Source organism: Mesorhizobium sp. M7A.F.Ca.MR.245.00.0.0 (assembly GCF_003997415.1).
Taxonomy (GTDB): Bacteria; Pseudomonadota; Alphaproteobacteria; order Rhizobiales; family Rhizobiaceae; genus Mesorhizobium.
The window spans coordinates 1-49,105 of the sequence record NZ_RZTE01000046.1; the positions used below are offsets into that span (position 1 = coordinate 1).

The 49,105-nt window shown below is 63.1% G+C and carries 44 protein-coding genes; 23 read left to right on the top strand and 21 right to left on the bottom strand.

Annotated elements, in window-relative coordinates:
* Positions 1-173 precede the first annotated feature (173 nt).
* Together EOB80_RS29330 and EOB80_RS29335 are read left to right on the top strand one after the other, a co-directional pair.
* On the top strand, positions 174-677 hold the full coding sequence (locus EOB80_RS29330; protein WP_127331376.1) for a heme-degrading domain-containing protein: 504 nt from the start codon (positions 174-176) through the stop codon (positions 675-677).
* Positions 674-1,939 carry a glycerate kinase gene (locus tag EOB80_RS29335; protein ID WP_127331378.1) on the top strand — a complete coding sequence of 422 codons (1,266 nt, stop codon included), beginning with the start codon at positions 674-676 and terminating at the stop codon, positions 1,937-1,939. Before EOB80_RS29330 ends, EOB80_RS29335 begins: the two co-directional genes overlap by 4 nt.
* 63 nt (positions 1,940-2,002) lie before the next feature.
* Here EOB80_RS29335 and EOB80_RS29340 read toward each other — a convergent pair whose 3' ends face one another.
* The 4 genes from EOB80_RS29340 to EOB80_RS29355 form a co-directional block, all read right to left on the bottom strand.
* Positions 2,003-3,460: a UdgX family uracil-DNA binding protein gene (locus tag EOB80_RS29340; protein ID WP_127331380.1), complete on the bottom strand. Its 1,458-nt coding sequence runs from the start codon at positions 3,458-3,460 to the stop codon at positions 2,003-2,005.
* Positions 3,461-3,462: 2 nt separating this feature from the next.
* The gene (locus tag EOB80_RS29345) at positions 3,463-4,698 is read right to left on the bottom strand and encodes a putative DNA modification/repair radical SAM protein (RefSeq protein WP_127331382.1); all 1,236 of its coding nucleotides are present in this window, start codon (positions 4,696-4,698) and stop codon (positions 3,463-3,465) included.
* Positions 4,699-4,784: 86 nt separating this feature from the next.
* A complete protein-coding gene (locus tag EOB80_RS29350; protein ID WP_127331430.1) occupies positions 4,785-6,191 on the bottom strand; it encodes a glutamine synthetase family protein in 1,407 nt (468 codons plus the stop codon).
* Between the two features lie 11 nt (positions 6,192-6,202).
* Positions 6,203-7,573, bottom strand: a complete 1,371-nt coding sequence (locus EOB80_RS29355) for an aspartate aminotransferase family protein (RefSeq protein WP_127331384.1) — start codon at positions 7,571-7,573, stop codon at positions 6,203-6,205.
* A gap of 156 nt (positions 7,574-7,729) precedes the next feature.
* Between EOB80_RS29355 and EOB80_RS29360 the strand changes: the two genes are divergently transcribed.
* The gene (locus EOB80_RS29360) at positions 7,730-8,182 is read left to right on the top strand and encodes a hypothetical protein (protein ID WP_127331386.1); all 453 of its coding nucleotides are present in this window, start codon (positions 7,730-7,732) and stop codon (positions 8,180-8,182) included.
* Positions 8,183-8,188: 6 nt separating this feature from the next.
* Here EOB80_RS29360 and EOB80_RS29365 read toward each other — a convergent pair whose 3' ends face one another.
* Together EOB80_RS29365 and EOB80_RS29370 are read right to left on the bottom strand one after the other, a co-directional pair.
* Positions 8,189-9,163: a WD40 repeat domain-containing protein gene (locus EOB80_RS29365; protein ID WP_127331388.1), complete on the bottom strand. Its 975-nt coding sequence runs from the start codon at positions 9,161-9,163 to the stop codon at positions 8,189-8,191.
* A 256-nt stretch (positions 9,164-9,419) separates the two neighbouring features.
* On the bottom strand, positions 9,420-10,472 hold the full coding sequence (locus EOB80_RS29370; RefSeq protein WP_127331390.1) for a GTP-binding protein: 1,053 nt from the start codon (positions 10,470-10,472) through the stop codon (positions 9,420-9,422).
* A gap of 195 nt (positions 10,473-10,667) precedes the next feature.
* On the opposite strand from EOB80_RS29370, the gene EOB80_RS29375 reads away from it, so the two are divergent.
* Positions 10,668-11,399 (top strand): intradiol ring-cleavage dioxygenase, encoded by a 732-nt coding sequence (locus EOB80_RS29375; RefSeq protein ID WP_127331392.1) that lies wholly within the window; start codon positions 10,668-10,670, stop codon positions 11,397-11,399.
* Here EOB80_RS29375 and EOB80_RS29380 read toward each other — a convergent pair.
* Positions 11,363-11,548 carry a hypothetical protein gene (locus EOB80_RS29380; RefSeq protein ID WP_127319450.1) on the bottom strand — a complete coding sequence of 62 codons (186 nt, stop codon included), beginning with the start codon at positions 11,546-11,548 and terminating at the stop codon, positions 11,363-11,365. The two genes, EOB80_RS29375 and EOB80_RS29380, sit on opposite strands and share 37 nt — an antisense overlap.
* Positions 11,549-11,614: 66 nt before the next feature.
* Between EOB80_RS29380 and EOB80_RS29385 the strand changes: the two genes are divergently transcribed.
* The gene (locus tag EOB80_RS29385; RefSeq protein WP_127319448.1) at positions 11,615-12,085 is read left to right on the top strand and encodes a MarR family winged helix-turn-helix transcriptional regulator; all 471 of its coding nucleotides are present in this window, start codon (positions 11,615-11,617) and stop codon (positions 12,083-12,085) included.
* A gap of 24 nt (positions 12,086-12,109) precedes the next feature.
* On the opposite strand, the gene EOB80_RS29390 is transcribed toward EOB80_RS29385, so the two are convergent.
* Positions 12,110-12,979 (bottom strand): AraC family transcriptional regulator, encoded by an 870-nt coding sequence (locus EOB80_RS29390; protein WP_127331394.1) that lies wholly within the window; start codon positions 12,977-12,979, stop codon positions 12,110-12,112.
* A 48-nt stretch (positions 12,980-13,027) separates the two neighbouring features.
* Here EOB80_RS29390 and EOB80_RS29395 point away from each other — a divergent pair, with 48 nt between their 5' ends.
* The 6 genes from EOB80_RS29395 (at position 13,028) to EOB80_RS29420 (ending at position 17,961) form a co-directional block, all read left to right on the top strand.
* Positions 13,028-13,435 carry a DUF2000 family protein gene (locus EOB80_RS29395; RefSeq protein WP_127331396.1) on the top strand — a complete coding sequence of 136 codons (408 nt, stop codon included), beginning with the start codon at positions 13,028-13,030 and terminating at the stop codon, positions 13,433-13,435.
* 192 nt (positions 13,436-13,627) lie between these two features.
* Entirely contained in the window at positions 13,628-14,512 is an 885-nt protein-coding gene (locus tag EOB80_RS29400; RefSeq protein ID WP_164762762.1) for a DMT family transporter, read from the top strand.
* 76 nt (positions 14,513-14,588) lie between these two features.
* Positions 14,589-15,611 (top strand): LacI family DNA-binding transcriptional regulator, encoded by a 1,023-nt coding sequence (locus tag EOB80_RS29405; RefSeq protein ID WP_081738944.1) that lies wholly within the window; start codon positions 14,589-14,591, stop codon positions 15,609-15,611.
* On the top strand, positions 15,608-16,594 hold the full coding sequence (locus tag EOB80_RS29410) for a 2-hydroxyacid dehydrogenase (RefSeq protein ID WP_127331400.1): 987 nt from the start codon (positions 15,608-15,610) through the stop codon (positions 16,592-16,594). Before EOB80_RS29405 ends, EOB80_RS29410 begins: the two co-directional genes overlap by 4 nt.
* A 60-nt stretch (positions 16,595-16,654) precedes the next feature.
* On the top strand, positions 16,655-17,398 hold the full coding sequence (locus tag EOB80_RS29415) for an outer membrane protein (RefSeq protein WP_127331402.1): 744 nt from the start codon (positions 16,655-16,657) through the stop codon (positions 17,396-17,398).
* A gap of 158 nt (positions 17,399-17,556) precedes the next feature.
* Positions 17,557-17,961, top strand: a complete 405-nt coding sequence (locus EOB80_RS29420) for a hypothetical protein (protein ID WP_164762764.1) — start codon at positions 17,557-17,559, stop codon at positions 17,959-17,961.
* Here the strand turns inward: EOB80_RS29420 and EOB80_RS29425 are convergent, their stop codons facing one another.
* Positions 17,962-18,735, bottom strand: a complete 774-nt coding sequence (locus tag EOB80_RS29425) for a gamma-glutamyl-gamma-aminobutyrate hydrolase family protein (RefSeq protein WP_127266508.1) — start codon at positions 18,733-18,735, stop codon at positions 17,962-17,964.
* A 262-nt stretch (positions 18,736-18,997) separates the two neighbouring features.
* Here EOB80_RS29425 and EOB80_RS29430 point away from each other — a divergent pair, with 262 nt between their 5' ends.
* Positions 18,998-20,107: a TRAP transporter substrate-binding protein gene (locus EOB80_RS29430; protein ID WP_127331406.1), complete on the top strand. Its 1,110-nt coding sequence runs from the start codon at positions 18,998-19,000 to the stop codon at positions 20,105-20,107.
* 85 nt (positions 20,108-20,192) lie between these two features.
* On the opposite strand, the gene EOB80_RS29435 is transcribed toward EOB80_RS29430, so the two are convergent.
* The 4 genes from EOB80_RS29435 to EOB80_RS29450 all read right to left on the bottom strand — a co-directional run bounded on the left by EOB80_RS29435 (position 20,193) and on the right by EOB80_RS29450 (position 24,697).
* Positions 20,193-21,221 (bottom strand): zinc-dependent alcohol dehydrogenase family protein, encoded by a 1,029-nt coding sequence (locus tag EOB80_RS29435; protein WP_164762765.1) that lies wholly within the window; start codon positions 21,219-21,221, stop codon positions 20,193-20,195.
* A gap of 18 nt (positions 21,222-21,239) precedes the next feature.
* Positions 21,240-23,024 carry a TRAP transporter large permease subunit gene (locus tag EOB80_RS29440; protein WP_174800303.1) on the bottom strand — a complete coding sequence of 595 codons (1,785 nt, stop codon included), beginning with the start codon at positions 23,022-23,024 and terminating at the stop codon, positions 21,240-21,242.
* Positions 23,021-23,605: a TRAP transporter small permease subunit gene (locus EOB80_RS29445; protein WP_127266510.1), complete on the bottom strand. Its 585-nt coding sequence runs from the start codon at positions 23,603-23,605 to the stop codon at positions 23,021-23,023. Before EOB80_RS29445 ends, EOB80_RS29440 begins: the two co-directional genes overlap by 4 nt.
* 186 nt (positions 23,606-23,791) lie before the next feature.
* Complete coding sequence (locus EOB80_RS29450; protein ID WP_127321649.1) at positions 23,792-24,697, bottom strand: branched-chain amino acid ABC transporter permease; 906 nt, start codon at positions 24,695-24,697, stop codon at positions 23,792-23,794.
* Positions 24,698-24,845: 148 nt separating this feature from the next.
* On the opposite strand from EOB80_RS29450, the gene EOB80_RS29455 reads away from it, so the two are divergent.
* From EOB80_RS29455 to EOB80_RS29500, 10 genes are all read left to right on the top strand, one after another.
* Positions 24,846-25,457, top strand: a complete 612-nt coding sequence (locus tag EOB80_RS29455) for a CGNR zinc finger domain-containing protein (RefSeq protein ID WP_127271073.1) — start codon at positions 24,846-24,848, stop codon at positions 25,455-25,457.
* Positions 25,450-25,986, top strand: coding sequence for a hypothetical protein (locus EOB80_RS29460; RefSeq protein ID WP_127331410.1), 537 nt, complete (start codon positions 25,450-25,452; stop codon positions 25,984-25,986). The genes EOB80_RS29455 and EOB80_RS29460 overlap by 8 nt, the downstream gene beginning before the upstream one ends.
* A gap of 219 nt (positions 25,987-26,205) precedes the next feature.
* The gene (locus EOB80_RS29465; RefSeq protein WP_127331412.1) at positions 26,206-29,700 is read left to right on the top strand and encodes an indolepyruvate ferredoxin oxidoreductase family protein; all 3,495 of its coding nucleotides are present in this window, start codon (positions 26,206-26,208) and stop codon (positions 29,698-29,700) included.
* Positions 29,701-29,844: 144 nt separating this feature from the next.
* Positions 29,845-32,157 (top strand): EAL domain-containing protein, encoded by a 2,313-nt coding sequence (locus EOB80_RS29470; RefSeq protein ID WP_127331414.1) that lies wholly within the window; start codon positions 29,845-29,847, stop codon positions 32,155-32,157.
* A gap of 150 nt (positions 32,158-32,307) precedes the next feature.
* Entirely contained in the window at positions 32,308-33,087 is a 780-nt protein-coding gene (locus tag EOB80_RS29475; RefSeq protein WP_127267397.1) for a hypothetical protein, read from the top strand.
* A 119-nt stretch (positions 33,088-33,206) separates the two neighbouring features.
* The gene (locus tag EOB80_RS29480; RefSeq protein WP_013528205.1) at positions 33,207-33,356 is read left to right on the top strand and encodes a DUF3096 domain-containing protein; all 150 of its coding nucleotides are present in this window, start codon (positions 33,207-33,209) and stop codon (positions 33,354-33,356) included.
* 210 nt (positions 33,357-33,566) lie between these two features.
* Positions 33,567-33,791 (top strand): aa3-type cytochrome c oxidase subunit IV, encoded by a 225-nt coding sequence (locus tag EOB80_RS29485; protein ID WP_127267396.1) that lies wholly within the window; start codon positions 33,567-33,569, stop codon positions 33,789-33,791.
* An 84-nt stretch (positions 33,792-33,875) separates the two neighbouring features.
* Positions 33,876-35,144: a Re/Si-specific NAD(P)(+) transhydrogenase subunit alpha gene (locus tag EOB80_RS29490; protein WP_127331416.1), complete on the top strand. Its 1,269-nt coding sequence runs from the start codon at positions 33,876-33,878 to the stop codon at positions 35,142-35,144.
* Positions 35,141-35,569, top strand: coding sequence for a proton-translocating transhydrogenase family protein (locus tag EOB80_RS29495; RefSeq protein ID WP_206516855.1), 429 nt, complete (start codon positions 35,141-35,143; stop codon positions 35,567-35,569). The genes EOB80_RS29490 and EOB80_RS29495 overlap by 4 nt, the downstream gene beginning before the upstream one ends.
* A 6-nt stretch (positions 35,570-35,575) precedes the next feature.
* A complete protein-coding gene (locus EOB80_RS29500; protein WP_127331420.1) occupies positions 35,576-36,973 on the top strand; it encodes an NAD(P)(+) transhydrogenase (Re/Si-specific) subunit beta in 1,398 nt (465 codons plus the stop codon).
* 77 nt (positions 36,974-37,050) lie between these two features.
* Here the strand turns inward: EOB80_RS29500 and EOB80_RS29505 are convergent, their stop codons facing one another.
* The 4 genes from EOB80_RS29505 to EOB80_RS29520 all read right to left on the bottom strand — a co-directional run bounded on the left by EOB80_RS29505 (position 37,051) and on the right by EOB80_RS29520 (position 44,113).
* Positions 37,051-37,968: a hypothetical protein gene (locus EOB80_RS29505; protein ID WP_127331422.1), complete on the bottom strand. Its 918-nt coding sequence runs from the start codon at positions 37,966-37,968 to the stop codon at positions 37,051-37,053.
* A gap of 232 nt (positions 37,969-38,200) precedes the next feature.
* Complete coding sequence (gene gyrB / locus EOB80_RS29510; RefSeq protein ID WP_127322107.1) at positions 38,201-40,672, bottom strand: DNA topoisomerase (ATP-hydrolyzing) subunit B; 2,472 nt, start codon at positions 40,670-40,672, stop codon at positions 38,201-38,203.
* A 161-nt stretch (positions 40,673-40,833) separates the two neighbouring features.
* Positions 40,834-43,452, bottom strand: coding sequence for a caspase family protein (locus EOB80_RS29515; RefSeq protein ID WP_127331424.1), 2,619 nt, complete (start codon positions 43,450-43,452; stop codon positions 40,834-40,836).
* Between the two features lie 91 nt (positions 43,453-43,543).
* Positions 43,544-44,113, bottom strand: coding sequence for an NADPH-dependent FMN reductase (locus tag EOB80_RS29520; RefSeq protein WP_127331426.1), 570 nt, complete (start codon positions 44,111-44,113; stop codon positions 43,544-43,546).
* Positions 44,114-44,318: 205 nt separating this feature from the next.
* Here EOB80_RS29520 and EOB80_RS29525 point away from each other — a divergent pair, with 205 nt between their 5' ends.
* Positions 44,319-45,692, top strand: coding sequence for a cytochrome P450 (locus EOB80_RS29525; protein ID WP_127270315.1), 1,374 nt, complete (start codon positions 44,319-44,321; stop codon positions 45,690-45,692).
* 27 nt (positions 45,693-45,719) lie between these two features.
* On the opposite strand, the gene EOB80_RS29530 is transcribed toward EOB80_RS29525, so the two are convergent.
* The 4 genes from EOB80_RS29530 to EOB80_RS29545 form a co-directional block, all read right to left on the bottom strand.
* Positions 45,720-46,697: a complex I NDUFA9 subunit family protein gene (locus tag EOB80_RS29530; RefSeq protein ID WP_127270317.1), complete on the bottom strand. Its 978-nt coding sequence runs from the start codon at positions 46,695-46,697 to the stop codon at positions 45,720-45,722.
* Positions 46,698-46,790: 93 nt separating this feature from the next.
* A complete protein-coding gene (locus EOB80_RS29535; protein ID WP_127331428.1) occupies positions 46,791-47,243 on the bottom strand; it encodes a DoxX family protein in 453 nt (150 codons plus the stop codon).
* A 195-nt stretch (positions 47,244-47,438) separates the two neighbouring features.
* Positions 47,439-47,720, bottom strand: coding sequence for a hypothetical protein (locus EOB80_RS29540; RefSeq protein WP_127270320.1), 282 nt, complete (start codon positions 47,718-47,720; stop codon positions 47,439-47,441).
* Between the two features lie 241 nt (positions 47,721-47,961).
* Positions 47,962-48,963, bottom strand: coding sequence for an Ldh family oxidoreductase (locus tag EOB80_RS29545; RefSeq protein ID WP_164749058.1), 1,002 nt, complete (start codon positions 48,961-48,963; stop codon positions 47,962-47,964).
* Between the last annotated feature and the right edge of the window lie 142 nt (positions 48,964-49,105).

Sequence of the window (49,105 nt, forward strand, 5' to 3'; positions counted from 1 at the left end):
CCGAATTGCGAAGGGCAATTCGGGACAATCCGACCTCTCCCCGAGGGGAGAGGAGGAAGCCGAGGCCCGTGCTCGTCTCTTCTCCCCTCGGGGAGAAGGTGGCCGCGACGACGGGACCTTGACCGGGCGGAGCTTGTCGTACACACGATTTGTGACGATTTCGGAGAACAAAAATGGCCGCTGCGGACGACATCGCTCTGATCCAGAAGCAGGAAGAGACGCTGGTCTTCCCGGCGTTCGACGAGGCCGTCGCCTTCGAGATCGGCGCGGCGATCCGTGAGCGGGCACTGGCCGAGGCCATGCCGATCATTGTCGATATCAGGCTGTGGGATCGGCCGCTGTTCTATGCCGCGCTGCCGGGCTCGAATGCTTCCAATCCCGACTGGGCGCGGCGCAAGATCAATGTGGTCAAACGGTTCCTGAGAAGCACCTATCGTATGGTGTTGGAACAGCAGCGCCCGGACCGCAGCTTCAAGATCGGCGAAGGGCTGGATATTGCCGACTACGTGCTGGCCGGCGGTGGCTTTCCGGTGACCGTCAAGGGCGCCGGCGTCATCGGGGTGATCGCCGTCTCCGGACTGCCGGAGCGCGAGGATCACGGCGTCGTCGTAGATGCGCTGTGCGATCATTTGGGCGTCGACAAGCGCGGCCTGGCATTGCCTCGGGACGCCGAATGACCGTGCTCGATCCCAAGGCCTTCCTGACCTCCGTCTTCAACGCCGCCATCGCCGCCGCCGACCCGGAACGAACCATCCGGGATCATCTGCCGGCCAAGCCGAAGGGCCGCACCATTGTCATCGGCGCGGGCAAAGGCTCGGCGCAGATGGCGGCAGCGTTCGAGAAAGCGTGGGACGGCCCCATCGAAGGGCTGGTCGTCACCCGCTATGGCTATGGCGCGACCTGCGAGCGCATCGAGATCATCGAGGCGGCTCATCCGGTGCCGGACGCTGCCGGTCTGGAAGCCTCGCGGCGCCTGCTCGCCAAGGTCCAGAATCTGACTGAGGATGACCTGGTGGTGGCGCTGATTTCCGGCGGCGGATCGGCGCTGTTGCCGTCGCCCGCCGGCGGCTTGACGCTGGCCGACGAGATCGCCGTCAATGAGGCGCTGCTCGCCTCGGGTGCGCCGATCGCGGCGATGAACACCATCCGCAAGCACCTTTCCACCATCAAGGGCGGCAGGCTGGCAGCGGCCGCATGGCCGGCCAGGGTGGTGTCGCTGATCGTCTCCGATATTCCCGGCGACAATCCGGCAATGGTCGCCTCCGGCCCAACCGTACCGGATACAGGCAGCCGCGCCGACGCGCTGGCCTCGATATCGGCCTATCGCATGAAACTGCCGGCCTCGGTGATGGCGCATATCAATTCGCCGGCCGCCGATGCGCCAAGCCCGGACGACGAACGTTTTTCGCGCAACGAGGTGCATCTGATCGCTTCGGCCGGGGTATCGCTGGAAGCCGCCGCTGCGGAAGCGAAACGGCAGGGTGTCGAGGCCGTTATCCTCTCCGATGCCATTGAGGGCGAAGCGCGCGAGGTGGGCGGCGTCCATGCCGCGATCGCGCGTGAAGTGGCGATGCACAATCGACCATTTCCAAAGCCGGTGCTCATCTTATCGGGCGGCGAGACAACCGTGACCCTGCGGGCAAAAGGCAAGGGCGGCCGCAACTCGGAATTCCTGCTGGCTTTCGCCATAGGCGCCAATGGCGTCGACGGCATCCACGCACTGGCCGCCGACACCGACGGCATTGACGGTTCGGAAGACAATGCCGGCGCCTTCGCCGATGGCTCGACCGTATCGCGCATGCGCGCAGCCGGGGTGGACGCCAAGGCTATGCTTGCCGGCAACAATGCCTGGACGGCCTTCAACGCAGTTGGCGATCTCTTCGTACCCGGCCCGACCGGTACGAATGTCAACGATCTCAGGGCAATTCTGATCAGGTAGCTGAAGCAATTCCAGGAAAAGTGTGAAGCGGTTTTCCGTCCGGAATTGCGAAAAACAGACTGGTCAGGCGGCCATCAGCCGCTTCACCAGCTTCATATCCTGCAGGAACCGTTCGCGTTCAGCCTCCTTGTCCGCGGGTTCGCGGATGCGCAGAATGAAGGAGGGATGGATGGTGATGAACACGCGCAATCCGTCCTCGCGCTCGATCACTTGTCCGCGCATCTTTGTCACCGGGATCGCCTTGCCGAGCAGCGACATCGCCGCCGTCGCGCCGAGTGCCACGGCGAGGTTCGGCTTGATCAGCTCGAATTCCTGGTCGATCCACCAGCGGCAGGCCTGAATCTCACCGGAATTCGGCTTGGAGTGGATGCGGCGCTTGCCGCGCGGCTCGAACTTGAAGTGCTTGACCGCGTTGGTGACATAGACCTTTTGCCGATCGACACCGGCATCATCCAGGATCGCATCGAACACCTTGCCGGCCGGACCAACGAAAGGTTTGCCGGCGAGATCCTCCTGATCGCCTGGCTGTTCGCCGACGAAGATCACCTTGGCATTGTCGGGGCCTTCACCGAAGACGGTCTGCGTCGCGTCGCGCCACAGCGGGCAGCGGCGGCAGCCTTTCGCTACCTCACGCAACTCGGGAATCGTGTCTGCATCATCTTCCGGTGCTTCGGCGGGCTGCTTCGGCCAATGCCGTGCCTGCACCTTGGCGTGGTGCGGCGCGGGTGTTGTCGGCATCTTCGCAATCATGTCCTTGGCGGCCTTGTCCGCTCCTGCGATCATGTCTGGAATGAGCGAAGCCTCGGGAAGGTTCCGCCAATATTTCTTCGGCATCTCCTTCTGCATGGCTTTCACCTTCAGCCGTGCCGGGTTGAAGATGTTCTCGAAATAGATGCGCCACAGCGCCTCGGTGTCGTCTTGATCCGGCGCATCGCCCTTGGCCGCGCCCGGTCCGATAGCCAGCCTTTCGCCATCCCAATCGGCGGAGGCGTAGGGCGTCAGGATCGTCCAGCGCATGCCGGTGAAACGCCTGACGAAGAAATCGGCGTTGCGCTCGACGATGAAATGATCCGGCTCGAACCAGGCGACATAGCGCTCATCGGCATCGTCGCCGATTTTCCGGAAGCGTACGAAGGCATGCATCTTGTGGCTGTCGCGCCGAACCGCCTTTTCCATGGCCTCAAGCCGCCTGGTATCGGGATCCGACGCGATTTCCAGCAGTTTAGGCTCGTCGCGCAATCGCCAAAGCATTCGGTAGAGAAAGGCAAACCGGCCGGGATCGGAATGGCAGAAGGCCGTTTCGGCATGCCCGATGAAGTCGCGCGACACGACGAGTTGCGCGCGCGCAGGCACTTCGGGCAATTCTGTTTGATCAGAGCCCGGCGCGACATGCCAGTAGACGTCCTCGGGCCTGACCTCATTCAGGGCCAGCCGCCGTGCCGCGTCACGCCAGCCGGCAAAATCCGTCTCGCTGTCGAGCCGAACTCTGTATCTGGCGAGATCGAGTTCCGCCGGCCGCATGATCAGAACAACGACAATTGTTCGCAGGAGGGGGCGATCTTGTCGCGCAGGCCGGCCTTGTCGGTCAGCGCACCAGGCGACCAGCCTTCGGCGATGATGAACGGCCTGAGCTTGGCGATCGACTGGCAGACCCGCCCGACATCCTCCAGCCGCATGCGCCGATGCCGGCGCGTCTCCAAAATCTTTGCCACCACCTTGGTGCCGAGACCCGGCACCCGCAGCAGAGCTTCGCGGTCGGCGCGGTTGATGTCGACCGGAAACTGCCCCCGGTTGCGCAGCGCCCAGGCGAGCTTCGGGTCGATGGCGAGATCGAGCATGCCGTCGCTGCTCCCGGCAAGGATTTCCGGCTGCGAAAACCCATAGAACCGCATCAGCCAGTCGGCCTGATAGAGCCGGTGCTCGCGCATCAGCGGTGGTTTCAGCAAGGGCAGCGACGATGACGAATCCGGAATCGGGCTGAAAGCCGAGTAATAGACGCGCCGCAGATGATAGCTGCCATAGAGCCGCGCGCTGGTGTGAAGGATGCCGTCGTCGGATGTCTTGTCGGCGCCGATGATCATCTGCGTCGACTGCCCACCCGGCGCAAAGCGTTCGCGCTTTTTGGTTTTCAAAGTAGGCTCGGCCTTCTCCTCCATCTTCTGGCGCAGCCTGGCCATCGAAAGCCGGATTGTCTCCGGCTTCTTCTCGGGCGCCAACCGCTTCACACCCTCATCAGTCGGCAGTTCGACATTGATCGATAGCCGGTCGGCATAAAGCCCTGCCTTCTCGATCAGTTCGGCCGAACTTTCCGGAATGGTTTTCAGGTGGATATAGCCGGAGAATTTCTCCTCCAGCCGCAGCCGGCGTGCCACTTCGACCATCTCGCCCATGGTCTCGTCCGGTGAGCGGACGACGCCCGAGGACAGGAACAGGCCTTCGATATAGTTGCGCCTGTAGAAATCCATGGTCAGCTTCACCACCTCGTCGACGGTGAAACGGGCGCGCCGCACATTGGAGGACGAGCGGTTGATGCAATAGCTGCAATCGTAGATGCAGAAGTTGGTCAGCAGGATCTTGAGAAGGGAAATGCAGCGGCCATCCGGCGCATAGGAATGGCAGATGCCCATGCCCTCGGTGGAGCCGATGCCGCCGGATTTCAGCGAATCCTTTTTTGCCGCACCGGAAGAGGCGCAGGAGGCATCGTATTTGGCGGCGTCGGAGAGGATCGCCAGCTTTTCACGGACGGTAAGTGCACTCATCTGTTCATGATATGTTCTAAACAGGAGATCCGCTACCTCATTTGATGGAGGCGGCGAAAAAGTGATCGCCGCCCATCATGAATCCATCAAACCTCGTGCAGATAGAGGTGGTAATCCAACTCGCTGACCGTGCGTGCCACCCGCAGATATTCGGACTGTTTGATCGCCACGAAGGTCCGGTGCAGGTCCTCGCCGAGCGCGTTCTTCAGGAAGCTGGACGTCCGCGCCGCTTCGATCGCGGCGCGCCAGTCGACAGGCATGGTCGTGCGCGTGACCGCTGCCTCATAGCCGTTGCCGGTCGTTTCGGGACCGGGATCGAGGCCTTCATCCATGCCCTTGATGATGCCGGCGAGCACGGTCGCGGCGATCAGGTAGGGATTGGCGTCGACGCCGGACGGCCGGTGCTCGATGCGCCGGTTCTTGGCATCGCCCGCTGGCACGCGCAATGCCACCGAGCGGTTGTTGACGCCCCAGGTCGGCGCCACCGGCGCATAGGATTGCGAGACGAAACGCCGCCAGGAATTGGAATGCGGTGCAAACACCAGCATCGATTCCGCCATGGTCTGGATCAGGCCGCCGAGCCCCTGCAGCAGCGGCAGCGACCAGCTCTCGCCGCCGGCTTCGGCAAAGACGTTTCGGCCGGCCTTGTCCTGCAGCGAGACGTGGAAATGCATGCCCGAGCCGGCATATTTCTCGATCGGCTTGGCCATGAAACATGCGGTGACGCCATGGCGGCGCGCCTGCGCCCGAACCAGCCGCTTCAGCATGACCAGATCGTCGGCCGCCCGCATCACATCCTTGCGGTAGTTCAGCGTCAATTCGTACTGGCCGGGCGCATATTCGGAAATCACCGTCTCGGCCGGAATGCCTTGCGCCTTGGCCGCGGCATAGATGTCGGAGAACAGCGGCTCCATGCCGTGCAGATGGTCTACCGAATACACTTCGGTCTTGCCCGAGACGCGGCCATCGAGCACCGCGCGCGCCGGCTGCACCTTGCCGTCGGCGTCGCGCTCATTGGCCAGCAGGAAGAATTCGAGCTCGAAGGCGCCGGCCGGATAGAGACCTTTGGCCGCGAGGATCTCCACCTGCCGAGCCAGCGCCAGGCGCGGATCCGACGACATCGGTCGGCCGTCGAGCATGTACATCGCCATTAGCAACTGGCCGCGGGGCGGGCTCGTACCGTAGAGCGGCACCAGCGTGCCGGGGATCGGCCATGCCCTGAGGTCGCCATCACCGGTCGTCCAGATCAGTCCGGTCTCGTGCACATCCTCGCCGGTGATGTCGAGGCCGAGGATCGAGATCGGCATATGGCGGCCGCCCTCGAAGATGCTCTTCAGCTCATGCCGGCGCACGATCTTGCCACGGCCGACGCCATTGGCATCGGTCAGCACGATATCGAAGGCCTCGATCTCGGGATGGGCGTCGAGAAAGGCTTGCGCCTCGGCAGGTGTCGAGCCCGAAGGTGAGGTTATCATGACGTTGGGGTGGTCCATCGCCGCTTGTCTCATGCCGCAAGCTTCGCCGCAACCGCGCCGAAGGCGGTGATCAGCCGGTTGACCTGGGCAGCCGAGGTCGCCGGCGAGATCAGCATCATGTTGTGGAAGGGTGCGATCAGCACGCCGCGATTGACCAGCGCGACATGGATAGCGGCCTCCAGTTCCGGTGCATGCGCCATTTCCGCCTCGGCGCCATTGCGCAGCGGACCGGGCGCACAGATGAACTCGACACGAGCGCCGACGCGGGAAACATGCCAGGGCAGGCGATAGCGATCGATCACGCCGGTCAGCCCGGCATCGAGCCGCCGCGCCAGATGATCCATGCGGTCGTAGTTTTCCTGCGTCATCACCTCTTCGAGCGTGGCGCGCATCGCCGCGAACTGCAGCGGGTTGGCCGAGAGTGTCGTGCCCATGCCGGAATAGCCCGGCTCCTTGGTCCTGTTGTAATCCGCGTAGCGTGAGGCAACGTCGTCGCTCATGCCCCAGACACTGGCCGGCACGCCGCCGGCGATCGGCTTGCCCAGCACGAAGAAGTCCGGGTCGAGACCATATTTCCTCGTGTAGCCGCCGGGGCCGGTCGAGATCGTGTGCGTCTCGTCGATCAGAAGCAGCGTGCCGGTTTGGCGTGTCAGTTTGCGCAGGGCGTCATGGTAGCCCGGATCGGCCAGCACCATGCAGGAATTGGTCAGCACTGGCTCGGCGATGACACAGGCGACGTCCTTATCCCCAAGCGCGGCTTCGAGTGCTGAAACATCGTTGAACTCGATGACCTTGGCCGTGCGGGTCAAGTCGCGGAACTCGCCCGCCAATCCTGGCCGGTTGACGGGCTTGCCGTCGATCAGCCGCACCATCGTTTCGTCGACCGAGCCATGATAGCAGCCGTTGAAGACCAGGATTTTTTCGCGGCCGGTGACGGCACGGGCAACGCGCAATGCAAAGCGGTTGGCGTCGGTCGCCGTCGTCGCGATCTGCCAGAACGGCAGGCCGAAGCGTTGCTGCAGCAGCGGCCCGATGGCCAGCGCATCTTCCGAAGGCAGCATATAGGTCAGGCCGCGTCCGGCCTGGCGGCGGATGGCGCGTGCCACCGGTGGCGGCGAATGGCCGAACATCGAGCCGGTGTCTCCAAGGCAGAAATCGTCGAGCTTGTTTCCGTCGATGTCGGTGATGTTCGCGCCCCTGGCGTTGTCGACCAGGATCGGGAACGGCGTCGGCCAATCGTTCATCCAGTGCATCGGGACGCCGCCGAAGAAGCCGGGCAGGCCGTTGCCGATCTTGGCTTGCGATTTTGGCCGCGCCTTGCGGAAGGCTGCCCCCTCGGTTTCGCGCAAATCGGCAATGCGGTCGCGGCCGATGGACGTGTTGGACGTGTCGCTGTGCATGAAAACCCCTCTGGTCGATCCCTCTTAGCCAATCCTTGTCCGCATCCGCAATTGGCCGCGCATCTGCCCTGCGTTGGCTCAGCCTTTGGCGGCGGCGCTTGACCGTGCTGCCGAAGTCAGCGCCAATATGAGCGGGAATTGAGGTGGAGGGGTAAAATGCGAACGATCATGTGTGTGGCAATGCTTCTGTCGTCGGCTGGCGCTGCCTTCGCGTCGGGTGGCATCTGGTGCTCCACCGAGGACCCGGCGGCGACATTCGAGGTCGAGGCAGGCGTCACCAGAGGCATGGGCGGGCCGACCTTCAACTTTCGCGGCAACCTCGAAATTCTGAGCCGGCCTGCCGGCGACAGCCTGCGCAAGACGGTGTTCGAGGATTCCAACCTGACGCAGTACTGGCTCGACGGCAAGGAATTGCGGCTGAACATCTATCGCGAGCACGAGGTCGCGCAAAAGATCAATTCGGTCGAACTGACGATCCTGACCAAGACCAGCGACGAAGGCGTCTACGACGGGAGCTATACGCTCTCCATCTACGACGCCGCGGCGGATACGGACCAGGACGGCAAACCGGTTGAAATCAGCGGCAAAGTGTCGTGCGGAGCGGAGTGAGCGGGGTCAGGCCGTGATATCGATGACGCCGCAATCGCCCGCGGCACTACCGAAGGCGACCCGGCGTTCTTCCTTGTCCCACATCATCGAGGTGATGGCGCCCTTGCCCGGCCGTCGCAACAGCACTTCCTTGGCGTCGGCAAAACGCACCGCCATCACCATCCCGTCATCATAGCCGACAGCAACGACATCCTGGCTCGGGTGGCAGGCGACAGCCGTCACCATGGCGTTGCCGCGCGTGCCGAGCTCCAGCGGTGCCTTGCCCATGGGACCATCCTTGCCTGAAAACGGCCAGACGATCGCCGCCGGCGCGCCGGAACTCGCCAGCCACTTGCCCTTCACACTCCACGACAGGCTTTTGACCTTGCCGGGATAGCCGGTCATGCGCATGTGCTTGCCGTCGGCGAGCTTCCAGCCGTGCAATGCGTTTTCTTGCATGGTGGTGACGAGGAAGGCGCCATCGGGAGAGAAGGTGATGCCGGTGTGGGCGCCGGCCCATTCAAGCTCCACCGGCTTGCCCTCGGCGGCCGGGAAATGCAGCGTCGCGCCATTGTAGCGGGCGACACCGAAGCGCATGCCCTTGGGCGAGAAGGCCAGCCCCTCGACCGAACGCGGATGGACGAATTCCCTCGTCTTGCCGTCGGCGAAGCGCACGAAGGCGGTCTTGCCTGAGGCATAGGCGATCGCGCCTTGCGGCCCGGCGGCAACGCTGGTGATCCACTTCTTGGCCGCGCTTGCCAATTCCGTGACCTCGCCGCCCGCTTTCACGGAAAACACCTTGCCGTCCTCGCCGCCGGTGATCAGCCGGTCATTGGCCGCATCATGAAAGGCGGCGAGCAGCCCGTCATTGGCCTGAACTGTCTTGTGGCCATGGTCGAGCCGATGGACGGCGCCGTCGGCCATCGCGAAATGCGGCACGTCGCCGAGGAAGACGGCAGCGATGCAGTGGCCTTCGAGATCAAGCGGGGCGACTGTTGGCATGGGAGATTATTCCATTCGAGATTTATGCTGGTCGTCTAACCTCGCTGGGTCGCCAGCGCGGCTGGGTGCGGCCGGCCTTCTCCCCTTGTGGGAGAAGGTGGATCGGCGCGCAGCGCCGAGACGGTTGAGGGGTGGGTGACGGATCTCCGTCAGCGCCAAGCTGGAACACCCCTCATCCGACCGAGCTTCGCCCGGCCACCTTCTCCCACAAGGGGAGAAGGAGGAGGGGCAGCGCTAGCGCTATAAAGTCTGGAAATCAAGCCGCCTGGCAGGCGTCAAAACTCTTCTTCAGCCGCTCGGCGTCGAGTTCCCTGCCGATAAACACCAGCCGGCTCTCATGCTTCTCGCCGTCCTTCCAGGCGCGCTGGTGATCGCCCTCGATGATCATGTGCACGCCCTGGATGACATAGCGTTCGTCGTCGCCCTTGAGCGCGATGATGCCTTTCAGCCGCAGGATGTTGGGGCCTTCCATCTGGGTGATCTTCTCGATCCAGGGGAAGAATTTCTTCGGGTCCATCTCGCCGCCGCGCAGCGACACCGATTGCACCGTCACGTCATGGATGTCGGAAGCATGCGCATGATGGTGGTGCCCGTCATGATCATGGTGGTGATCGTGGCCGTCATGGTCGTGGTCATGATGATCGTGATCGTCATGCGCTTCGAGGAAGTGTGGATCGTTTTCCAGCGCCCTCGACAGGTCGAAGGCGCCGCGGTCTAGCACTTCGGTCAGCGCGACCCCGGCTCGCGTCGTACGATGGATCTTTGCCGCCGGATTGATGGCGCGGATCGTCGCCTCGACCTTGGCGAGCTCTTCTGATGTGACGAGGTCGGTCTTGTTGAGCACGACGACGTCGGCGAAGGCGATCTGGTCCTCGGCTTCCCTGGAATCCTTGAGCCGCAGCGGCAGGTGCTTGGCGTCGACCAGCGCCACCACCGCGTCGAGCCTGGTCTTGGAGCGCACGTCGTCATCCATAAAGAAGGTCTGCGCCACCGGCACCGGATCGGCGAGCCCGGTGGTCTCGACGACGATGGCATCGAAGCGGCCGGGTCGGCGCATCAGGCCCTCGACGACACGGATCAGGTCGCCGCGCACCGTGCAGCAGACGCAGCCATTGTTCATCTCGTAGATTTCCTCGTCGGATTCCACGATCAGGTCGTTGTCGATGCCGATTTCGCCGAACTCGTTGACGATGACGGCGTAGCGCCTGCCGTGGTTTTCCGACAGGATGCGGTTGAGCAGCGTCGTCTTGCCGGCACCGAGATAGCCGGTGAGAACGGTTACGGGGATCTGCGTCTGTGCGTCGCTCATGGCTTGCCTCGAATTATCTGGGCCTCGGAAATTCGGCCTGAGAAAGGGAATGTCGGCTCCATATAGGATGTGCGCCGGGCTTTTGCACGGGGCAAACCGATGGGCCAAACCGGCTTGCTGGATTGCCGAATCGTTGGCGAAAGCCGTTGTGATCGCCTAGATCAGGGCGACAGAGGCCAATTCGAGAGGCAAGATATGTCCGGCAAGCCATCCTCGTTCTCAATGAGCCGGCGCCAGGCGCTCGGTTTGATCGCGGTCACCGCCGGCGGTGGTGCCTTCCTGCCCGCCGCCGCGATAGCAGACCAGACTTCACCCTATGCCGGACTGGCCTTGTTCGAAAACGGCGCCGGTGTCTGCACCATCACGCCCGAGGCGACCGAGGGACCGTTCTATTTCGATCCGAAGCTAGAACGCGCCGATGTCACCGAAGGCAAGAAGGGCATTGCCCTTGAGGTCCGGCTGCAGGTTGTCGACGCGGGCTGCCGCCCGCTTGCCGGCGCTCGTGTCGACATCTGGCATTGCGACGCGCAAGGCGCCTATTCCGGCTATCCCGGACAGGGTGATGGCCGCGATCTCGACACTTCGGGCCAGACCTTCCTGCGTGGTTGGCAAAGGACCGACGCGAGTGGCATCGTTTCCTTCGCCACGATCTATCCCGGCTGGTATCGCGGCCGCACCACCCACATCCATTTCAAGGTCTTTCCCGACGACAGTTCGGTGATGACCGGACAGTTGTTCTTCCCGGACAGCCTCAGCGAGCAGATTTTCACCGCTGTCGCGCCCTACAACGACCGGTCGGGCGAGCGCGACACCTCGAATGCCGCGGACGGCATAGCCAGGCGGGCCGGACCGCAATCGCAGGCTGCGCTGCGCGAGCTGGAGGATGCCTATCAGGCGCTGATGATCATCGCGGTGAAGTCCGGCTGAGCGGCGGTCACTCCATCACTTTGCTCGCGGCGAAAATTCCGGCCGGGAATTCGTTTGTCATCTAACTGAAATAAACATCTGGCATTAGCCACGGCGGACACCACAATGCTTGCCGGCAAAGCTGTTTGAAGCTCCGGAATCTTTTTCATCGTCGATTGCCAACCGGCCGGCTGCCTCTATGCTGCCCGCACCGGTACGGCCGAAGAGGGATGACCATGGCCAAGGCGGATAAGACTGCGACAATGAGCCGGCTGCATTCGGCGGCAAGGCTGGCAAGAACGGCGCTGGCGGCCCGGCTTCTGGCGCACGGCTTCTATGCCGGCCAGGATCAGATCATGCTGGCGCTCGACCGTGAGGACGGCCAGACGCCGGGCAATCTTGCCGGACGCCTCGGCGTGCGCCCACCCACCATCACCAAGACAATCAACCGGCTGCAGGCCCAGGGTTTTCTGGAAAAACGCGCCTCCTCGGCCGACGCCCGTCAGGCGCATATTTTCCTCACCGACACCGGACGCGACATCATTCACGCCATCGAGAAATCGGTGAAGAAGACCGAAAAGCTGGCGCTGAAGGGTCTCGACAAGAAGGACCAGAAGGCACTGTTCAAGCTGCTTGCCCGCATCGAGGCCAACCTCTCGAACGTGGAACTGGTGCTCATCGACGACGACGCCGAGTCGGACGACTGACCGGCGGATTGTTGCGGCAGGCGATCAAGCCGCCGCGGCAGAGCCCTGGATCAGCGACGACCAGCGTCCCGGTGTCATGCCGAACGCCTTCTTGAATTGCCTTATGAAATGGCTCTGGTCGCTGAAGCCGGCTTCGACCGCGATCTGTGCCAACGGTTCGCCGGCGGCGATCATCCGCCGCGCCCGCTGAAGCCGGCGCATCACCAGGAAGCGATGTGGACTGGTGGAGAAAGCGGCACGGAAATGCCGTGACAAGGCATAGCGATCAAGCCCGGTTACAGCTTCCAGTTCGCCGGAACGCACCGGCCGGTTCAGGTTTTCCGTGAGATAGTCGCGCGCCAGCGCAGCCGCCCGCCACGCCGTCCTGGTCATCGGCCTCGCCGACTGGCCGCCATGCCGGATCAGGCTTTGCATCAGTTCCGTCAGGAAGTCGTCGACGAACAACTCGTCGAGTTCCTGCTCCAGCGGACCCAGCGCCGAAAGCAGCGTTGCGCAGAAGGCGGCGTCCGCCACCACGCCATCCCTGACAAAAGGCAGCGACACGCCGCCAAGGCAGTCGAGCATCAGCGACGGTTCCAGATAGAGCATTCGGTAGCGCAGTCCGTCCTCGGTGCCGGCGCCGCCGTCATGCAACTCGTCGGGATGCAGCACGATGATCTGGCCCGGAAGGCTGTGGCGCGCAGCGCCGAGATAGCGAAACGTCTGCACACCGTGCAGCGTCACCCCGATCGCATAGGTGTCGTGGCGATGCAGGTCGAAGGCGCTGCCATGGAAGCGCGCCTCGATCCGCTCCATGCCTGCGGGATCGGGGGCGGAGATGATACGGTTTTCCGCCGCATCGACGCACAAACGTCCAAGACCCTTGTAGGCCTGGCTGTCTATATCGTGCGACATCGTCTCCTTCAGCCTCGCATTGGGGCACAACCGAATGGCCAATGTCTCATGTTCGATACGAAATTTGCAATCGTGCTCAGGGAAGATCTGCCGGTCTGGCAGAAACTCAACGTCACCGCTTTCCTGACCAGCGGCATCGTCGCGCAGTTTCCCGATATCATCGGTGAACCCTATCGCGACCGCGCCGGCAATCTCTACAACCCGCTGTCGATCCAGCCGGTCATCGTTTTGTCCGCCGACCAGACGACGCTGGGCACCATCCACCGGCGCACGCTGGAGCGCGGCGTGACCACCTCGCTCTATGTCGAGGAAATGTTTTCGACCGGCTTTGACGCGGCCAACCGTGCCGTCTTCGCCGAATTCGCGCCTGAAGACGCCAAGGTGGTCGGGATCGCGCTTCGCGCCGACAAGAAGCTGGTCGATAAAATCACCAAGGGCGCCCGCATGCACGCCTAGCCAAGGCACTACGCCTGCCGGCGGCTCTTGTTGTGCCAGCAGGCTTTCATGTCGCGGCAGTCGACAATTGGCTTGCCGGGAGCCGGCAATTCCCGCAAAGGTGGGCTCCAGCCCAGCTTCCCACCCGGCCTGCAAGTGAGTGCTCCCCAAAGACATGTAGAAAGCGCGACGCCCCCGGTGGCGATCGTGTGCATGCTCTCCACCTATGTCTTCTTCACCTTCCTCGACACATCAAGCAAATACCTCGTCCTTGCCGGCGTTTCCGTGCTGGTCGTTGCCTGGGTGCGCTTTGCCGTGCATGTCGTGCTGGTCGGCGCGCTGCTGCGCGGCTGGCGCCAACCGGTGCGGTTTCGTCCGGTCAATCTGCCGGCGCATATCCTGCGCGGGGCGTTCCTGTTCGGATCGACCATATTCAATGTCCTGGCGCTCAAATCCCTGCAACTGGCCGAGACCACCTCGATCTATTTCTTCGGGCCGATGGTGATCACGGCACTGGCCGGTCCGCTGCTTGGCGAGTGGGCCGGCTGGCGGCGCTGGCTGGCCATCCTGGCGGCCTTTGCCGGCGTCCTCATCATCACCCGGCCGGGCGTCGGCGTTTTCGGCATCGGACATCTCTTCGCGCTCGGCTCGATGCTGTCGAACTGCTTCTACGTCATCATGACGCGCCGCATGTCGGCGACCGAGACATCGGAGAGCCTCATCCTGTTTTCGGCGCTGGCGCCGGCGCTGTTGCTTCTGCCCCTGCTGCCGTTTTCGTTTTCCCTGCCGCATGACGGTTGGCACTGGTTCGTGCTGCTGATGCTCGGCGTGTTCGGCGGCGTCGGTCACTGGCTGCTGGTCCAGGCCTACCGGCTGGCGACAACCACGGCTTTGGCGCCCTATCCCTATTCGCAGATGGTGTGGATGATCATTTCCGGCTGGATCGTCTTCAAGCAGTTTCCCGACCGCTGGACATTGGTCGGCGCCGCCGTCATCGTCGCCAGCGGTCTCTACATCGTCCATCGCGAGCATAGGCTTCGGCTGCGGAGCCGCGCGGCCTCGGATGTCGAGGCCGAGGCGTTGGCAAAAAAACTTTGATTTGCCCCCGATCGGTGGCATAACGCCGCCTTTAAACAGTTTAGGTCTGGAAATTCAGGCCGGGGAGCACACGTCGCTGGCACAAAAAATCAAGCTTTCGACGATCGCGGATGCGCTCGGCGTGTCCACGGCTACGGTCTCGCTGGCGCTGCGCGACAGCCCTCTGGTTGCCGGTACCACGCGTGACCGCATCAAGGAACATGCCCGCGCCATCGGCTATATCTATAACCGACGCGCCGCCAGCCTGCGCACCTCGCGTTCCGGCATTGTCGGGGTCGTCGTCCACGACATCATGAACCCATTCTTCGCCGAGATCCTGCGCTCGATCGAAAGCGAGCTCGACCGCAGCCGGCAGACCTTCATCCTGTCCAATCATTATGATCAGCTCGAAAAGCAGCGCACCTTCATCGATACGCTTTTGCAGCTCGGCGCCGACGGCGTCATCATGTCGCCGGCCATCGGCACGCCGGCTTCCGACATCCTGATGGCCGAGGAGAACGGCCTGCCGGCTGTGCTGATCGCGCGCACCGTCGAGGGTGCCGACGTGCCGGTCTTTCGCGGCGACGACTCCTATGGAACAGGCCTTGCCACCAACCATCTGATCTCGCTCGGCCACAAGCGCATCGCCATGATCGGCGGCACCGACCAGACCTCGACCGGCCGTGACCGCTACCAGGGCTATGTCAACGCGATGGAGGCGGCCGGGCTGGAAGTCAGGCCGTCATGGCGCATCGCCGGCCCACGCACCAAGCAGGCCGGCTTCGAGGCCGCCGGACAGTTCCTGGCGCTGAAGGACAGACCGACGGCTGCCTGCTGCTGGAACGACCTTGTCGCCATCGGCCTGATGAACGGCATTGCCCGGGCCGGCCTTGTGCCCGGCGTCGATATCTCGGTCACCGGCTATGACGACCTCGAAGAGGCGGCGATCGCGACGCCGGCCCTGACCACCGTCTGGAACGGCCAGCGCGAGGTTGGCCGCCGCGCCGCCAGCGCGTTGCTCGACAAGCTCAACGGCCAGACGGTGCGGCCCTCGCAGGAATTGATCAAGCCGGAACTGCATGTGCGTCAGTCGACCGGCAAGCCGGTGGAGCGTGCATGACCAAGGCCGAACAGTTGCAGACCGTCGCCATCCTGGTGCCGGGCGATTTCAACGACCATGCGGTCGACCGCATCAACCGTACGTTCAGGCGTGTCAGAATAGAACGCGCGGATCCGTCCCTCATTACCGATGAGATGCGCAATGATGTGCGCGGCATTGCTTCATTTGCCGGCATCAACGCGGCGATGATGGATGCATTGCCCAACCTCGAGCTCATCGCCTCCTTCGGCGTCGGCTATGATTCGGTCGATGTCGGCCATGCCCGAGCGAAGAACATCATGGTCACCAACACGCCCGACGTGTTGACCGAGGAGGTCGCCGACACCACGATCGGGCTGTTGATCAACACCATCCGCGACCTGCCGCGCGCCGAAACCTGGCTGCGCGACGGCAGCTGGGTGCGCAACGGCAACTATCCGCTGAGCCGGCTGACCTTGCGCGGGCGCAGTGTGGGTATTTTCGGCATGGGCCGCATCGGGCAGGCCATCGCCCGGCGTCTGGAAGCTTTTGGCTTGCCGGTCGCCTACCACAACCGGCGCCGTGTCGAAGGTCTTCCCTACCAGTACCATGCGACCCTGAAAGGACTTGCCGAGGCCGTCGATACGCTGATTTCGGTCGCGCCGGGGGGCGCCTCGACGGAGAAGGCGGTCAATGCCGAAATCCTGTCGGCGCTTGGCGCCAACGGCGTCTTCGTCAACATCGGCCGTGGCAGCACTGTCGACGAAGCAGCGCTTGCGGCAGCCCTTGTCACCGGCACCATCGCCGCCGCCGGCCTCGACGTCTTTGCCGACGAACCGAATGTGCCCAAGGCGCTGCTCGACGCTCCCAACACCTCGCTGCTGCCGCATGTCGGCTCGGCCTCGGACCACACCCGCCGCGCCATGGCGGATCTGTGCGTCGACAATCTGGTGTCCTGGTTCACCGAGCGCCGGCCGCTGACGCCGGTGCCGGAGACGGTGAGTGTGAAGGCCAGGACCTTGTAGGACAAGCACCGCGGCGGCGAACGTGACCGATCTGCAACGATAGGTTGGAAATCGGTAGCTTTGGCACGTAGGCATCTTGATGCGCAGCTGAAGTCAAAGTATTTTGCCGCCAATCAACTAGCGGGGCGCTACGTGAAAACTCTTCTTCTTGCATCAACAATGCTTGTCGCCGTTTCGGGCAGCGCGTTCGCTGCCGATGCGCTTACCTCAGCTCCTGTTGCTTACGAATGGACCGGCGCCTATGTCGGCGCCCAGATTGGGTATGGCTGGGGAGATGTCGACAGCCATGATTCAGAGATAGGAACTGGCTCTTCCGATTGGTCGGATTCGTGGAAATCCAACGGCGTGCTCGGCGGCATCCACGTCGGTTACAATCAGGCCTTCGACTCGATCGTTCTGGGCGTCGAAGCCGATCTCGAAGCCTCGGGAGCGAGCGGCTCCGTGGATTCGGCATATGCCGGCAACATCAAAACCAAGATCGACGTTCAGGGTTCGCTGCGCGCACGTCTTGGCTATGCGACGGGACCTGCCCTCCTGTACGCCACGGGCGGTCTGGCCGTCGCTCACTTCGACACCAAATATGACGACGGCACCACGACGGATGATTCGTCCAACACAAAGGCAGGTTGGACTGTGGGCGCCGGTATCGAATATGCCTTCGCGCAAAATTGGACGACCCGTGTCGAGTATCGCTACAGCGATTTCGGCACATTCACCGACAATCCGGCGACCGACAGCGGCTACCTCTATCCCACCGACGTGACCACCCAGGCTGTCCGCGTCGGCGTCAGTTACAAGTTCTGATATAAACTAGTCGCGGTTCAGGGGCGGGAGTAATGCCGGCACTGTCTTGGGATGCCTGCCTTGTTCGGCGGGCCAAAGGCGTGTTGCCACACTTATTAACGTCAGCTTAACCCTTTGGAATCATTCTCCATCCTGTCCGTATGCGTGGATGAAGAATGATGAAAACACTTTCCGTATTGATCGCTGCTGGGGCGCTGTTTGGCGGCGTTCAGTTGTTTCATGTCGGCAGCGGGGAAAGCGTGGCCAACGAGGCCGCCCCGTCCAGCAGCTACAGGCTGGTCGCCAATGGCGATGAGGCGGTCTGTGCAGTCAGCCGCGGGGCCGAAATTTCGGACGGTTTGTCGCTGCTCACCGTTGCTCCGAAATGCCGCCGGCTCTTGCCGGGCATAGAGCAGGCGAAGTTCTGGCGCGAGCAAAACGACGGCACGGTCGCCTTCAGCGCCAACGGCGTCGATCCGATCGTCACCTTCGCGACTGCCGACGGCGACGGCTACGAATCCTATGCCCCAGCGCTGCCGCTGCTGTCGCTGGCGGCCATAGGCGATAAGAAATCTGGTGACTGATTATTCCGCTGCGGCCCGCGCGCCAGCCTTCGCTGCGGCGTGCAGCCGAACCGCATCGCCGAAGGCCCGGAATATCTTCACCGAATTGCTGTCCGACTTGACCCAGTATTCCGGGTGCCATTGCACGCCGACGGCGAAGGCGCGGGCGTCGCGCACCGAAACCGCCTCGACCGTGCCGTCGGTGGCGACGGCCTCGACCTGCAGCTTCGAGCCGAGCCGGTCGATGGCTTGGCGGTGCAACGAATTGACCTTGATGTCGCCGGCACCGAACACACCGGCCAGGCAACTGTCAGGTTTGATCGAAATGGTCTGGTGGATGGCGAAGCGTTCGTCCTGCTTGTCGCTCACCGGCGCGCGGTGGTCGAGCGAGCCCTCGCGCTCCTGGATCTCGGTGCCGAGCGTGCCGCCCAGCGCCACGTTCAATTCCTGGATGCCGCGGCAGATGGCGAGCAGCGGCACGCCGCGTTCGATCGCCCGGCGGATCAGCGGCAGCGTCGTGGCGTCGCGCGCCGGATCATAAGGGCCATTGGCTTCGCTGGCGTCGCCGCCATAGAGCGAGGGATGCACATTGGATTTCGAGCCGGTGACCATGACGCCGTCGACCGACGACAGGAGTTCGTCGAAATCGAGCCGGTCGCCAAATGACGGCACCAACAGCGGGAACACGCCGGCGCCGGTGATCGCCGCTTCCAGATATTGCTGCGGGGCGGCGTGCCAGGTGTAGTTGTCGAACTGACGGACGTCGGTCGATATGGCGACGAGCGGCTGATGCATTTTGCTCTGTGTTCCATCTGGGCAAGGGATACCTGGCGCTAAAATAGGCGATCCCCGGTTGTTTTTCCATGCCAAGTTTCGGCGTGTCGCATGGGCCACGAAACGGCCTGTTAGACTATAGTTGCAGGGCAGCCGGGCTTCGCCGTCAAATCGGGCCGGCCTGCTGGACTCGACTTCTTGCCTGTGTATTGTCTTGAACGAACCGACACGGAAACCGAGGATTTCCTGACGTCGGCCTGTTGATCCAAAAGGGAGGAACTTCATGGATCGTCGTTCATTCATTCGCAAGGCCGGTGTCACCGGCGTCGGTGCCGCGGCGGCCGCGGCCACGCTGGCGGCGCCTGCAATAGCCCAGTCCAATCCCAAGGTGACATGGCGGCTGGCGTCGTCCTTCCCGAAGTCGCTCGATACCATCTATGGCGGCGCCGAGGTGTTCTCGAAGATGCTGTCGGAAGCCACCGACGGCAATTTCCAGATTCAGGTTTTTGCCGCCGGTGAGCTGGTGCCAGGCCTGCAGGCCGCCGACGCCGCCACGGCCGGCACGGTCGAGGCCTGTCATACGGTGGCATATTATTACTGGGGCAAGGACCCGACATGGGCGCTGGGTGCGGCGGTTCCCTTTTCGCTCAACGCACGCGGCATGAATGCCTGGCATTACCATGGCGGCGGCATCGACCTGTTCAACGAGTTTCTCGCCACGCAGGGCCTTTTCGGCCTGCCGGGCGGCAACACCGGCGTGCAGATGGGTGGCTGGTTCCGCAAGGAAATCAACACGGTGGCCGACCTTTCCGGCCTCAAGATGCGAATCGGCGGTTTTGCCGGCAAGGTGGTGCAGAAGCTCGGCGTCGTGCCGCAGCAGATCGCCGGCGGTGATATCTATCCCGCGCTGGAGAAAGGCACCATCGACGCGGCCGAATGGGTTGGTCCCTATGACGACGAGAAGCTCGGCTTCTATAAGGTCGCGCCCTATTATTACTATCCCGGCTGGTGGGAGGGCGGCCCGACCGTCCACCTGATGTTCAACAAGGCGAAGTACGAAGAACTTTCGCCGACGTACAAGTCGCTGCTGCACACTGCCGCGCAGGCGGCCGACGCCAACATGCTGCAGAAATACGATTATCTGAACCCTGCGGCGGTGAAGCGACTGGTGGCCGGCGGCGCGAAACTGCGCCCGTTCAGCCAGGAGATCATGGCCGCCTGCTTCGAAAAGGCCAACGAGGTCTATACCGAAATGGAAGCCTCCAACGCCCCGTTCAAGAAGATCTGGGAATCGATCAAGGGCTTCCGCAAGGAGCATTATCTCTGGGCGCAGGTGGCCGAATACAATTACGACACCTTCATGATGGTCCAGCAGCGCAACGGCAAGCTGTAGTCGGCCGGACTTCTGCTCAAAAGCTCTCTGGGCGGAACCCGCTCAGGGAGCTTTTCTGCATATGCCGGGAGGCGAAGCCGACGGTTCAGCCTCGGCGCGGCACCACCAGAACCTTGACCTCGCCGGGCGCCGGCGGATTGGCGATCACCGCTGGCGCTTCTTCAAGCGACACCTGCCTGGAGATCAGCCTATCGATCTCGATCGTGCCGGAAGCAATGAGTTCGGCGGCGCGGCGATGGGTGTAGGGATTGAGGAAGGAACCGAGCACCTTCAGTTCCCGGAACAACAGGTCAAACGGCTCGAATTCCGCTTTCATGCCTTGCGGCGTCACGCCGACGATGACGACCGTGCCACCGGCGCGGGCCAGCCGCATCGACTGCTCGACGGTCTCTCGCACGCCCGCGCATTCGAACACCACGTCGGCTCCGCCCGGCGTCGGACCGGCTGGCCCGGCGATGGCGTCGACGACATCGGCGGCAGTCGGATCGACCGTCATTGTCGCGCCGAGGTCCTTGGCGAGGACGCGCCGCGAGGCTTGCCTGGTCGACAGGACGATGGTCGTGGCTCCCGCCAATCTTGCCAGCTGCACGGTGAGCAGGCCGATCACGCCGCCGCCAAGCACGACCACCGAGCTGCCCGGTTTGATCCCGGCAAGGTCGACGCCGTGCAGGCAACAGCCGAGCGGCTCGCAGAACGCGCCGTGCATGGGATCGAGACCCGCAGGCAGGACGAAAGCCTGCTTCTGCGGCAAGGCAAGGTATTCGGCAAAGCCGCCGTCGCGATGAATGCCGATGGCGCGCAGATTGCTGCAGAGATTGATTTGTCGCGCGTGACAACGCGCGCAGCGCCCGCAGGCGATGTTGGGGTCGCCGGTGACACGATCGCCGATGGCAAAACCCGAGACCGATTTTCCGATCGCCTCGACGAGACCGGAGAACTCATGGCCGGGCGTCACCGGCAGCGTGCACGGAAATTCGCCGTGAAACAGATGCCGATCCGTGCCGCAGACGCCGCAGGCTTCGATGCGCACCAGTAGCTCATCCGCACCGATGTCAGGCATGTCGACGTCGCGCAGCGTGATGCCGCCCACTGCTTCCAGCCGCACCGCTTTCATGGTTTTGACCATGCCGGTTCAGTTGAAGCTTGGCGGTTGCGACAGGTCGGGCTGTGGCGTTGCCGGCTTGGCCGGCGGCGCGTCGCCGAAGCTCGGCGGCTGCGACAGATCGGGGGCGGCGGGAGCCGTGCCGCCGCCGGCAGGCGCTGCGCCATCCGCCGGCGGCGTGCCGAGCGGCGACAGGCCGGGCATCTCCGGCACCTGGTAGTCGATCGTGCCCGGATCGACGGTCGTTCCCTTGTAGTGCATCACCATTTGCGGGAAGGCGATGGTCAACCCGATCATGATCACCTGGATGCAGACAAAGGGCACCGCGCCCCAATAGATCTGTCCGGTGGTCACCGGCGCGATTTGTTTGCCGGTGAGACGATCGAGATAGGGCACGCGCGCAGCCACCGAACGCAGGTAGAACAGCGCGAAGCCGAAGGGCGGGTGCATGAAGCTGGTCTGCATGTTGACGCCCAGGAGCACGCCGAACCAGATCAGGTCGATGCCGAGCTTGTCGGCGGCGGGCGCCAGCAGCGGTACGATGATGAACGCCAATTCGAAGAAGTCGAGGAAGAAAGCGAGGAAGAAGACGAGCATGTTGACGCCGATCAGGAAGCCGACCTCGCCGCCCGGCAGCGACGTCAAAAGGTGCTCGACCCAGATGTGGCCGTTGACGCCGTAGAAGGTCAGTGAGAACACCCGTGCGCCGATCAGGATGAAAAGCACGAAGGACGATAGCCTTGTCGTCGAGGCCAGTGCCTGCTTGACGACGTCTAGCGACAAGCGCCCCTTTGCCGCCGCCATGATCAAGGCGCCGACGGAACCCATGGCGCCGCCTTCGGTCGGCGTGGCGATGCCCAGGAAGATGGTGCCCAGCACCAGGAAGATCAGCGCCAGCGGCGGGATCAGCACGATGATCACCTGCTGCGCGAGCCTGGACATCATGTTGAAATTCAGGCGTTTGTCGGCAATGGCGACGATGTAGATGAACAGGACTCCGGCAGTCGCGCCGAGAATGTCGGCATTGTCGCCATGCGCCGGCGCCAGATAACGATACGCCGCGTAGGAAACCGCTAATGTGACCAGCAAAGCCACCAGCAGCGACATCACGCCATGGCCGAGTGTACGGGCCTCGAGCGGCAGCGCCGGCATCGAGTTCGGCCGGATGATCGACATGATCAGGATGTAGGACATATAGAGGACGGTGAGCACGAGGCCGGGGATCAGCGCGCCGGCATACATGTCGCCGACCGAACGGCCGAGCTGGTCGGCAAGCACGATCAGCACCAGCGACGGCGGGATGATCTGGGCAAGCGTGCCGGAGGCGGCAATGACACCGGATGCGAGCCGGCGGTCATAGCCATAGCGCAGCATGATCGGCAGCGAGATCAGGCCCATGGCGATGACGGAAGCCGCCACCACGCCGGTGGTCGCCGCCAAGAGCGCGCCGACGAAGATCACCGCATAGGCAAGGCCACCGCGGATTGGCCCGAACAGCTGGCCGATCGTGTCGAGCAGGTCTTCGGCCATACCCGATCGCTCGAGCACGATGCCCATGAAGGTGAAGAACGGAATGGCCAGCAGCGTGTCGTTCGACATCACCCGGCTGCCGTAGAAATTATCCGGCAATGCGTGCAGGAGCGGCCAGGCGAGGTTGATCGATCCTCCGGAATAAGGCGACAGCAGCACGCCGATGAAGAAGAACATCAAGCCGTTGGCGGCCAGGGAAAAAGCGACGGGGTAGCCGATCAGCAGGAAGATGATCAGCGAAGCGAACATGATCGGCGCCATGTTCTGCGCGATGAACTCCATCACGAGCGCACCTCGTCGGCCAGCGCCTTGGCTTCGAGTTCGGCCTGTTCATGCACGGAAATGAACGGATTGGGATCGTCCATGTCGCCGCGCATGATGGCGATCTTCTTGATGATCTCGGAGATGCCCTGCAGCGCGAGCAGGAAAAAACCGACGAGCAGGATGGCCTTGGCCGGCCAGATGATCAGACCACCGGAATTGTTGGACATCTCGCCGCTGCGAAACGACAGCGACACATAGGGCACGAAATAGATCACCATCAACGTCACGAACGGCATCAGGAAAAAGAGATGCCCGAGCAGGTCGATCCAGTGCTGCACGCGGCGTGAAAACAGGCCGTAGACGACGTCGATGCGGATATGTTCGTTCTGCTTCAGCGTATAGGCGGCGGCCAGCATGAAGGCGGCGCCGAACAGATACCATTGCAGTTCGAGCCAGGCGTTCGAGGATATGTCGAACACCTTGCGGATAATGGCGTTGGCGGCGCTCACCAGGATCGCCAGCAGGATCAGCCACGATATCCACTTGCCGATGAATTCGTTGGCGCGATCAATTGTCCTGGATAGAGCAAGAAGCCCTGCCATGCATTCCTCCCTTGTACCGGAGGCGTGCCGGCTTCCCCCTTTTGTCCGTCACGCCGCGTGGTCCAACGGTATGCCGCGCGTGGACTGACGGGTCAACAAGGATAGAGGGAGCAAATATCATCGCATGGCAGACAGTGCCCAATACCGGCGATCTGCCCTGGCGTCATGCAACCAAAGTCTGACGTTTCAGGCGATTTTGCCGGTGTCGCGGCCGGCGCCGATCAGGATCAGCGTCGTGACCAGGAACAGATACATCCACGCGTCGCGCCATTCGACCGGGAAATAGCCGGCCCACAGCGATTCGGCCATGCCGAAGGCGGCCGCGCCGAGTGCCGCGCGCAATGGCGAGAGATAGCCGCCGACCGCCGTCACGAACAGGATTTTCAGGCCGTAGACGAGGCCCGAGCCGAAGCTGACATTGCCGTAATAGAGCCCGGCCATCACACCGGCCAGCGCGGCGCAGAAGCCGCCGAACAGCACCGCGTGCCGGAACACCGCGCGTACGTCGACGCCGCACATCGCGGCTGCCTTGGGGTCGTCGGAGACGGCGCGCCAGCGCCGTCCGAAGCTCGACCGGGCAAATGCCCAGCTGGCCAGCGCGATTGCCGCCACTACCACGGCGCAGTCGATGAGCTGGATGAGCGTCAGCGTTGCCGTGAAGGTGGCGCCCTGCGCGAAAACGATAGGCTGCGCCAGCATCGGCGGGAGCCACAGATCATGCGTGTCGGCGGCGATGCGGCTCGCTTCGGACAGCAGCAGCAGGATGCCGAGCGTCGTCACCACAATTGCATTGGGCGTGCGGTCGGCCAAAGGTTCGAAGACACTGCGCGACAGCACGTGGCTGATCAGCGCGGCATAGAGGAACGCAGCGACGACGCCGAGCGCCACCGCCGCCAGCAGCGTCAGCCACAGCATCTGATAGCCGAAGGCCGCGGTCAGGATCATCGTCTGGCCGCAAAAGGCGAACAATGCGCCATAGGCGAGATTGGTGCGGTGCAGGATGCCGTTGGTCAGCACATAGCCAAAGGCGAGCAGCGCATAAAGCGCGCCCGAATGCAGCCCGTTCAGCACCTGCTGGAAGAAATAGAGCATGCAAAACCTCGAAGCATGCCGCCCAAAAGTGCGAAGCGGTCCTGGCCAGCGACAGGCTCAAAAGGCTGCGAAGATCATCACAGCCCAGAGTGAGGGTGCATCGCTGAATCTAACTTGTCAAATACGATTTATAGGTTAGATTTTCGCCATGACGGTATCCTGGACCCCGCACCGCTTCACCGGCGGCCTGCTTGCGCTCGACACAGCGAACACCGTCGTGCTGCGCGGCGATCCGGGGCGAACCTTCGATCGCTTCGACGATCCGGCCGAGATTGCCCGCTTCGCCGATGCGGCGAGCCGCTTTCGCGCTGCCGAACTTGGCGATAGGCCATTGGCGGTATCCTCGGCGGTGGCGATCGCACCCGTTGTGCTGTCGATCCGCGAGGCGACCGACCGGCTGTTTCGTGGAGCGGCGTCGAAGGGCGCGGTTGCCACCACTGATCTGCCCGGATTCCTGAGAGCCTGCGCCGATGGCCTTGCCGGCAGCCGGACCGAGATCGGTGCGCCGGGGAGGCCGTTCGGTGATCCCCTGACGCCGATCGCCTTCGAGGCGGCACTGGCGGTTTCGGCGTTGTCGCTTCTGCGTGACGACACCGTCGCGAGGCTGAGGATCTGTCCCAATTGCACCTGGCTGTTCGTCGACAGAAGCCGCAATTCCAGCCGCCTTTGGTGCGACATGGCGGTGTGTGGCAACAGGCAGAAGGCAAGCCGTCACTATCGTCGCCGTCGCATGGCGGAAAATGAGGTCAGGAATGCGTAGCGGCCTTTCCCGTTCGATCCTTGTCGGCGTGGCACTCATCGCGGCCGTTGCGCTGGGCGCCTGCCGCGATACCGGCAATGACGAAGGCAAGCTGTTCGAGATTTCCGGCAAGATATTCGTCTTCAACTACCGCCTCGCAAGGGCGACTTATGTCGTGACCCTGCGGCCGCTGAAGCCGATGGGAGAGGGCCAGGTCGCGGTCGCCAGCTTCCAGGATCCCGCCGGCGGCGCGCCTCTGGTGGTCGAGCAGAAGGTCTGGCCGAAGCTCGACAAGGTGACGCTGGAGAGCCCGGCACTGACCTGCGTCGTCAAGAACAAGCCCTATGCGATTGCCATCAGCATCAAAGGCGCCGACGGCGCGGTCCAGCAGAAGATCGACACCACGCTGATGTCGACGGAAGACCAGTCGATCCTGCCCGACCAGCCGCTGGTCATCGACCAGCTCTACACCGCCAATCCCGATCTCGTCGGCCATCCCGACGGCAAGCTGCCGGGCGAACCGAAGCCGGATTGCTCGAAGGGCGGCTGACGCGTCGCGGCCCTCCGGGCCGCAGCTGAAATTTTCGTGCGCCGGGCAATGTCCGTGGATCGGTTTCATACCCGATTCAGGATGGCCGCGGACTGTCCGTTGCGCGTTGCCTGGCATCTGCGATTTTGTTTGACCTGCCTTGCAAGGGGAGAAAGGATGCGTCATCCGACCCCGACGTTGGCTGCCTGCCCCGCGTGGCCTCCGCAGAGGAAATGCCTGATGACGCTGCACGACGTCGCGCTCGACGATAAGTTCGATCTCGCAAAGGAGCGCATCTTCCTGTCTGGCGCGCAGGCGGTCATTCGCATGCTGCTGATGCAGCGCGAGCGTGATCGCCGCGCCGGCCTGAACACGGCCGGCTTCGTCTCCGGCTATCGCGGTTCGCCGCTCGGCGGCCTCGACATGCAGCTTTGGAAGGCGAAGAAACAGCTCGCCCAGGCTGACATCGTCTTCCAGCCGGGTCTCAACGAGGAGCTTGCCGCCACCGCTTGCTGGGGAACGCAGCAGACGGAACTGCTGGGCGAGGGCACTCATGACGGCGTCTTTTCGGTCTGGTACGGCAAGGGACCGGGTGTCGATCGCTCAGGCGACGTGTTCCGCCACGCCAACCTCGCCGGATCGTCGAAGCATGGCGGCGTGCTTGCGCTGATGGGCGATGACCATATGGCCGAATCCTCGACCAATGCGCACGCCACCGAATTCCTGTTCGTCGACACGATGGTGCCGATCCTCAATCCCGCCGGTGTCCAGGAGATCATCGATTACGGGCTCTACGGCTTTGCCATGTCGCGCTTTGCCGGTACCTGGGCGGCGATCAAATGCGTCAAGGACAACATCGAATCGACGGCCTCGGTCGATGCCTCGCTCGAGCGGCTGAACATCGTCGTGCCGGATTTCGACATGCCATCAGGCGGTCTGAACATTCGCCACGAGATCGATATGCTCGGTCAGGAGGAGCGGCTGCATGAGCACAAGCGCGCCGCGGCTTCCGCCTTCATCCTTGCCAACGGGCTGAACCGCACCGTCTATTCGGGCGGCCGCAACCCGAAGATCGGCATCATCACGCTGGGCAAGAGCTATCTCGATGTCCGTCAGGCGCTGGAGGACATCGGCATCGACGAGGCGGCCGCCAACCGCATCGGCGTGCGGCTGTTCAAGGTCGGCTGCCCCTGGCCGCTCGACCTGCATCACATCGCCGATTTCGCCCGCGGCCTCGACACCATTGTCGTCGTCGAGGAGAAGCGCTCGCTGATCGAAGTGCAGCTGCGCGAAAGCCTTTATGGCACTGCCACCCAACCGGTCATTATCGGCAAGAAGGACGAGCGCGGCGACTGGCTGTTTCCGGCCAAGGGCGCGCTCGATCCCAACGAGATCGCCATTGCGCTTGGCGAGAGGATCGTCAGGACCATCGGCCCGTCCGAAGAGATTTCGGCGCGGGTGGCGAAGCTGCGCCAGTTCCAGGCAATGCTCACCGAGGCCACCGACATCGGCTCGCGCACACCGTTCTTCTGTTCCGGTTGCCCGCATAATTCGTCCACCAAGGTGCCGGACGGCTCTATCGCCGCGGCCGGCATCGGCTGCCACTTCATGGCGCTGTGGATGGACCGCAACACCGTCGGTTTCACGGCCATGGGCGGCGAGGGCGCGCAATGGGTCGGCCAGGCGCCGTTCTCCAAGCGCGAGCACATCTTCCAGAATCTCGGCGACGGCACCTACAACCATTCCGGTACGCTGGCGATCCGCTTCGCGCTGTCGAGCGATGCCAACATCACCTACAAGATACTCTACAATGACGCCGTCGCCATGACCGGCGGCCAGCCGCACGAAGGCGGCCTGACCGTCGACATGATCGCCAGGCAGGTGCGCGCCGAAGGCGTCGACCGCATCGCCATCGTCACAGATGAGCCCGGCAAATATGCCGGCAAGGCCGAATTCCCGGCCGGCGCCACCATCCATCACCGCGACGACCTCGATCTCGTCCAGCGCGAGCTGCGCGATGTCAAAGGCGTCTCCGTGCTGCTCTACGACCAGACCTGCGCCGCCGAAAAACGCCGCCGCCGCAAGCGCGGCACCTTCCCCGATCCCGACAAGCGGGTCTTCATCAACGAGCTGGTCTGCGAGGGCTGCGGCGATTGCGGCGTGCAGTCGAACTGCGTCTCGATCCAGCCGGTCGAGACCGAATTCGGCCGCAAGCGCAAGATCGATCAGTCGAGCTGCAACAAGGATTTCTCCTGCGTCAACGGCTTCTGCCCGTCCTTCGTCACTGTGCACGGCGCCAAGATCCGCAAGGCCGAGGGCCTGGCCGGCAAGGCCGATCCGCTGGAAGGCGTGCCTGTGCCTGCGCAATTCCCGCTTGGCGAGCAGGGCTGGGCGGCGATCATCGACGGCGTCGGCGGCACCGGCGTCGTCACCGTCGGTGCGGTGCTCGGCATGGCGGCGCATCTCGAGGACAAGGGCTGCGGCATGATCGACATGGCCGGCCTCGCCCAGAAGGGTGGCTCGGTGTTCACGCATGTCCGCATCGCCCGCACCCCCGACGACATCCATGCCATCCGCGTTTCGGCCGGCAAGGCCGATCTGGTGCTTGGCTGCGATCTCGTCGTGTCGGGCGCCAAGAAGGTGCTGACCGCGGTGCGCGAGGGCCACACCATCTTCGTCGCCAACACCGCCGAGATCATGCCTGGCGAATTTGCCCGCTCGGCGGATTTTTCGTTGCCGATAGAGCGGCTGAAAAAGGCGATCCGTGCGGCCGCGGGCGACGACAAGGCGCATTTCTTCGACGCCACCCGCACCGCCACGGCACTTTTCGGCAACTCGCTCGGCGCCAACATGTTCATGCTCGGCTTTGCCTTCCAGCATGGCGGGCTGCCGCTATCCGCCGAGGCGGTCGAGAAGGCGATCGAGCTCAATGGCGAAGCCGTGGCGATGAACGTCGCCGCGTTCCGCTGGGGACGTCGCGCTGCCCATCAGCCGGAATTCGTGCGCGGCCTCGTTGCCCAGCCGGGTCCAGCCGTGGCTGGAAAGGCCGGCCCGGGCACGGATGTCGCCGAGACTCTGGACGATATCATCGCCCGCCGCGTCGCCTTCCTGACAGCCTATCAGAACGCCGCCTATGGCAGGCGTTATGCCGAAAAACTGGCCGTTTTGTGCGCCGCCGAAGCGAAGGCCATACCCGGGTCGACCACGGTATCGCAGGCCGCCGCCAGGAACCTGTTCAAGCTGATGGCGATCAAGGACGAATACGAGGTGGCGCGGCTCTATACCGACGGCTCTTTCGCCGCCGAACTGGGCAAGCAGTTCCAGAGCTACGAAAGGCTCGAATTCCACCTCGCGCCGCCGATCATGGGCCGTCGCGGCAATGACGGAAGCCCCCGGAAATCGAGCTTCGGCCCGTGGATGATGAAGGGTTTTCGCGTGCTGGCGGCGATGAGGGGCCTGCGCGGCACCGCCTTCGACCTGTTCGGCTATACCGCCGAACGGCGCATGGAGCGACGGCTGCTGGCGCAGTATGAGGCGGATCTGGAGCTCATCGCCGGATCGCTGGCCCCGGCCAGGGTCGATGCGGCCGTTGCGCTGGCCTCGGTGCCGGCCCTCATTCGCGGCTATGGTCACGTCCGTCGAGCCAGCGCCGACAAGGCTTCGAGCGAACGCCAAAGGCTGCTCGAACGCCTATCGAGTACGCCGGCGCGGCCGAAACTTCAGGCCGCGGAATGATCGATACGCCTTGTTTACCTGAACGACAGTTTCCTTGCTTTCCGTTGCGTCACCCGGCTTGACGGCAGGAGCGGCGGGGCCTCTCTAAATCTTTCTTAAGGCGGATGTGGCACTGCTTGGCTCCCCAGGGTTGGGATTCAGGCGTTGAATCTGATAAAGAAGAACGAGATTCCGGTCGACGTCTACATTCCGTTCGTGGAAACCTTGTTTCGCGACGGGTTGACGCTTTCGATAGGATTCTTTGCCCAAACCCTGCTGGTCGTGCTGGTTTACTGGAAAACCATGGATCCGGCCTATCTCGCCGTCACACTCGGACTGCTGGCCGTCGCCTTCCTTCGTCTTCGCAACATCAGGAAATATCGTCACGCTCCTTCGCCTCAAAATTGGGAAGAGGCGCGTCGCCGCGAGAACGACTACATACTGTACGGCTCGATGCATGGCTTCATGCTTGGTGCCTTTTGCTTTGTCGGCATCTATCTTGCCTATGACCCATTCGCGGAAATAGCTGCCGTCTGCGTGACGCTTGCCTCCGCCACGTCTATTGCTGGCCGCAACTATGGTTCGCCCAGGATGGTCGTGATCTTCATTATGACCATGACTTGGCCGATCTCGCTGGGCTTCATCCTGCGGGGCGATCCCTATCACTTCATTCTCGGCCTGCTTTCGGCGCCATTTCTTTTTGCCATCAAGCGCTTCGCCGATCTGGTCCGCGAGGTGCTCTTCGCCGCCCTGTCCGAGGAAAAAAAGGCCAATCGCATCGCCCAGCGCTTCAACCGAGCGCTCAACACCATGTCGCACGGCCTTGTCATGCTCGGCCCGGACGGCCGCGTCGCGGTGGCCAATGCCGAGGCCGCGCATCTGATGTCGCTCAAGTCGCCCGACGCGCTGCTCGGCCGGTCGATCCATGGTCTGTTGATGCGCGGTGTCGCCGGCGGCATGCTGGCGCCCAAGGATTGCCGCTACATCGAGGCCCAACTGACGCGTGCCCTGCGCGAGGGCCGCGACCGCAAGGTGCTGGTTTCCCTCGCCAACGGCCAGCATTACGAGTTCTCGGCTCGCGAAGGCAGCCAGGAACTGGGCGTCATCACCTTCGAGGACGTCACCGCCCGTGTCGAGGCGGAAGACAAGATCCGCTTCATGGCACGTTACGACAACCTCACCGGCCTTCCCAACCGCGCCTATTTCCATGAACTGGTCGGCGAGGCCATGGTATCCGGCGATCGCGATCGCCTCTGCGGCCTTGCGGTGCTCGACCTCGACGATTTCAAGAGCGTCAACGACACGCTTGGCCATCCGATCGGCGATGGCTTGATCTATGCCGTTGCCGAGCGGCTTGCCGCCATTGCCAGGCAAGATATCACGGTCAGCCGTTTCGGTGGCGACGAGTTCATGATCTTCTTCGACCGCGTCGAGGACGAGAGCCATCTGACCAGCCAGCTCGACGAGATTTTCGCCGGCCTGCAAGGGGAAGTCGACGTCGCCGGTCACGGGCTGCGCATTCAGGCCAGCGGCGGCGCGGTGCTGTCACGGGTCAAGGATACCGATGTCGACGCCATGATCGTCAAGGCGGACCTGGCGCTCTACAAGGCCAAGGAGCTCGGCAAGAACAGCTGGCGGCTGTTCGAAGCCTCGATGGATGCCGCCTTCCGCAACCGTCAGCTGATGAAGGCGGACCTGCGTACAGCCGTGGAAAGCAAGGGCTTGAGGGTGGTCTATCAGCCGATCGTGGCGATGAGCACCATGCGTATCGCCAGCTGCGAGGCGTTGTGCCGGTGGGATCATCCCGATCTCGGGCCGATCTCGCCCAGCATCTTCATTCCTTTGGCCGAGGAAATGGGCATCATTTCCGAGATCAGCACATTCGTGCTGCAGGCAGCCTGCGCCGAATGCGCCAAATGGCCGGACCAGACCAGCGTCTCGGTCAATCTCTCGGCCAAGGATTTCCGCAACCGCGACGTCATCCAGAAGGTTCGCGATGCGTTGGCCGGCTCCGGCCTCGCCGCCTCCCGGCTCGAGATCGAGGTCACCGAAACGGCGCTGCTCGACGACAAGTCGCTGACGCGCCAGTATATCGAGGAGCTGAAGCAGATCGGCGTACGCATTGCGCTCGACGATTTCGGCACCGGCTATTCGAGCCTGAGCTATCTGCACAAACTGCCGCTCGACAAGATCAAGATCGACCGCTCGTTCCTGATGGACGTCACCCAGAACCCCCGTTCGCTCGAGCTGCTCAAGGGTATCGTCAACCTATCGCGGCCACTGGGGCTTTCGGTCACCGTCGAGGGTGTAGAGACCTTCGAGCAGCTCAAGATACTGGCGCTGCAGGTCAAGCCCGACCTTGTCCAGGGGTTCCTGTTCGGTTCGGCGCTCAGCGCTTCCGGCATCGAGTCCATGTCGAACACGGTATGGCCCTTCGCCAAGGACATCAATACAGCCAAGAGAGCCGCACGCCGCTGACCGGTGCCGGGAAGAGTGTCGCCTTTTCATAAAAATTTACGGATCGTTAACGTTAATGATCGGTAAACGACGTGTGCTCCATTTTCATCTTTTACATCTCAGGGTCCCGTCGTAGGTTGAACTGCGGCGGAAACTTACGAGGGTTTGAGTATGGATGTGCAGTTGGAAGCGCTTGGCCATGTGGCGGGCGGGGGTGAAGAAAATTCGCCCGACAGCATGTCGAGTTTCGCCCGCAATGTTTCAGCGATGCTTGAGCGGACGGAATATCGCCGCTGCGACAAGGGAGAGGATCTCGAAGACATCTATAGGTTACGCTACAAATCCTATCGCTTGAATGATATGGTGCCGGAAAACCCGGAGCATATTGTGCATGACGAGCTCGACGAAGCTGAAAATTGTTCCAAGTTCGGCGTCTATATTGACGGCATCCTGGTCTCCACGGTGCGCATTCATCATGCCTGCCGGGCCACGCCGCAATCGCCGTCTACAACTGTCTACGGCGACATCCTGCGCCCGATGCTGGCTGCCGGGGCGCACTTTGCCGATCCGAGCCGCTTTGCTGCCGACCCAGACTGGTCGAAGGTCTATCCGCAGATCCCGTACCTGACGCTGCGCCTTGCCGGAATGGCCTGCTTCTACTTCGACGCACCTTACTGTCTCTCGACTATCCGGCCCGAACATGCGGGTTTCTACCGTCGTATCTACTGTTCTGAGCAGATCGGCGAGCTGCGCGACTATCCAGGCCTGAACTACAAGGTCGTGCTCTATCGCGCCAATGTCGCTGCCATTCGCGAGCGGTCGTTCTCGCGCTTTCCATTTTTCCGATCCACATCTCTGGAGCAGCGTATGCTGTTCGAGACACCTGGTGCTGGAGAATTGGCGCCGCTGACCATCCTGCCGACTGCCAAATATTTTCGCGAAGCCGCCTGAGATTAGGCGTTTCGCAGAACCACTGGAGCTTTCCGGCCGGATACGCGTTCTGATGGCTCGGCGCCTTGTCGTCCTCGCTATTGGTCGCCGAATCCACGGATATGCCAAAGGAACCCGTCATGACCATTTCCACACTTGCGCTCACCCCGCTCATCTCGCTGATCGCCGGCGTGCTGATCCTGGTCATGCCAAGGCTGTTGAACTACATCGTCGCGCTCTATCTGATCGTCGTCGGGTTGCTCGGGCTATTTCCGCATCTAGCCGGCTGAGGGCGCCGGCTTAGGCCACGCAAGCGTCTGCCTTCGAAGCATCTTTCCGCATCAAGCATCAGAATCCAGCGATCGGACTCCGTCGCGCGTTGGCAGCCGGCTTCAACCTTTCTTTGAGGCAGTTGTCCGCTGTTGTGCGGCAATAGCGCCATTGCTCTCGGCCCGGCTTTTCGCTATGTGCCTGAAAGATGTCTTCGAAGGGGTATTCCTATGGCTGATCACTCGCCGACCGGTCCTGTCGAACTGGGCGCGAAGATGGACTATGCCGAGCATGACCGCACCTATGCGGGCTTTCTCGCGCTGGCCAAATACGGATCGCTTTTCTGCGGAGCCCTGCTTCTGGCGATGGCCTTCGGCTTCTTCGCGGGCGGCTTCTTCTCGGCGACCATCCTGTTCGTGCTGATTATGGCCGTCGGCGCCTTTATCCTCCGATAGATTTTCCGACACCTTGTCCACGGCGCCGCCGCGAGGCCGGCCGGCGTCTTGCGGGAAATAGCTTCCGGCCGAAAGGATCATGCGGTGGGACAGACGGTTTTCATCCCTCGTGAGCTCGATGCCAATGAGCCGCGCGTCGCGGCCTCGCCCGATACGGTGAAACGGCTGGCGGCGTTGGGCTTCGACGTCGTCGTCGAGGCCGGCGCCGGCACGCGGTCGCGCATCCCCGACGAGGAGTTTTCCAAGGCAGGAGCCACGATCGGCAAGGCTTCCGATGTCGCCAAGGCCGATGTCGTGCTGAAGGTGCGTCGGCCCGGCGATGCCGAGCTGAAGAGCTACAAACCCGGCGCCGCCGTCATCGCCATCATGGATCCCTACGGCAACGATGCCGCTGTGGCAGCCCTGGCCAAGGCCGGTGTCACCGCCTTCTCGATGGAATTCATGCCGCGCATCACCCGCGCGCAGTCGATGGACGTTTTGTCCTCGCAGGCCAATTTGGCCGGCTACCAGGCGGTGATCGACGGGGCTTCGGAATATGACCGCGCCTTGCCGATGATGATGACGGCGGCCGGCACGGTGCCGGCGGCGAAGGTCTTCATCATGGGCGTCGGTGTCGCCGGCCTGCAGGCGATCGCCACCGCGCGCCGGCTTGGCGCGGTCGTCACCGCCACCGACGTTCGCCCCGCCGCCAAGGAACAGGTCGCCTCGCTCGGCGCAAAGTTCCTCGCCGTAGAGGACGACGAGTTCAAGGCCGCCGAAACAGCCGGCGGCTACGCCAAGGAGATGTCTAAGGAATACCAGGCCAAGCAGGCGGCACTCACATCAGAGCACATCGCCAAGCAGGATATCGTTATCACCACCGCGCTTATTCCCGGCCGACCGGCGCCCAAGCTGGTCTCAGCGGCCATGGTCGCCTCGATGAAGCCAGGCTCGGTTCTCGTCGATCTGGCGGTCGAGCGCGGCGGCAATGTCGAGGGCGCCGAAGCCGGCAAGGTCGTCACCACCGCCAACAACGTCAAGATTGTCGGCCATCTCAATGTGCCCGGCCGCATCGCGGCGTCGGCATCGCTGCTTTATGCCCGGAACCTCTTCGCCTTCCTCGAAACGCTGGTCGACAAGACGACGAAAACGCTTGCCTTCAACCGGGACGACGATCTGGTCAAGGCAACGATGCTGACCGACGGCGGCAAGGTGGTTCATCCGGCATTCGTGAAGGCTGACCAGCAGCCCCATGTCGAGCCGGCGGCGATCCCGGCCAAGACCATGGTCGCCGACGCTTCGCCCAAGAAAGCCGCGCCCAAGAAGGCGGCCGCATCCAAGTCGCCCTCGTCGAAGCCGAAAGGGATCGCGTGATGGATCAGACCCTGCAGAAAGCCCTCGACCAGCTCGACCAGGCCTCCGCCGCGGTTCGGCTGGCGGTGCAAAACATGGCAACCGCGCCTGGTGGTGCCGACGCGGCGGGTGATGCCGCGCACGCGCTGTCCGGCGGCGCCATCGATCCCTTCGTCTTCCGCTTCGCCATCTTCGTGCTGGCGATCTTCGTCGGCTACTATGTCGTCTGGTCGGTGACCCCCGCACTGCATACGCCGCTGATGGCCGTCACCAACGCCATCTCCTCGGTCATCGTCGTCGGCGCGCTGCTTGCCGTCGGCATTGCTGCTTCCGGCGTCGCCGCCGGCTTCGGCTTCGTCGCGCTGATGCTGGTGTCGGTCAACATCTTCGGCGGCTTCCTCGTCACCCAGCGCATGCTGGCCATGTACAAGAAGAAGGACAAGTAGAGCGCCATGAACGCCAACTTCGCGTCCTTCCTCTACCTCGTCTCCGGCGTCCTGTTCATCATGGCGCTGCGCGGCCTGTCGCATCCGACCACCAGCCGCCAGGGCAATCTCTACGGCATGATCGGCATGGGCATCGCCATCGCCACCACATTGGCGCTGGCAACCCCCTCGGCCGGCCGCTTCGGCCTGATCGTGCTCGGCCTGGCCATCGGCGGCGGCGTCGGCGCCGTCACCGCGCGCCGCATCGCCATGACCTCGATGCCGCAGCTGGTCGCCGCCTTCCACTCGCTGGTCGGCCTCGCCGCCGTCATGGTGGCGGCCGCCGCCATCTATGCGCCGGAAAGCTTCGGCATCGGCACGGATGGCGACATCCATGCCCAGGCGCTGATCGAGATGAGCCTTGGCGTCGCCATCGGCGCCATCACCTTCACCGGCTCGGTCATCGCCTTCCTCAAGCTCGATGGCCGCATGTCCGGCAAGCCGATCATGATCGGCGGACGCCACTTCATCAACGCGGCACTCGCCATCGCGCTCGTCGTGCTGATCGTGCTGCTGGTCACCACCGAGTCAAAGCTGGTCTTCTGGCTGATTGTCGCCGCCTCGCTCGCCCTTGGCGTCCTTCTCATCATCCCGATCGGCGGCGCCGACATGCCGGTCGTCGTCTCGATGCTCAACTCCTATTCGGGCTGGGCGGCGGCGGCGCTGGGCTTCACGCTCGGCAATCTGGCGCTGATCATCACCGGTGCGCTGGTCGGCTCATCCGGCGCGATCCTGTCCTATATCATGTGCAAAGGCATGAACCGAAGCTTCATCTCGGTCATTCTCGGCGGCTTCGGCGGCGAGACGGCAGCGGCCGCCGATGACGGCATCGAACGCACGGTCAAGCAGGGTTCCGCTGACGATGCCGCCTACCTCATGATGAACGCCCAGAAAGTCATCATCGTGCCGGGCTACGGCATGGCGGTTGCCCAGGCGCAGCACGCGCTGCGCGAAATGGCCGACAAGCTCAAGGCTAATGGCGTCGACGTGAAGTACGCCATTCACCCGGTCGCCGGCCGCATGCCCGGCCACATGAACGTGCTGCTCGCCGAAGCCAATGTGCCCTACGACGAAGTGTTCGAACTCGAGGACATCAACTCGGAATTCGCGCAGGCCGATGTCGCCTATGTCATCGGCGCCAACGACGTCACCAACCCGTCCGCGCGCGACGACAAGTCGTCGCCGATCTACGGCATGCCGATCCTCGACGTCGACAAGGCCCGCACCTGCCTGTTCGTCAAGCGCTCGCTCGGCTCCGGCTATGCCGGCATCGACAACACGCTGTTCTACAAGGACGGCACCATGATGCTGCTCGGCGATGCCAAGAAGATGACCGAAGAGATCGTCAAGGCCATGGATCACTGATTTCGCCACGGCGCGACTGACCCAAACACAAAAGCCCGGCGCAAGGCCGGGCTTTTGCTTTTCAATGCTGAGCCGCTTCAGCGGCTGGTGAGAAAAACCGCTTCCTCATCGTCGCGCTGCCTGCCCCCAAGGGCCGCGGCAGCACTGGCGATGAAGGCGCCGATGGCCAGCGACAGCGCACCAAGCAGGGCAAATGTCGCACCGGCCTTCCTGGCAGTGTCGGCGGCCTGCTGCGCCTTGACCTTGGCGTCCTGAGCCCTGGCGATGATCGCATCCACCCGCGCCTTGGCATCTGCTTCCGAAAGACCGGTGCGAGCGGCGACGAGTTGCGACAGGTAGGTCTTGTCGTCTGCCGAAACCTCGCCTGCCGCCGCACCGGCGATCAGGATGCGCGAGGCCTGCCCGGTCGCGGCGGTATCGCTGTCTGGATTGGCGGCAGCCAGCCTGCCCGGATCGGCCGGACGGAACAGCGAATCCACAAGGTAGGATGTCGCATTGTCGACCGAGGCGCCGCCGGCATCGGCCGAAGCCCCCGCCGATGCACCCATGGCAGCGCCAGAGGCGACGGTGGACACCGCCTGCACGCCTGAACCGATCGCTGCGGAAAGGGCGGAGCCAAGCACGCCGACGACGAGCAAGGTGGCCAGCGCCCAGGCAAGAAAGCCGTGGGCGGTGTCACGGAAATACACTTCGTCGGTGTGGATGCCGACCCATTTGGTGCGCAGCCGCCCGGCAAGATAGCCTCCGACACCGGAGGACAGCCATTGCACGATGACAAGCCAGACGGCGGTGGACGCCGCGAAAGTGGTGACAGATGCGCCGGATCCCGACCATGGCGACACCATGGTCAATCCCAGCCCCGAACCGAGCAGCATGAGGATGAAGGTCAACGTCGAAGCCGCGAAGGCACCGGCTATGATCGGTCCCCAACTGACGGCGGTGGAGGAGGATTCTGTTGAAGTGGAAACGTCGACAGCCGATAGGGTGGACTGCATGGAAGCCCCCTACCGTACGAACAGCATGATCAGAATGATGATCGGGATCGGAATACCGAGCAACCAGAGCAAAATGCCGCGTCCCATGAAGGCCTCCTGTAAGAAATTGTGATCGATGTTGTCACAATGTCCCGCAGGGACTTCCGTTCCGGGGCGCTGTAAAATGATTTTGTTGCCGCCGGTGGAACAATTGGCGCGCCGCAGCGCGCCAATTCAGAATTTAACGTCCGGATCAGATATCCAGATTGGCGACCGACAGCGCGTTGTCCTGGATGAACTCGCGCCTGGGTTCGACCTCGTCGCCCATCAGCCTCGAAAACAGCGAATCCGCGTCGGTCGCGTCATTGACCTTGACCTGCAGCAGCGAGCGCACGTTCGGATCGAGCGTGGTTTCCCACAGCTGTTCGGCATTCATCTCGCCGAGACCCTTGTAGCGCTGCATTGTCAGGCCCTTGCGGCCGGTTGCAAAGACCGCATTGAGCATCGCCAGCGGCCCCGAGATGGTTTCGGAGACATCCTTGCGGCGCAGCACCGGCGGCGAGCCGTAGACCTCGCTGAGGCGCTGTGCGTAGCGGTCGAGCTGGCGTGCGTCGGCCGAATTGATCAGCGCCAGATCGAGATGCGCGTATTCCTTGACGCTGCGCACCGTGCGCTCGAACACATAGCCGCCGACACCTTCATTCGAGGTCGACATGCGGCCGGTCCAGCCGCGCTCGGTGTCCTCGGCAATGATGTCGAGGCGTTTTGCAATCCGCTCCGCCATGGCGTTGGCGCGGCCGAGATCGGTGAACACGTCCGGGTTGAGCCCGCCGGCGATCGCCGCCTGTTCGACGACGCCTCTGTTGTAGCGCGTGTGCAGGCCGTTGATCAGCTGGCGCACCGCCAGTGCGTCGTCGATGGCTCCGCGCAGGTCCTGCCCGATGCGAACCTCGCCCGAGCCGAGCGTAAGCGATGCTTCCTCCAGTCCCGAGCCGATCAGGAACTCTTCGAATGCGCTCTCGTCCTTGATGTATTGCGAGCTCTTGCCGCGCGTCACTTTGTAGAGCGGCGGCTGGGCGATATAGAGATGGCCGCGCTCGATCAGCTCCGGCATCTGCCGGAAGAAGAAAGTCAGCAGCAAGGTTCTGATATGGGCGCCGTCGACATCGGCGTCGGTCATCAGGATGATCTTGTGGTAGCGCAGCTTGTCGGCGTTGAACTCGTCCTTGCCGATCGAGGTTCCGAGCGCCGTGATCAGCGTGCCGATCATGTCGGAGCCGAGCATGCGGTCGAAGCGCGCCCGCTCGACATTGAGGATCTTGCCGCGCAACGGCAGGATCGCCTGGTTCTGGCGCGAACGCCCACCCTTGGCCGAGCCGCCGGCGGAGTCACCCTCGACGATGAAGATTTCGGACTTCGCCGGGTCGCGTTCCTGGCAGTCGGCCAGTTTGCCGGGCAGGGAAGTGACGCCGAGCGAGCTCTTGCGGGTGATATCGCGCGCCTTGCGCGCCGCTTCACGCGCCGCCGCGGCCTGGATCACCTTGTCGACGACCACCTTGCCTTCGCTCGGATGTTCTTCCAGCCAGGTGCCGAGCGCTTCGTTGACCAGGCCTTCGACGACAGGACGGACTTCCGACGAGACCAGCTTGTCCTTGGTCTGCGAGGAGAATTTCGGATCTGGAACCTTGACCGACAGCACCGCCGTCAGGCCTTCGCGGCAATCGTCGCCGATCAGCGAGACCTTTTCCTTCTTGGTCAGGCCGGAGGATTCGCCATAGCCGGTGATCTGGCGCGTCAGCGCGCCGCGAAAGCCGGCCAGATGCGTGCCGCCATCGCGCTGAGGGATGTTGTTGGTGAAGGCCAGCACGTTCTCGTGGTAGCTGTCGTTCCACCACATCGCCACTTCGACGGTGATCCCATCGCGCTCCGCCCGGATGGCGATCGGCTTGTCGATCAGCGGTTTCTTGACCCGATCGAGATATTTGACGAATTCCTCTAGGCCTCCATCATAGTGCAGCTCATGGCGCACGACATCGGCGTGACGGGCATCGGTCAAAATGATGCGCACGCCGGAATTGAGGAAGGCAAGCTCGCGCAGCCGGTGTTCCAGCGTGCCGAAGTCGAACTCGACCATGGTGAAGGTCTCGGCCGACGGGAAGAAGGTGATCTGGCTGCCGCTGCGGCCCTCATAGGTGCCCGGCTGCTTGTCCTGCTCATAGCTGCCGGTCGCCTTCAGCGGCGCGTCGGCATTGCCATGCGTGAAACTCATCTCGAAGATCTGGCCGTTGCGGCGGATTTTCAGCTTCAGCCACGCCGACAGCGCGTTGACCACCGAGACGCCGACGCCATGCAGGCCGCCCGAGACCTTGTAGGAATTCTGGTCGAACTTGCCGCCGGCATGCAGCTGCGTCATGATCACTTCGGCCGCCGAAATGCCTTCTCCGGTGTGGATATCGGTCGGAATTCCGCGGCCATTGTCGATCACGGTGACCGAACCATCGGGGTTGAGCGTCACGGTGACGAGATCGGCGTGACCGGCCAGCGCCTCGTCGATGGCGTTGTCGACCACTTCATAGACCATGTGATGCAGGCCCGAACCGTCGTCGGTATCGCCGATATACATTCCGGGGCGTTTGCGGACAGCATCCAACCCCTTCAAAACCTTGATGGAATCGGCGCCGTATTCGGCTTCAGCGCCGTTGTTGTTGTCGATCTGATCGCTCATGAAAACCTGTTGTCTGGATGCCGCTTGCACGGCGCGAAAAACCCGCTCCGAATCGCGCCTCTGATATGCACTAGATATAGGCGCAAAAGGCGGTTTTTCCAAGGTTTGCAGGCATTTCACGGGGAATGAGCCGGCTGTCCATGGCAGCCTCCCGTCAGGCCCTATTTCACTTTGGCCAGCCGGTCCCTGAGAAACTTGATCATGAACTTGTATCGCGGCGCCAGCCGCCCGCTGCGGTCGAGCTCCAGCGTCATGTCCAGCGCCTGCGAAAGCACCGTCTTGGGGTTCTTGGCGACCTGAGCGTAGTCGATCATGGCAACCACCAGGTCGCGCTGCCAGGTGGCGTTGTTTGGGTCGGACCGGGCGAGCTTCTGGCGGATGTCGAGACTGTCCTGGAAAGCCTGCCGCGCACCTTTGACGTCGCGCTGCTTGGCCTTGAGCATGCCGATCTCGGACAGGGTGATCGATAGGTCGCGTTGCCAGTCGGCATTGGCAGGGTCGAGCTTGGCCAGCCGGTCGGCGATAGCGAAACTGTCTGTATAAGCCTTGAGTGCTCCGGCGCCGTCGCCCTGTATCGCCAGAATGCCGGCGACCTTCTCCAGGCTGACCGAGAGGTCGCGTTGCCAGTCGGCGTTGGCAGGGTCACTGGCCGCCAGCACGCGGGCTATCGAGAGGGCTTGCCTATAGGCGGCGAGGGCTGCCGGCCATTCCTCTTGATCGCTCAGCGCATTGCCGATCTTTGCGTTGCCGACAGACAGGTCGCGCTTCAACTCACTGTTGTCGGGGTCGCGGCCCACTAATTGTTCGACGATCGCATGGCCCGCTTTATAGGACGCGAGTGCGCCCGCCGCATCGCCGCGCTCGCGCTTGAGGTCGCCGATCGTATCATGGCTGACTGACACATCGCGCTGCCGTTCGGCATCCTGCGGCTTCTTTTCGGCCAATGCCAATCGGATCTTCAGGCTCTCCTCGTAGGCCATCTGGGCGTTGTCCAGTTGCCCCATGACCCGGGCAAGGCCGCCGATCTCGTCATAGCTGATGGTCAGGTCACGCTGCAGCTCGGCGCGCTCCGGCTCGTTGTCGGCAAGCTGCTTCTTGACCGACAAGCCTTCCTGGTAGATCTGCGAGGCCCCAGCCAGATCGCCTTGCGTCACAAGCACATTGCCGATCTTGTCGTCGGCCATGGCGAAGTCGCTGAACCATGACAGCCGATCGGGTTCGGCAGCGGTCAAATCCCTGAGCATGGTTCTGGCGGTCCGATAGTTTTCCAGCGCTTCCGGCAGGTCTCCTTGCGCCAGCTTGATGTTGCCGAGCTTGATGTGGCTGACGGCAAAATCGCGCTTGACGCTCGGGTCGGTTTCCCGGGCCGAACGCAGCTCGAGATTGGACACCAGCGCTGCAAAGGCGCGGCCTGCCGCATCGGTGTTGCCGACAAGGGTGTAGAGCTTGCCGAGCTCGTCCAGGGTTCGGATCTGGCGGTCGGCCTGGTCCAGGGTCAGATCGGTTTGCCCGGCCTCGCCGTAGAGGACCAGCACCGATTCATAGTCCTTGATGGCCGTGGCGTAGTCGAGGTCGGCGCGCGCCGCACCGCCGGACAGGAAACGCGTCGCCGCCTCGGACAGCGTGCGGTTGACGAAGTTGGCCTTCAAGGCGTTGCGCGAAACATTGTCGATGTCGGCGGCCTTTGCGAGGATGGCGCGAGCCCCATCGAAGGCGCCGAGCGAAAGCTGCTCCTCGGCCTGCCGGCGCAATTCCGTCACCTGCGGATCATCGGAGGCCAGCGTCCTCATTTCGCCGCGCACCTTGACGAAGGCGTCGGCCGCCTCGCGCAACCGGGCATTCAGGCTGTCCGCCGAAAGGTGGCTGGCGTCGGAGCTGATCAGCACGCCGTAGAGAGGCGCCAGCGGCATGTCAGCATCGCTGGCGACCTGCTCGACCTCACCGCGCATTTCCGGCGTCACGTCGGCCATGGCAAGCAACAGGCGCTCGCGCTCCGGCAATTGTTGCTTGGCGGCCGCGGCAAAAAACAGCTTCGGCAGGCCGCTCTCGACGTAAGGCAGCTGTTTGCCCCGCGACAAATCGTAGACCTCCTGCTGCACCAGCGTCAGCACCGAGCGGATCTCGAGCCCGTCGGTGCCGAGATATTTGGTCAGCGCTGTCGTGAAGGGCGAGTTCTGGCCGGTGCCGTCGGCAGCCGTCTCGCCCGGTGCGGCGGAGAAGGCGAACAGGATGTTTTCGGCGCGGCCAATCCGGCCGAGACCCGGCTTCACCTTGTCGGAGACATCCTTTGCCAGCGATGTCGCGCCGCGCCCTTCACCGCTGCTTCCCGAGAAGGGATCGCTGCGGCAGGCGTCGAGCATGATCAGGCCGACCTTGGCGGTGGCCGCCACGCTGTCGCGCACCTCTTCCAGCGGCAGGCTGGTCTTCTCCAGCGCATCGAGCGAGGAGGCGTCGGCATCGACCGGGAGCAGCCGGTTGTCGCCCGAGATTTCGACACCGTGGCCGGAGAAATAGACCAGCGCCACGTCGGCGTCTTTGGCATCCTGGCGAAAATCGTCGAGCGCGCGGCGCATGCGCCGCAGGTCGCGATTGGTTTCGAGGACGACCTCGAAGCCGAGCTTCTTCAGCACCGCTGCCATCGCCTCGCCGTCATGGACCGGATTGGCAAGCGGCCGGATCAGGCGGTAGTCGTCAGCGGCGATGACCAGTGCCACGCGTCGCTCAGCCACCGCGGCGGCGGTGCTCATGAGCATCAGCAGCAAGGCAAAAAGCAAGCGCAAGTCGAACCGCCCCCCGGCTTGTCCATTTGCGCAAACATTCCACCTCTTTATGCCATGAGCAAGCCGGGCTTTTTGCGGAAGACCAGCGTTTTCAGGCAACCCGCATAGGCTTCAAAGCGTCGCTCCAGCGCAACAGCTCGTCGAGCATGGTTTTGGCTCCGCCCTGCACCTGTTCGCTGGCGTTGAAAGCGCCGTTCTCATCGAGCAGCTTCTGGTACATCGGCAGCGCGACGCCTTCCGAGATCGGCATGACGCCGACCGATGTCAGCAACGGCTTCAGCGCTTGCGCCGCGCGCAGGCCGCCGGAGACGCCGCCATAGCTGAAAATGGCTGCAGGCTTGTACTTCCATTCACGCGAGAGATAATCGACCGCGTTGACGATCGCCGGCGCCACGAAATAATTGTATTCCGGCGCCACGAAGACGAAGGCGTCGGCGGCATCGATCGCTTTCGACCAGGCCTTGGTATGGTCGTTCTTGTAATTGCCGAGCCTTGGATGGTGCGGTTCGTCCAGCACCGGAAGCTTGAACGTATCGATGTCGGTCAGTACCGGCTCGAATTTTCCATGCTCGCGCGCGAACGTCTCCAGCCACTCGGCAAAAACCGGTCCGGCGCGGCCTGGCCGCGTGCTGCCGATGATGATGTTCAACTGGTGCTTCAAGGCGGGCTCCTAGGTCTGGCGCTATCTGTTGGTGACCTACGGCAGGGCACGGCCGCGGACAAGGCGGCACCGTCATGGAGGCGGTCACAATCGGCTGAACGGATCGCCTGCCGTGACGCCTCGGGCTGCATATTTGCGCCTGCCGTTCGGTCACATGGACGCCCGCTTTGCTAGCCACTACATTGGGGTATCAGCGGAGCAGCCCATGGACATCCAGCCCGCCCCCTTCATTCCCCCGGCGCCGAAGCCGCGCACCACGCCGCCCTCGACGCTGGAGATGATCCGCATCGTCTACCGCAACCCGCTCGAATTGTGGGGCGAGCACACCTACAACGAGCCGTGGATCTCGGCCAGTGGTGTTGGTGGACATCTGATCGTCGCCAATGATCCCGGCCTGATCCGCCATGTGCTGGTCGACAACGCCAGGAACTACAAGATGGCGACGGTGCGTCAGAAGATCCTGCGGCCGATCCTGCGCGATGGCCTGCTGACCGCCGAGGGCGAGGTCTGGAAGCGGTCGCGCAAGGCGATGGCGCCGGTGTTCACGCCGCGCCACATCTTCGGCTTCGCCCAGCCGATGCTGAGACGCACGCTGGACTTCGTCGCCCGCTACGAAGACGGCGGCACGTCCGACATCGCCCATGACATGACGCTGCTCACCTACGACATCCTGGCCGAGACGCTGTTTTCCGGCGAGATATCGGGCGAGCCTGGCAGTTTCGCCAACGAGATCGACCGCCTGTTCGAGACCATGGGTCGCGTCGATCCGCTCGATCTGTTGCGCGCGCCCGACTGGCTGCCGAGGCTGACCCGTATCCGCGGCCGCAAGACCATGGCCTATTTCCGCAAGATCGTCACCGACACTGTCAAGATGCGCGAAGCGAAATTCAAGCGCGACCCCGATGCCGTGCCGCAGGATTTCCTGACGCTGCTGCTCAAGGCCGAGGGACCCGATGGACTGACGCGGGCCGAGGTCGAGGACAACATCATCACCTTCATCGGCGCCGGCCATGAGACGACCGCGCGGGCTCTGGGCTGGACACTGTATTGCCTGGCTGAATCGCCGTGGGAGCGCGACCGGGTCGAGCAGGAGATCGACCAGGTGTTGGCGCGCGAGCCCGATCCGACGAAGTGGCTCGATGCCATGCCGTTCACGCGTGCGGCTTTCGACGAAGCGCTCAGGCTGTATCCGCCGGCGCCGTCGATCAATCGCGAGCCGATCGAACCGGAAATGTGGAAGGATCTTCATATTCCCAAGCACGCCGCGGTGCTGGTGATGCCCTGGGTCGTGCATCGCCACAGGAAACTGTGGGACCGGCCGGATGCCTTCCTGCCGGAGCGCTTCCATCCGGGAAATCGCGAAAAGATCGACCGCTTCCAGTATCTGCCGTTTGGCGCGGGTCCGCGCGTCTGCATCGGCGCCAGCTTCGCCATGCAGGAGGCGATCATCGCGCTGGCGATCATGCTGTCGCGCTTCCGCTTCGACACGACAGCCGAAACCAAACCCTGGCCGGTACAGAAACTGACCACGCAGCCGCAAGGCGGTCTGCCGATGCGGGTCACGCCGCGACAGGCATGAGACACAGCTTCAGACGGTTGTGATAAATCAAGCAGCAGGCTTGCGTTGCTGGAACTGGCCGGCGGCGCGGTAGCGCCAGAGATAGCTGGGCAGGATCGTCGCGATCGATTGCGGCTGGATGCCGAGCCCTGCAAGCGTCCTGTTGGTCTTGTTGGCGGCGTCCGAAACGATGTTGTGCTCGCGCAACTGCGTCACCTGGTCCTTGGTCAGCAGCGGATTGGGCAACAGGCCGAGGATCGAGGCCTGGATGTTGGCCACCCACCACGGCACCGGCACCAGCAGCCGCTTGCGCTCGATCACGTCGAGCAGCTCTTCCATGCACTGCTTGAAGGTGAGCACCTTCGGTCCACCAAGTTCATAGATCTGGCCTCCATCCACCTTGCCGTCGACCGAGCGCGCCACCGCTTCGGCCACGTCGCCGACATAGACCGGCTGGAATTTGGTCTGGCCGCCGCCGATCAGCGGCAGCACCGGCGAATAGCGCGCCATGTTGGCGAAGCGGTTGAAGAAGCCGTCTTCGGGTCCGAAATTGATCGACGGCCGGAAGATCACGGCGTCCTTGATCGTCTCCAGCACAGCCTTTTCGCCAAGCGCCTTGGTGCGCGCGTAGTCTGATTCGGAGTCCAGATCGGCGCCAAGCGCAGAAATGTGGGTCAGGCCGGCGCCGACCGAGCGTGCGGCCTCGGCCACTGCGCGGGCGCCGAACTCGTGCACGGCGGAGAATTTCTGCCGGCCGCTCTCATGCAGGATGGCGACCAGATTGACGACGTGGTCGGCGCCCTGCACGGCGCGGTCTACCGACCAGCGCACGCGCACATTGGCCTGCACCGGCTGGATCTGGCCGACATTGCCAAGCGGCTGCAAATGGCCGGCAAGATCGGGCCGCCGGCAGGCGACTCGGATGCGATAGCCGCGCTTGGCCAACGCGCGCACGACATGGCGGCCGACAAAGCCTGACCCGCCAAAGACGACGACGAGCTTTGGGGTCTGCAGGATTTCGGTCATGGCTGGCTCCGGCGCTCGCAAGCTTGGCTGAAGCCGTTTCATAATCCGTTTCGTGCCAAAGGCAAAGGGCGACGCGTCGTCGCTATCAGCCTGTCAGAACGCTTTGCCCATACGGGCGTCGACCGAATGGCGGTTGCCGCCGCGAATGACGAAGAAGAGCAGGATCGCCGCCCAAAGCAGCGACTTTTCCGCGCCCGAATAGCCTTGGTCCATCGTGACCCAGTGGAACCAGACCGTGACCAGCAGCACGAACAGGCCGGCAAAGGCGGCCGGCCGCGTCAAAAACCCGATGGCAATGAAGATGCCGCCGAAGAATTCAGTGCAGGCCAGAAGCAACGACCACAACGCGCCCGGATAGAAACCGAGACCCTCGACCATCTCGGCAGCGCCGAAAGGATTGGTGATCTTCTGCGAACCATGGATGGCGAAAAACCCGCCGGCGACGACGCGAAGAACGGTTTCGGCACCATCGTGCAGAGCCGCGTAAAGCCTGCCAAGGACCGGGATGACAAGGGCGTTGCGGGGATTGTCCATGCTTGCCGACATTATAGCTCCTCTGTTTTGCTCAATCAGCGCAAACGGCCGGTCGGGTTGGCCGAAGTCAAATAAACAAAAGTTGACCAAAACAGAATGTTTTACCATTGTGCGATCAAAACGCAGAAAACCCCGCAGAAGCGGGGTTTTCCGGGTGACATCCATGCGAAGTCAGGGGCCGACGGAGCGGCCTGACCTGAGACGGTATCAGGAGGGCGTGAAGCAAGTACGCCCACCCCAGCCCTGAACATCCGACATGGTGCCACCAACCTTCTTGCAGGCGGCGACGAAATCGGCGCTGCAATTGGCGAATTTTGCATGGCCGTTCTTGCAGTAATGGTCTTCGGTGGCGCCGCCGCTCGGGGCGGCGATGACACCCGGGCTGGTCGGCTTGGCCGGCGCGGCCTTCAGGGTGGCTGCCTGTGTGGCACCCATGAACGAGCCGAGCAGAAGGACGGCGGTCAGCATGGTGATCTTGGTGTTGGTCATGACAATTTTCCTTTGATTTGGGTTGAGGTTTCCGAGGCGCGAAGGACCGGCCTTCGCGTGATGCAGGCTTTCGATTTCGGTTTGCTGCTTCCCCCGGTGTGGATCGGGCAAGCTCGCCTTGCCCTGGACAAAGCTGGGTCGCAGCAAGGCGCGGAAAGGTTCAGCAGCGCGCAAAGAAAATCGCACCGCGCCGCGCGTGCGGCGGGCAGATTTCAGATAACTATTTGATATAAAAAACTCTTCAGGAAGAATAGCGTGCGGCGAATTCGGAAATGCGCTGCACCACCGCCTTGGATGCCGTGATGCCCCGCGCTTGCGCCTTCTCGGCGGCCTCTGCGCGGGCACGACCGGGCACATGCACACCGAAGCGCCGCCGCAGCCGGTCGAGCTGGTCCTTCATCCGCTGCTCGAAATCCGGATCGAGCAGCTTGGGTTCGATAGCAAGCACGAATAGTCCCGTGCCGGGGCTGTCCGGCCCGCCGCTGAACCATGGCGCGTCGAGCGACCAGTTGGCGCCCGACAGGCCCGCCGCCAGCACCTCGACCATCAGCGCGATGTTGGCGCCGCGCTGGCCGCCGAAGGCGAGCATTGCGCCCTTCATGGCGGCGGCGGGATCGGTGGTCGGGTTGCCGCTGGCGTCCAGCGCCCAGCCTTCCGGGATTGTCTTGCCCTCCTCGGCCGCTTTGCGGATGTTGACGAAAGCGGTGGCGCTCGACGACTGGTCGATGACCAGGGGCGCCCCGTCGGCGGCGGGGGCGGCAAACGACATCGGGTTGGTGCAGTAGACCGGCTTGACCGAGCCCGAGCCGGCAAGCACGGCCGGGCCGTTGGTGGCGGCGAACGACACCAGCCCGAGTGTTGCCAGCCTTCCGGTGAAATAGCCGAGCGCGCCGCATGTATAGGCGTTCTTCTGCGAGAAGATGGCGACGCCGAACAGCTTTGCCGCCTTGGCGAGGTCGTCGATAGTGCGGTCGAAGCCGGTATGCGCCAGCCCCCGGCGTGCATCGGAGAGATAGACCGCAAGCGCCGGCCGGGTGATCACCGGGTCGGCATTGCCGTCGATGCGTCCGGCTTCCAGCGCCTCGAGATAGTCGATGAAATGCGACAGACCGACCGAGGAAAGGCCTTCGGCCTCGGCTGATATGATCGAAGCAGTGAGCGATTGTGCCGCTTCCTCATTGGCGCCAGCGCCAAGTGCCGCCATCCGGCACAGTCCTTTTGCCTGGTCGAGACTGAGTTGCATGATGGCAATCCTAGGGGAATAGGGGAGTAAGGGAATAGGGGAATAGGGGAATAGGGGAATGGTGAGCAGTGAATAGCGAATGGGGATGGAATTGTGAACGTGAATAGTGGCTGGCTACTCCCCTACTCCCCTACTCCCCTAC

Coding starts and splice junctions, on each gene's coding strand:
- EOB80_RS29540 (WP_127270320.1), bottom strand. CDS start 47,720: ATGACCAACACCAAGATCACCATGCTGACCGCCGTCCTTCTGCTCGGC.
- EOB80_RS29370 (WP_127331390.1), bottom strand. CDS start 10,472: ATGAGCGACGCACAGACGCAGATCCCCGTAACCGTTCTCACCGGCTAT.
- EOB80_RS29430 (WP_127331406.1), top strand. CDS start 18,998: ATGGATCGTCGTTCATTCATTCGCAAGGCCGGTGTCACCGGCGTCGGT.
- EOB80_RS29485 (WP_127267396.1), top strand. CDS start 33,567: ATGGCTGATCACTCGCCGACCGGTCCTGTCGAACTGGGCGCGAAGATG.
- EOB80_RS29420 (WP_164762764.1), top strand. CDS start 17,557: ATGAAAACACTTTCCGTATTGATCGCTGCTGGGGCGCTGTTTGGCGGC.
- EOB80_RS29390 (WP_127331394.1), bottom strand. CDS start 12,979: ATGTCGCACGATATAGACAGCCAGGCCTACAAGGGTCTTGGACGTTTG.
- EOB80_RS29395 (WP_127331396.1), top strand. CDS start 13,028: ATGTTCGATACGAAATTTGCAATCGTGCTCAGGGAAGATCTGCCGGTC.
- EOB80_RS29385 (WP_127319448.1), top strand. CDS start 11,615: ATGGCCAAGGCGGATAAGACTGCGACAATGAGCCGGCTGCATTCGGCG.
- EOB80_RS29465 (WP_127331412.1), top strand. CDS start 26,206: ATGACGCTGCACGACGTCGCGCTCGACGATAAGTTCGATCTCGCAAAG.
- EOB80_RS29345 (WP_127331382.1), bottom strand. CDS start 4,698: ATGAGTGCACTTACCGTCCGTGAAAAGCTGGCGATCCTCTCCGACGCC.
- EOB80_RS29435 (WP_164762765.1), bottom strand. CDS start 21,221: ATGAAAGCGGTGCGGCTGGAAGCAGTGGGCGGCATCACGCTGCGCGAC.
- EOB80_RS29400 (WP_164762762.1), top strand. CDS start 13,628: ATGCTCTCCACCTATGTCTTCTTCACCTTCCTCGACACATCAAGCAAA.
- EOB80_RS29450 (WP_127321649.1), bottom strand. CDS start 24,697: ATGCTCTATTTCTTCCAGCAGGTGCTGAACGGGCTGCATTCGGGCGCG.
- EOB80_RS29330 (WP_127331376.1), top strand. CDS start 174: ATGGCCGCTGCGGACGACATCGCTCTGATCCAGAAGCAGGAAGAGACG.
- EOB80_RS29335 (WP_127331378.1), top strand. CDS start 674: ATGACCGTGCTCGATCCCAAGGCCTTCCTGACCTCCGTCTTCAACGCC.
- EOB80_RS29530 (WP_127270317.1), bottom strand. CDS start 46,697: ATGACCGAAATCCTGCAGACCCCAAAGCTCGTCGTCGTCTTTGGCGGG.
- EOB80_RS29340 (WP_127331380.1), bottom strand. CDS start 3,460: ATGCGGCCGGCGGAACTCGATCTCGCCAGATACAGAGTTCGGCTCGAC.
- EOB80_RS29360 (WP_127331386.1), top strand. CDS start 7,730: ATGCGAACGATCATGTGTGTGGCAATGCTTCTGTCGTCGGCTGGCGCT.
- EOB80_RS29455 (WP_127271073.1), top strand. CDS start 24,846: ATGACGGTATCCTGGACCCCGCACCGCTTCACCGGCGGCCTGCTTGCG.
- EOB80_RS29350 (WP_127331430.1), bottom strand. CDS start 6,191: ATGGACCACCCCAACGTCATGATAACCTCACCTTCGGGCTCGACACCT.
- EOB80_RS29380 (WP_127319450.1), bottom strand. CDS start 11,548: ATGAAAAAGATTCCGGAGCTTCAAACAGCTTTGCCGGCAAGCATTGTG.
- EOB80_RS29355 (WP_127331384.1), bottom strand. CDS start 7,573: ATGCACAGCGACACGTCCAACACGTCCATCGGCCGCGACCGCATTGCC.
- EOB80_RS29445 (WP_127266510.1), bottom strand. CDS start 23,605: ATGGCAGGGCTTCTTGCTCTATCCAGGACAATTGATCGCGCCAACGAA.
- EOB80_RS29505 (WP_127331422.1), bottom strand. CDS start 37,968: ATGCAGTCCACCCTATCGGCTGTCGACGTTTCCACTTCAACAGAATCC.
- EOB80_RS29425 (WP_127266508.1), bottom strand. CDS start 18,735: ATGCATCAGCCGCTCGTCGCCATATCGACCGACGTCCGTCAGTTCGAC.
- EOB80_RS29525 (WP_127270315.1), top strand. CDS start 44,319: ATGGACATCCAGCCCGCCCCCTTCATTCCCCCGGCGCCGAAGCCGCGC.
- EOB80_RS29500 (WP_127331420.1), top strand. CDS start 35,576: ATGAACGCCAACTTCGCGTCCTTCCTCTACCTCGTCTCCGGCGTCCTG.
- EOB80_RS29480 (WP_013528205.1), top strand. CDS start 33,207: ATGACCATTTCCACACTTGCGCTCACCCCGCTCATCTCGCTGATCGCC.
- EOB80_RS29535 (WP_127331428.1), bottom strand. CDS start 47,243: ATGTCGGCAAGCATGGACAATCCCCGCAACGCCCTTGTCATCCCGGTC.
- EOB80_RS29410 (WP_127331400.1), top strand. CDS start 15,608: ATGACCAAGGCCGAACAGTTGCAGACCGTCGCCATCCTGGTGCCGGGC.
- EOB80_RS29375 (WP_127331392.1), top strand. CDS start 10,668: ATGTCCGGCAAGCCATCCTCGTTCTCAATGAGCCGGCGCCAGGCGCTC.
- EOB80_RS29460 (WP_127331410.1), top strand. CDS start 25,450: ATGCGTAGCGGCCTTTCCCGTTCGATCCTTGTCGGCGTGGCACTCATC.
- EOB80_RS29545 (WP_164749058.1), bottom strand. CDS start 48,963: ATGCAACTCAGTCTCGACCAGGCAAAAGGACTGTGCCGGATGGCGGCA.
- EOB80_RS29475 (WP_127267397.1), top strand. CDS start 32,308: ATGGATGTGCAGTTGGAAGCGCTTGGCCATGTGGCGGGCGGGGGTGAA.
- gyrB (WP_127322107.1), bottom strand. CDS start 40,672: ATGAGCGATCAGATCGACAACAACAACGGCGCTGAAGCCGAATACGGC.
- EOB80_RS29365 (WP_127331388.1), bottom strand. CDS start 9,163: ATGCCAACAGTCGCCCCGCTTGATCTCGAAGGCCACTGCATCGCTGCC.